The sequence below is a fragment of the Micromonospora sp. SH-82 genome (assembly GCF_051132485.1).
Lineage (GTDB): Bacteria > Actinomycetota > Actinomycetes > Mycobacteriales > Micromonosporaceae > Micromonospora.
Genome location: NZ_CP148049.1, coordinates 741,683 through 797,500, shown reverse-complemented (window position 1 = coordinate 797,500; position 55,818 = coordinate 741,683). Strand labels below are relative to the sequence as shown.

Below are 55,818 nucleotides of genomic sequence, written 5' to 3'. Positions count from 1 at the left end.
TGGGTCCTGAAGGAACAACCATCGTGTTGTTGTTTCAGAGACTGTGGTGGGCTGCGGTGACGTGGTCTGTCAGGTCGCCAGGCATGGCCTGGTCTCGCATACCGCCGGCCCGTGGGGGTTGGGTTTGGTGTGGGGCTGTGGGTTGTGGGTTGGTCGTTTGTTGAGAATTGCACAGTGGACGCGAGCATCTTTGTGGTCAAGTTGTCAAGGGCGAACGGTGGATGCCTTGGCACCAGGAGCCGATGAAGGACGTGGGAGGCCGCGATAGGCCTGGGGGAGCTGTCAACCGAGCTGTGATCCCAGGGTGTCCGAATGGGGAAACCTGGCATCAGTCATGTGATGTCACCCGCATCTGAATACATAGGGTGTGTGGGGGGAACGCGGGGAAGTGAAACATCTCAGTACCCGTAGGAAGAGAAAACAACATGTGATTCCGTGAGTAGTGGCGAGCGAAAGCGGATGAGGCTAAACCGGTTGCGTGTGATACCTGTCAGGGGTTGCGTGGTCGGGGTTGTGGGACCCTGCTCAACAGGCTGACGACTGTTGGAGGAGTGAGAAAGCCAGTTGCTAGCTGAACAGTCTGGGAAGGCTGACCGTAGACGGTGAGAGTCCGGTAGGTGAAAGTGGCTGGTCTCCTGTGGGTGTTCCCGAGTAGCGGCGGACCCCTGAAATCTGCCGTGAATCTGCCAGGACCACCTGGTAAGCCTAAATACTTCCTGGTGACCGATAGCGGACGAGTACCGTGAGGGAATGGTGAAAAGTACCCCGGGAGGGGAGTGAAATAGTACCTGAAACCGTTCGCCTACAATCCGTCGGAGCCTTGCGGGGTGACGGCGTGCCTTTTGAAGAATGAGCCTGCGAGTTAGTGGCATGTGGCGAGGTTAACCCGTGTGGGGGAGCCGTAGCGAAAGCGAGTCTGAATAGGGCGTTTGAGTCGCGTGTCCTAGACCCGAAGCGGAGTGATCTAGCCATGGGCAGGCTGAAGCGTGGGTAAGACTACGTGGAGGGCCGAACCCACCAACGTTGAAAAGTTGGGGGATGACCTGTGGTTAGGGGTGAAAGGCCAATCAAACTCCGTGATAGCTGGTTCTCCCCGAAATGCATTTAGGTGCAGCGTCGCGTGTTTCTTGCCGGAGGTAGAGCACTGGATGGTCTAGGGGGCCCACAAGCTTACCGAAATCAGCCAAACTCCGAATGCCGGTAAGTGAGAGCGCGGCAGTGAGACTGCGGGGGATAAGCTTCGTAGTCGAGAGGGAAACAGCCCAGATCACCAGCTAAGGCCCCTAAGCGTGTGCTAAGTGGAAAAGGATGTGGGGTCGCATAGACAACCAGGAGGTTGGCTTAGAAGCAGCCACCCTTTAAAGAGTGCGTAATAGCTCACTGGTCAAGTGGTTCCGCGCCGACAATGTAGCGGGGCTCAAGTACACCGCCGAAGCTGTGGCATTCACATTTTTACTTCGCGGGGATCCTTGTGGTTCTTGTGCAGGTGTGTGGATGGGTAGGGGAGCGTCGTGCCGGGGGTGAAGCAGCCGAGTGATCGAGTTGTGGACGCGGCACGAGTGAGAATGCAGGCATGAGTAGCGAAAGAAGGGTGAGAAACCCTTCCGCCGGATGACCAAGGGTTCCAGGGCCAGGTTAATCCGCCCTGGGTGAGTCGGGACCTAAGGCGAGGCCGAGAGGCGTAGTCGATGGACAACGGGTTGATATTCCCGTACCCGCGAAGGAGCGCCCGTGATGAACCTCGTTGTGCTAACCACCCGAGCTGCCGGATGCCTTCGGGTTGATGGTGGGGAGCGTGGGAACCTGGCGGGTAGTAGTCAAGCGATGGGGTGACGCAGGAAGGTAGCTGAGCCCGGCCGGTGGTTGTGCCGGGGTAAGCGTGTAGGCCGTGTCGTAGGTAAATCCGCGGCGCATGTGGCTGAGACGTGATGCCGAGCCGATTCAGGTGAAGTCAGTGATCCTATGCTGCCGAGAAAAGCCTCTAGCGAGTTCCGAGCGGCCCGTACCCCAAACCGACACAGGTGGTCAGGTAGAGAATACCAAGGCGATCGGGTGAACTGTGGTTAAGGAACTCGGCAAATTGCCCCCGTAACTTAGGGAGAAGGGGGGCCGGAGACGTGAAGCCCCGTGCGGGTGGAGCGTTGTATGGCCGCAGAGAGCAGGGGGAAGCGACTGTTTACTAAAAACACAGGTCCATGCGAAGAAGTAATTCGATGTATATGGACTGACGCCTGCCCGGTGCTGGAACGTTAAGGGGACCTGTTAGCTCTTCGGGGCGAAGCGGAGAACTTAAGCGCCAGTAAACGGCGGTGGTAACTATAACCATCCTAAGGTAGCGAAATTCCTTGTCGGGTAAGTTCCGACCTGCACGAATGGCGTAACGACTTCCCCACTGTCTCAACCACAGGCCCGGCGAAATTGCATTACGAGTAAAGATGCTCGTTACGCGCGGCAGGACGGAAAGACCCCGGGACCTTTACTATAGCTTGACATTGGTATTTGAGTTAGCTTGTGTAGGATAGGTGGGAGCCGGTGAAGTCCATACGCCAGTATGGGTGGAGGCAATCTTGAAATACCACTCTGGTTGATTCGGATATCTAACTTCGGGCCGTGATCCGGTTCAGGGACAGTGTCTGGTGGGTAGTTTAACTGGGGCGGTTGCCTCCTAAAAGGTAACGGAGGCGCCCAAAGGTTCCCTCAGCCTGGTTGGCAATCAGGTGTTGAGTGTAAGTGCACAAGGGAGCTTGACTGTGAGACTGACAGGTCGAGCAGGGACGAAAGTCGGGACTAGTGATCCGGCACTTGCGTGTGGAAGCGGTGTCGCTCAACGGATAAAAGGTACCCCGGGGATAACAGGCTGATCTTCCCCAAGAGTCCATATCGACGGGATGGTTTGGCACCTCGATGTCGGCTCGTCGCATCCTGGGGCTGTAGCAGGTCCCAAGGGTTGGGCTGTTCGCCCATTAAAGCGGTACGCGAGCTGGGTTTAGAACGTCGTGAGACAGTTCGGTCCCTATCCGCCGTGCGCGTAGGATACTTGAGAAGGGCTGTCCCTAGTACGAGAGGACCGGGACGGACGAACCTCTGGTGTGCCAGTTGTCCCGCCAGGGGCACGGCTGGTTGGCTACGTTCGGAAGGGATAACCGCTGAAAGCATCTAAGCGGGAAGCTCGCTTCAAGATGAGGTATCCCGCCACATCTTTGGTGTGGGTAAGGCCCCCAGTTAGACGACTGGGTTGATAGGCCGGAGATGTAAGCTCGGTAACGGGTTGAGTTGACCGGTACTAATAGGCCGAGGACTTGACTACGAAGCTGCTACGCGTCCACTGTGCAACTCTTGACAAACGAACAGCAGACCACGTGTGTGTGGTGTTGTTTGATATGTCGATAGGGTTACGGCGGTCATGGCGGAAGGGAAACGCCCGGTTACATTCCGAACCCGGAAGCTAAGCCTTCCAGCGCCGATGGTACTGCACTCGGGAGGGTGTGGGAGAGTAGGACACCGCCGGACATCTTTCACGTGTAGGGCCACCCCGAAGGGTGGCCCTACACGTGTTTCCTGCTGTATCCGACCTGGGCATTCCTCTGCCCTCTGCCCGCTATGCGCTGTCCGCCCTCGCGGTCCCCTGCCAGCGGCCGGGCGTCCCCGATCGTTCCGTGATCAAGGGATTTGCGTCTGGATGATCTCCAATCGTGACGCAAACCCCTTGATCAACACGGCAGACCGGGGGTCTGTGGGCGGGGCGGAGGGGGAAGGGTGGGATGGCTTGGAGGTAGGTGGGTGTCGACCGGGGGTTGTGGGGTAGACAGGGCCGGTCCGTGGGCCGGGGAGAACCTTCTGGGCGTGCTCTACGCCTCGTCGGTGATCGACCTTGCCGGTACGGGGTAACTGCTCAGGGACGGACCGAGCAGACCCGCCGGGAGCGGCGGAGCTAGGAGAAGCCATGAGGATCGGAATCATCGGGTCGGGGCACATCGGTGGCACGCTCACCCGACGGCTACGGACGCTCGGGCACGAGGTGACTGTGGCGAACTCACGTGGTCCCGAGACCCTCACGTCGCTCACCGAGGAGACCGGAGCCACCGCCGGCACAGTGGAGCAGGCCGTCGACGGTGCCGACCTGGTCGTGGTGGCGATTCCCCTGCTGGCCGTTCCCTCCCTGCCCAGTCCGATCTTCGAGGGCAAGGTGGTCGTCGACGCCAACAACTACTACCCGCAACGCGACGGAGACGTCGCCGAGCTGCTGGATCGTAGCCTCAGCTCCAGCCGGTGGACCGCCGACCACCTCAAGGGCGCCCGGGTGGTGAAGACGTTCAACAACATCCAGGCCCAGCACCTCCTGGAGCAGGGGCGTCCCGCCGGGGACGCCGACCGGATCGGCCTTCCCGTCGCCGGAGACGACGCCGAGGCGAAGCAGATGGTGATGGAGTTGGTGGACGCCCTCGGGTTCGACCCGGTGGATGCGGGCACCCTCGACGGAAGCTGGCGGCAGCAGCCCGACACGCCCGTGTACGGGACGGACCGCAACGCCGAGGGGGTCCGCAAGGGGCTCGCCGAAGCTCGCCCCTGAGCCGACCACAGCGGCCCGACCCCGGGCGACAACATCCGGCCCCGGGCCTCGGGTCGGCCCCGGGCCTCGGGTCGGCCCCGGGCCTCGGGTCGGCCCCGGGCCGACCCGTGCGGTCGGCCATGGGCCGACCGCACGGGCCATGGACGCCCGACCTCGGCCGCCCCGCACCCGGTCCGGCATTACAGCCCGGACCGGGTGCGGGGCGGGTTGTCACCCAGCCCCGGTCCGTGGCTCCAGTCCCTGGGTCCCCGGGTGGCCCCGCAAGGGCCACGGCCGTCCAGCCCGGGGGCACTCGGAGGGCCGAGGTCCAGACGGGTGAGGCCCCGTCGGCACAGGTTGCCGGCGGGGCCTCGGGACTGCAGGGGCTGCGGGGTGGTGCAGTCGTGGTGCGGGGATTACGGGGTGGTGCAGTCGTGGTGCGGGGGTCAGGAGGTGGGGTTCCGGCCGCAGATGAAGCGCGGTTCGGCGTCGTACCGCCAGCTGAACTTCTCCCGCTTGACGACCTTGCCGTCCTTCTTGATGACCCGGAAGGCGTCCTGGGCGAAGCCGTCGATGCCGTTGGCGGGGATGCAGGAGGGGCCGGGCTCGAGGTAGACCGTCTTCGGCTTGGTGATGTCCCGCCGGGGGCCGTACTCGGTCTTCACACTGTCGTAGATCTTGGTGCTCCAGATCGAGACGGTGATCGAGTTCCCGGTGTACGAGGTGTCGATGAGAACCCCGTACTTGGTGTTGTTGCGGAACTTGAAGTCGAGGTGTGGCCAGAAGATGGTCGACTCGATGACCGCCGGGTACCGGCTGAACCAGTACGAGTGCGGTTTGTGCTCGACGTCCTCCAGCCCGGCGTAGTAGGTGGCGTTGAACAGGGTGGTGGTGAACTGGGAGGTGCCGCCACCGACGCCGGGAACGAGCTTGCCGTCCATGATGACGGGGGCGTCGTGGTAGCCCTGGGCGTAGCTGCGTTCGCCGGTGTGCCCGTTGAGGGAGAACGTCTCACCGGGCAGCACCACCGTCCCGTCGACGTCCTTGGCGATCTGCACGATGTTCTTGCTGCGCGGGGAGCCCAGGCCGCCGGTGAAGTTGGTGGTGAAGGTGGAGACCTTCTCCTTGATGCCCAGCTCGGCGATCTTCTCGGCGGTCACCTCCGGCTGCACCGGCTTCAGGTCGACCGAGACGGTACGCCCGTCCGCCTTCGGCAGGACAGCGAGTAGGTCCTTGCCGAGGGTGCCGGTGTCGAGCTGTTGACCGGGACGGCCCCGGTCGACCACCTTCGGCTTGTTCGCGGTGACCGCCATCCGCGCGTTGCGGGGGCTCACCTCGACCGAGGCGAGTTTGCCGCCCATGGCGTTGCGCAGCCGCTTCACGTCGACCTTCGCGGTCAGCTTGCCGGCCTTGTCGCTGGTGAACCGCAGGCTCTTGGCGATCGCTGCGGGCGGGATACGTACCGAGCCCTCGTCGGTGCGGAGGGTCACCGGTTTGGCGACCGCAGGCCGGGCCAGTTGGTCGACCATCTGGTCGACCTCCTCGGCCGTGGTCGCCGGGTGCTTCTCGACGAGCGGGACGGTCACGGGTTGCCCGGCCAGCCACCCGGCGCGGACGGCCTCGACGGAACGCTGCTTGTCCAGGGTGAGGCTGGGCTCGGGGTGCCGGGGCCGGGGCGTGGTGCCCTTCCAGCTGATCGCCGGCATCGTCATCTTCCGGCCCTGCTTGCCGAGCACCTTCTTCAGGGCGGCGTCGAGCCGGTCCGGGTCCACCGTCACCACCGGTTCGACCGAGCGGGAGCCGACGAGGCGACTGACAGCGGGCGCGTCGGCGTCTGCGGCGGCGGCGACAGTGGCGTTGACGTCGACCGTCAGCCCGACGTCGGCCGGGTCGATCTCGGCGGTGTTCTCGCCGACCACCACTTTCAGTGGGGAGTTGAGGGTGCCGGATCGGCGGTCCAGCTCGGCCCGGAGTTCACCGGCCGCCTCCGTCTTGCTCCGCCCGCCGACCTCCGTACCGAGGACCGTGGTGCCCCGGGGGACGTCTCCGCGGTACGCGTAGACCCCGGTGCCGACGGCGGCGGCGAGGACGGCGGTGGTGACCCCGCCGACGACCAGGAGGCGTCGACGTCGTGCGGAGGACGTACCGCCGCCGGGTCCACCGGCGGGTGGCTTCGGCGGCCCGGCCGGCCCGTCGCCGACCGGCCAGTTGACCGCGGTGACCTGCACGGTTGGCCGGTCGTCGGCGGCAGGCGAGGGCGGTTCACCGTACAGAGTCAAGGTCACCTCGATCGGGACGTGCCGCATGGGCGGAGCGTTCCCCCATGAAGACAACTACGGTAACGAACCGTCGGCCGTCGCGGCAGCCGCCGTCCCGCTCCGGTGCCCATGATGGGGGTATCCGGGCTGTTTTGGTGTGGGGGACGGCTCGCCTCCGCGCTGTCGGCGTGACGGTGAGTCAGAGCCGGTCGAGCGCCCGACGCAGCGGGTCGAGCCCGAGCGGTCCCAGGTCCAGCGCCTCCTGGTGGAAGCGCTTGAGGTCGAAGTCGGGACCCTTGCGTACCTTGGCGTCCTCGCGGGCCTGGAGCCAGATCCGCTCACCCACCTTGTACGCCGGAGCCTGCCCCGGCCAGCCCAGGTAGCGGTTGAGCTCGAACCGGAGGTTCTCCTCCGGCACCCGGCAGTGCGCCCGCATGAACTCCCAGCCCAGCTCCGGCGTCCACCGCTCGCCGGGGTGGAAGTCGAAGGGGTTGTCCTTCGGGATGGTCAGCTCTAGGTGCATGCCGATGTCGACGATCACCCGGGCGGCACGGAGGGCCTGGCCGTCGAGCATGCCGAGCTTCTCGCCCGGCTCCTCCAGGTAGCCCAACTCCTCCATCAGCCGCTCCGCGTAGAGCGCCCACCCCTCGGCGTGCCCGGAGGAGAAGCAGAGCAGCCGCTGCCACCGGTTGAGCAGGTCGGCGCGGACCGCCGTCTGCCCGATCTGGAGGTGGTGGCCCGGGACGCCCTCGTGGAAGACGGTGGTCACCTCCCGCCAGGTGGAGAAGCTGGTGATCCCGGCCGGGACCGCCCACCACATCCGGCCGGGGCGGGAGAAGTCCTCGCTGGGGCCGGTGTAGTAGATCGCCCCGTCGCTGGTCGGGGCGAGGTGGCACTCGATCCGGTGGATCTGCTCGGGGATGTCGAAGTGGCTTCCGTTCAGGTCGGTGACCGTCCGGTCGGCAAGCTCCTGCATCCAGTCCCGGAACGCCTCCTTGCCGTGCACCGTCCGGGCCGGGTCGGCGTCGAGCACGGCGACGGCCTCGTCGGTGGTGGCGCCCGGCCCCGCGATGCGGCTGGAGACGACCCGCATGTCGGCCTCCAGGCGGGCCAGTTCGTCGAACCCCCAGGCGTACGTCTCGTCGAGGTCCACCCGGGCGCCGAGGAAGTACTGCGAGGCCAGTTCGTACCGGTCCCGCCCGGCGGCCTGCTTGTCCCGGCCCCGTGGTGCCAACTCGGTACGCAGGAACCGGCTGAACTCGGCGGTGGCCGCTGTCGCCGCTGCTGCTCCCCGGCGGAGTTCCGCGCCGATGGTCCCCTCGGCGGCGAGCCGCTCGACCAGTCCGTGGAAGAAATCGTCGCCGGCCGGGTCGGTCCAGGCGTCGCACTGCTTGGCGACCTCGGTGATCTGCACCTGGGAGCTGACCTGTCCGGCGGCTGCCGCCTCGCGCAGCGTGGTCTTGTAGCCCTCGATGGCCCCGGCGAACCGGTTGAGCCGGGCGGCTATGTTGGCCTGCGCCTCGACCCCCTCCGTCGGCATCAGGTCGAAGACCATCCGCATCTCGTGGAGCGGGCTGGTGATCACGTTGATCTCGCTGGACGCCTCGCCGGTGTCGAACCGGGCCAGTTGCAGACCCAGTCGTTCCTGCATGGCCTCCTTGGCGGTCCGTTCCCGCTCCGTCTCCGGTTCGGTGGCGTCGAGGTCGGCGAGGGTACGCCGGGTCAGGTCGGCCTGGGCCGCGAAACCGGCCGGGGTCAGGTCGTCGAGCCGGTCGTCGTAGCCGGCGACACCGACGTACGTGGCGCCGACGGGGTTGACTGCGGCCCAGTCGTCCACGTACCGGTTGGCGAGGTCATCGATTCGTCCCACCAGGCGACCCTACGTGACCGGCCGGCCAGGTTGTCGACCCTGTTCGGCGGGTTCCGGACAGCTGCTCGGCCAGACTTGCGGGCAGTCGGACAGGGGGCCGGGCGGGTCGGGGGGAGCCCGCCCGACTCCTACCTTCCGTAGTCGGTGTGCAACGGGCCACTGTGCCCGTCGGACCGGCGACAACCGCCCGGTGCGGGGCGCACAGTGTCCACTGTGATGTCATCGATCGCTGCCGGTGGAACCAGCCGGCGGGCCTGGCTTCCAGGTTTCGTCGCCCTCGCCGCCATCTGGGGCTCGGGCTACCTCTTCATCAAGATCGGCGTCGGGGAGCTGCACCCGGTTCACCTGTCCGCCTACCGGCTCGTCACCGCCGCCGTGGCGATGCTGGTCCTGTTGGCCGTACTCCGGGACCGGCTGCCCACCGACCTTCGCACCTGGCTGCACCTCACCGTCGTCGGGATGTTCCAGCTGGTGCTGCCCCTACCGTTGCTCGCCTACAGCGAGCAGCGGATCGATTCGCTGCTCGCGGCGATCTGGAACGCCACCACCCCACTCGTGGTGCTGCCGATGGCGGTGCTGCTGTTCCGCACGGAACGGCTGGACCCCCGGCGGGCGGTCGGGCTGGGGGTGGGCTTCGCCGGGGTGCTGGTGGTGCTCGGGGTGTGGCAGGGCGTCGGGGGGGCGCACCTGACCGGTCAACTGCTCGCCTTCGCGGCGGCGGCCTGCTTCGGTTTCGCGATCCCCTACCAGCGGCGTTTCCTGGCCGACGGTACGCACAGCGAGCTGTCCCTGACGGCGGGCCAGCTGCTGGTCGCAGCGGTGGTGATGGTCCTGCTGGTGCCGACGGGGGGTACGCCACCGGCGCCGACCCGGCTGTCGGTGGAGGTGCTGGCCAGCGTGCTGGTGCTGGGCGTGTTCGCCACCGGTCTGGCCTTCGTGCTGAACATGCGTCTGATCCGGCAGGTCGGGGCCAGTCTCGCCGCGTCGGTGATGTACGTGATCCCGATCTTCGCCGTCGTGGCCGGTGTCCTGTTCCTCGACGAGAGCCTGACCTGGTACCAGCCGGTCGGCGCCGTAGTCGTCCTGATCGGGGTGATGATCATCCAGGGTGGGGTCGTCCGGTGGCGACGGGTCCGGTCGAGTCTGCCGAGCGCGGGCGACGTGGTCAGTGTCGCAGTGCCCACTCCGTCAGTCGGTCCGCCGGCCACGAGTTGACCACCCGCTCGGCGGGTACTCCGCAACGGGCCGCCCGCTCGCAGCCGTACCGTTGCCAGTCGAGCTGACCGGGGGCGTGCGCGTCGGTGTCGATAGCGAACCGGCAGCCCGCCTCCAGGGCCCGACGGATCAACCGTTTCGGGGGGTCCTGCCGCTCCGGGCGTGAGTTGATCTCGACGGCCTTGTCGTGTTCGGCGCACGCGGCGAAGACCGCGTCCGCGTCGAAGTCGCTCTCCTTCCGCGTACGGCCCCGGTGACCTCGGTCGCCGGGGCCGACAACCCCGGCCGGTCGGGACGACACCATCCGTCCGGTGCAGTGACCGAGGATGTCCAGGTGCGGGTTGGCGATCGCGGTCACCATCCGCCGGGTCATCTTCGACCGTTCGTCGTTCAGGCCGCTGTGCACCGACCCGACCACCACGTCGAGGCGGGCCAGCAGCTCCTCGTCCTGGTCGAGGGAGCCGTCGGCGAGGATGTCCACCTCGATGCCGGTGAGGATCCGGAACCCCTGCGGCAGTTCGGCGTTGAGCCGCGCCACGTGGTCGAGTTGGCGGCGGAGCCGGTCCGCGGTCAACCCCCGGGCCACCTTCAGCCGGGGCGAATGGTCGGTGAGCACCAGGTACTCGTGGCCCAGCTCCACGGCGGCGAGTGCCATCTCCTCGATCGGGGAACCCCCGTCGGACCAGTCCGAATGGGTGTGGCAGTCGCCGCGCAGCGCCGCCCGTAGCGCTGTCGCCTCGGCGTCCAGGTCGAGCCCCTCGGTGGCCAGGAGGCGACGCAGGTAGACCGGCTCCGTACCTTCGAGGGACTCCGTCACGCACCGGGCCGTCACGTCGCCGACCCCCGGCAGTTCGGTCAACCGGCCGTCCCGGGCCCGCTCGGCGACGTCGGCGGCGGAGAGGGCGGAGAGCGCGGCGGCGGCGGACCGGAACGCGCGTACCCGGTAGGTCGCCTCGTTGGCCCGTTCCAGCAGGAAGGCGATTCGGCGCAGGTCGGCGATGGGATCCCGGTCGCTCACGGATCCGAATCTACGCCGGGTCACGGCTCGCGGGGGCAACCGTGCTCACGCTGCCACCGGTTCACCTCGGCGGCCGGTGCCCGGTTGCCGCCCCGACGCCACGAGTCGAGGTACTTCGCCGGCCACACCACACCCCGCCGGATCCACCAGTCGTCCTTGCCGGTGCACGGCGGGGAGATGCCGAAGTGCACGTGGCACACGTTGTTGGCGTTGCCGGTCCGACCGACCCGGCCGAGCTGCTGACCGGCGCGGACCCGGGTGCCCTCGTCGACGCCGGTGGCGATCACGCTCAGGTGGGAGCCGTAGTAGCGGACGCCGTCGTCGCCGCGCAGCGACACCGACAGGCCACCGTTGTGCGGCCCCTGCGGCCCCCGCTTCTCGTAGCGGTCCACCCGGCTGACCTCCAGGACCACCCCGTCGGTGACGGCGACGAAGGGCTCCCCGCAGTCGGCGAAGAGGTCGGTTCCCGGGTACGCCGAATGGGTCGGGTGGTAGTCGACGTCGTCCGCGCGTACCGGGAAGACATGCCGCAGGTCCGACCTCGTGGCCGAGGGGGACGGGGTGCCGGACGGACCGGTCGGGGCGGCCTCCGTCGGACGCCCGGGGGCGGGCTGGTCGGCGGTGAGTGGTGCCGAGGGGGTGCCAGGCTGTGACTGCGGGACCTCCCGGCTGGTCGCGCAGCCGGCGGCCACCGTCACCACGGCGAGGAGCAACACCGGGTACACCGACCGGGTACGGCGGCGGACGACGGAAGACGGGCGCATCCGGTCATCCTGGCAGACCGCTACCGTGGACCGGGGTCTCGTGGACGTCGAATCGTTCGCGTGTCCCGGTGACCAGGGCGGCGACGGCACGAGGAGCGACCGCGATGACCCACCCGGCTTTCCGCCCCGATCCGACGGCCGGCGGTGTACGCCCCGGACCGCGTACCCCGTCGGGGTTGTTCCCGTCGGCACCACCGTCGCGCCCGAGTTACCGCGAACCGCACCAGGTCACCGGCAGCGGGGTCGCCGCCGGGGGTGCCATGGCCGCCGCCTGGCTGGTGTTGTTCGGCCTGCTCGGTTCGGACCTGGCCGGCTATGCCCGGTGGACGTCGCTCGCCTGCGTCCTGGCCTGGCTGGCCGCACTCCTGCTGGTCAGGTTCGGTGACCGGGGCGTGGCCACCGGAATAGCGATAGTCACCTCCGGCGGATGGAGCATCGCCGGTGCGGTGGTGGCGCTGCGCTGGTCGGGTACCGGAGACTGGCCGTTGTGGTGAGTCGGGCTCGCTCAGAGTGGTTCTCCGGTGGCCCTCGGCGGCGTCTGGAACATCGTCTTGACGTACCGCCAGGACTGGGCGACCCTCGGGATTATGGCCTGGACCACTCCGCGGCTCGACCCCGACGACCGTAGCCGCCGCCGCCTCCAACTCCTCGCCGAGTTGGCCGGGGCCAGAGCGGCCCGCCAGCGGGAGAAGCCCCAGCGGAGCCGCTCGGCACAGCTCCGACAGCTGATCGCCATCCGGCGTCGGGTCGTCGGCTGATCCGTCCCCGACCATCCGTTTCCGCAGCTTTACCCACGCTATCGGGGAGTTGACGAGCCGCCCGCCGACCTGACCGGTTACCGTGCACGCGTACGAGTCGGCGTGGGGAAATCTTGGGGGGACCGTGTCGTACTTCGCTGCGGCAGTGGTACGTGACGACAGCGGCTGGACCGCTGCCGAGGTCAGCCTGCGTGGCGCCACCGACGTCGACGAGGTGGCCGAACGCCTCCGGGACGTCGACCCGGACGCCGACCTGTCCCTGCTCTTCGTCGAGGCCGACGACGCCTACCTGGTGGTCCTGCGCCTGGACCAGGGCGAGGACCTGCGGATCTTCGGCTCCGACTCGGCGTTCGCCGAGGAGTCCCGGCTGGGCGCGATGCTCGTCGGTGACCTGAAGACCTCCGTCACCGGACTCGAGGACGTCGACGAGCCCCGACCGACGTCCCACGGGGACGACGACAACGAGCAGCCCGCCGTCGACCCGGAGGCCGACCCGGTGGGCGAGGCGGACCTCCTCGCCGACCTGGGTGTCTCCGCGCAGCGGCTGCTGGCCCTCTGCGCCCACGAGGGGATGCTGCCGGCCGACGTCACGGTCGAGGTGTGCCAGGTGCTGGGCTGCGCCGACGAGGTCGAGGACCTGCGTGAGGTCTGACCCCGGTCGGGGTGGGCCGGGTGCCCGCGAGGGTCTCGCCGGGCCACCCGAGGTGGGCCGTCGGCAGCGGCACGAACGCTGGATGCGACGGGCCCTGGAGGTCGCCGTCACCGGCCCCGACGTGGGCGCGGACGAACCCCGGGTCGCCGTCGCGGGCGAGGACGTGCCGGTCGGGGCGGTGGTCTACGGCCCCGACGGCACCGAGGTGGCAGTCGGACGCAACGAGCGGGAGACGACAGGCGACCCCACCGCCCACGCCGAGGTCCTGGCGCTGCGCCGGGCGGCGGCCCGGTTCGGCCGGTGGCGACTGGACGACTGCACCCTCGTGGTGACCCTGGAACCCTGCACCATGTGCGCGGGGGCGCTGGTGCTGGCCCGGATCTCGACTGTCGTCTTCGGGGCCTGGGAACCGAAGACGGGGGCCGTCGGCTCCCTCTGGGACGTGGTGCGGGACCGCCGGCTCAATCACCGCCCCGAGGTCTACGGCGGGGTCCTGGAGACCGAGAACGCAGCGGTCCTGCGCGCCTTCTTCCGCTGACGGGTCAGGCGACGATGGTGTCGAGGGCGATCTCCACCATCTGGCCGAATCCCTGCTCCCGCTCCTGGGCGGTGGACTTCTCACCGGTCTTGATCTGGTCGCTGACGGTCAGCACCGTCAACGCCCGCGCCTTGTACCGGGCGGCGATGGTGTAGAGGGCCGCCGACTCCATCTCCACCGCCAGGACCCCGTAGTCGGCGAGCGTGTCGTACAGGTCGGGGCGGTCGGTGTAGAAGGCGTCCGCCGCCAGGACCGGTCCGACCCGCATGGCGACGCCGCGCCGCTCCGCCACCTCGACCGAGGTACGCAGCAACCCGAAGTCGGCGACCGGGGCGTAGTCGATCAGCCCGTCGAAGCGCATCCGGTTCATGTTCGAGTCGGTCGACGACCCGCTCGCGGCCAACACGTCCCGCAGGTGGAGATCCTCGGTCAGCGCCCCGCAGGAGCCGACCCGGATCAGGCTCTTCACGCCGTACTCGTTGATCAGTTCGTGGGCGTAGATGCTCGCCGACGGCATCCCCATCCCGGAACCCTGGACGGAGACGTCCACCCCGTTCCAGCGACCGGTGAACCCGAGCATCCCCCGGACGGTCGAGTAGCAGGTCGCGTCCTCCAGGTAGGTTTCCGCGATCCACTTGGCCCGCAGGGGGTCACCCGGCATCAGGACCCGCTCGGCGATCTCTCCCGGCTTCGCGCCGATGTGCGTACTCATGGCGACGATCCTGCCAGGCCGTGGGTGGGGATACCGGTTCGGCGTCCGTACGGGTCCTGCTGTAGCCTTCTCGGCGGTGGTGTGTCCGAGTGGCCTAAGGAGCACGCCTCGAAAGCGTGTGAGGGTTTACGCCCTCCGCGGGTTCAAATCCCGCCACCACCGCTCGTGAGATGCGAGAACGCCCGGTCGGGTCCGACAGGACCCACCGGGCGTTCCGCGTTCGGCCTCGGTTTCGGCCTCGCCCGTCGGCGGGGGCGGGTCACTCCTCGCGTTTGACCTCGGCGGGCTGGTCGAGCTGCTGTTGGCGCTTGTTCTGCTCGTCGCGCAGTCGTTCGACGCTGTCCGCGAAGAGGGTGTACGCCCTCGACTCGTCCATGTTGGCGTACTTGCCGACGCGGAGTTCGACGGCCTCGTACTCCCGCTCGATCGCGTCGGCCGTGTGCTGGGAGTTGAAGGCCCGCTCGTGGTATTTGAAGTATCCGGTGAATCCGGCGGACAGCCCCACTGCGGCACTGGCGGCGACGGTCAACCACCGGGCCTGACTGAAGGCCACCGAGGCGGTGGCGATCGCCGAGGTGGCGACCGAGCCGATGATGATGACGCTCTGGAAACGGTTGTGGATCCGGCGGGTCCTGCCGGCGTCCTCGCGGAACTGCGAGATCAGGTCGGGGACGTCGTCGCGGTAGCGCTTCTGCGCTCGCAGCGCCAGTTCGTCGTCGTTGCCGGTGGCCGTGGCGGTGTCCACTCCGGCCTGGACGCGCCGCCGGACGACGTGCAGTTTCTTGATCGCTATCCGGGTCCGTCGCATCCGCTTGTACTGCCAGTACAGCAGGGCCGGTGAGGCGATCAGCGACACGGCGAGGCCGACGCACAGGTGGGTGGCGAAACGGGACAGTCCGTCGACCACGGGCAGGAGCGCGGCGGTGGCCGCCGCCAGGAGGACGAGGTTCCCGCCGAAGACCCAGGCCACGCCGACCCGGCGCCACAATTGCTGGAGGTGCAGTTTCTCCTCGGCGTCGAGAATGAGGCTGCGGATGTAATCGGGATGCCAGTTCTGACTGTTGTCGTCGACGACCTGACTCCACCTGTCGTCGATGGAATTTCCAGTTACCCAGCCCCATAGGCGAATCACCCTCGAACGCATGGCGTCACGCTAGGGTTGCCGAAGGTGTCGGGCAACCTCCGGTCGAGTCCGCTAATCGACACTTGCCTTTCGTGCCGTGCCGTGTCGTGGTCCTGGGCGATCGTTCGGGCGGTTCTGGCCGTACGGCCATATGATCTTCGATCTTCTGCTTCTACGCTGTCGTCCGCACAAGGCGAGCGGAGGTTGTGTTGCGCAGAATTGCCGGGGTGTCGGTGCTGGCGGTGTTGGCCGGGCTGGCGGTGAGTGCTCCCGTCCAGGCGGCGAGCGAGTTCCGGACCATCACCAGGGAGGGCGTCGTCCTCCAGTTCCAGCGGGTGGCCAAGGCGACCACCCCGGTGAAGGGGACGGGTGCGACCCGCTCCGACTTCGACGGCGACGGGGTCGACGACATCGCCGTCTCCAGCAGGACACACACCTTCACGGGTCCCCGATACGCCTCCGGGGTGGTGGTCGTGCGGTACTCGTCGGCCCCACAGGTCGACTACTTCATCGGCGCCCTGGTGGCGACACCCGAGGTCAGCGGCGGATCCCTGGGTGACGCCCTGGTCGCCGGGGACTTCAATGCAGACGGGTACGACGACCTGGCCATCGGCGACTCCGACGAGGTCGACCCGGGCAACAGGACCCGCGCCGGCGGGGTCTGGGTCGTGCCGGGCAGCCGCAACGGGCTGGTCCTCGACGCGGCGAAGCACTTCAACCAGAGCTCCCCCGGGGTGCCCGGGGCGGCGGAGAACTACGACTGGTTCGGGAACGCCCTGGCCGCCGGGGACATCAACGGCGACGGCCGGGACGACCTCGCGATCGGGGCCGCCGGCGAGGCGATCGGGACGAAGGACCGGGCCGGGGCGGTCACCGTCCTCTACGGCGGTACGACGGGTCTCACCGCCACCGGAGCCCAGCAGTTCCACCAGGACCAGGCCGCCGTCCCCGGCTCGGCGGAACGCAACGACCAGTTCGGTCGTACCCTCGCGATCGGGAAGTTCAACAAGGACCGGTACGCGGACCTGGTCATCGGCGCGCCCTGGGAGAACGACGGCGACGTGCCCACCCCGGGCAGCGGGATGGTCACCCTGATGTGGGGAGCCGCCTCCGGTGTACGCACCACCGGCGCCACCTCCGTCACCGGTGGGGCGTTGCAGAAGGCCACCGGACGCCAGGACAACTACGTCTGGTACCTGGGGGAGAGCCTCGCCGCCGGTGACGTCGACGGTGACGGCCTCGCCGAGGTGATCGCCGGTGCCCCGCGTTCCCAGACGCCGCACCTCTACGGCGGTCTCGTCGTGGCCTTCACCGGCCGGTCCGGCGGCCTGTCGAACAAGGCGGTCCGGATCATCGGACAGCGGACCGCCGGGGTGCCGGGCGACCCGGAGTACAACGACCAGTTCGGCGGCACGCTCGCGGTCGGGGACGTGACCGGCGACGGCCGGGCCGACGTCCTGGTCGGATCGCCGGGCGAGGCGATCGGCAAGACCACCGAGGCGGGAATGGTCACCCTCCTCAAGGGCTCGGCCTCCGGGCTCACCGGCAGCGGCGCCCAGGGCTTCGACCAGGGACACTCGGTGGTCCCGGGGACACCGGAGAAGGACGACAGGTTCGGTTCCGCGGTGGCCCTGCTGAACCTCGACGGCACCGGCGGACTGGACGCGATCGTGACGGCGAACAACGAGGAGGTCGCCGGGGACACCAAGGGGTACGGCTCCGGGATGGTGGCCGTCTTCCACGGCGCGAAGACGGGGTTGGTGCCGAAGACCACCTCGTGGAGCGGCCGGTCCCTGAACACCGACCGGATGGTCCTCCAGACCTACGGCTCCCGGGTCGTCGCCCCGAACAGCGGCGGCCTCTGGTACTGACGACGCAGGCGCACGGCAACGCCCGGCCGGTCCACGGACCGACCGGGCGTTCCCCGTTCACGCCTGCCGCCTCGACGGGGGCACGCTCGTCGGCCGCCCTCGGCAGGGGCGCTCGTCGGCCGGGTTCAGCCGATGGCCCTCCGCAGGGGTTCAGCAGGGGCCGTGGCCCTCGTCGAAGAGGCGGCGGGCCCAGTGGGCGTACCCGGCGATCACCTTTCGGACCTGTCGGCCGTCGTGGAGGAAGAGGTACGCGCGGTCACCCCGTCGGGCGAGCAGCCCGTCGAACCGGTACGTCCCCTGTGGAGCATCGAGGCGTTTCGCCTTCGGGTAGCGGGCGCGCGCCTCGGGCAGGGGGGTGCCGATGGTGACCCCCTCCGGGGTGGCCATCGGTTCACCCGCCCAGATCAGGACGAGGCGGTCGTCGATGAAGATCGGGCTGGCCCGTTCGTGTCCGGTGAGCAGCGGGCCGCAGGCGTCCACCTCGGGCCGGAGTACGCCCCGACGGGCCAGCTCCTCCTCGGTGTCGCCGAAGGCCACGTCCGGCAGGCCGTTGAGGTCGACGACCTCGATGGTGCCGACCGGTTCCGCGTTCGTCGGCTCGGTCTCGGCCGGGGCCGGACCTATCGGCCTGGGACCACTGCCGGCGATCCAGGCAGCCGCGAGCAGCGTAGTGATGAAGACGAATTGTCGCAATTTCATGGAATCCCCCAGTCCCCAACGTGACGAGGGCGTTCAGGTTGCTGGTCGGGGGCGAGATTCCTCCTCTTCCCACCGTTCGGCCAGGTCGTCCCAGTAGTCGGCGCTCAGTCCACGCCGTCCGTGCGCCAGCCACCCGGCGGTGTTCCGCTCCAGGTGCAGCCCCACCTCGGCGAAGGGGTCGATCCACCGGCCCGGCTCCACCCCGAGCCGGTGCAGGGCCGCGTTGATCGGCCAGTCCACCCGAGGGCCGTCCAGGACGTCGTCGAAGACCGGGCCGAACCCGACCTCCCCGCCGAGCCACACCACCGCCGCCTGACGACCCGCACCCCCACGGAACTCCGCCTCCAGGTACGCCACCGGACCCAACCCGGACCAGCCCCGCAGCAACTCGGTGAAGGAGGGCGGGAACAGGAGGTGGAACGGGTGCTCGGCGGTCGGGTCGACGGTGGCGAAGTCCGGCGGCGTACCGGTGATCTCCTCGACCAGCTGCGGTGTCACAGGCAGCAGCGCGAAGTCCTGGCGAAGGGCGGCGAGGACCGCGTGGTCCAGGTCGGCGGTCTGCTCCCGCAGCAGGTCGGCGTCGGCGACCACCGCGCTGAGCTGGTAACTCATCCCACTCCCTCGCCATCCACAGGCTGTGGATGGAACATGTGTACGACGGTGGTGGGTCCGTCCCGGCGATCCCTCGGTGGTCGAGTTCGGCGGTGACCCACGCCCGGGACCGTACCGAACGCACACACGGCTGTCGGCCGGTCCGGGGACCGGCCGACAGCCGCGAGCGGGGCTACCTCCTAGCGGGTCACCCGGTAGGTGGCGTCCAGTGCGTCGGCCTGGAGCAGCACCGTCAGCAGCCCGGTCGGCAGGGTGCAGTTGATCGTCCGGGTGACGGCGTAGAGCCCGGAGGAACACACCTGGACCCCGTCACCGTCGTAGACCCGCAGCCGGGCCCGACCGGTGCCCGACGTCCGGGTCCAGGTCAGGCTCTCCTGTGCGGCGTGGTCCCCGGCGGGGATCGAGAAGCAGGCCACGAACCGGTCCGGGCCGGTGGTGACGGTGCTGCCCGTCGAACCGGCGGCGAGGGTCGGGCAGGTCGGGGGTCCGGTCACCCGGGCGAAGCTCAGCCGGTACGGAGCGGCGACGGTGCCGTTCGCCGGTGCCAGGACCACCGAGTACGGCGCGGACCCCGTCAGGACACAGCCCGGCTCCCGCAGCTCCCACCCGTCACAGAGGGTGCTTCCCGTCGAGTCGACCACCGTCATCTGGGGTGAGGACGCGGTGGTGGCGTTCCCCGGCAGCATGGCCACCACCCGGCTGTCGACGGGGCTGCTCAACTGCAGGCAGTCGTGCTGCCCGATGCCCTGGAAGGTGCCCACCTCCGGGTCGTCCTGCCACCCCGTGACGGACGCCTGCGGACAGGAGGCCGGCGTCCAGGGGAGCAGGGTGGCCGCGTACAGGAAGTCGTTGTCGACCACCCGGGTCGTCGTGTTCCCGTCCAGGACCAGGGTGTACGTCCCGGCGGCGGGGAACTCGCACCTGGCCTCGGAGCAGACCCGCAGCCCGTCGGCGTCGTACACGATCGGGTAGAGCCTGTCGTTCGCCGTGTTCGACGCCGTCACCCGGTACAGCCCGGCGGCCGGGACCTCCAGGGAGCGGCACCGGACACCGGCCGGGGATCCGGTCGGTACGGCGTTGTACGCGCCGAGCGCGACGGTCGGGCAGCCGACCGCCTCGGAGAGACGGCGGATCTGCATCAGGTACATCAGGTCGGTGCTGCCCGTGGTCCACTGGGTCAAATGCGAGATCACCCGGTAGGTGCCGGTGGCGGGCAGGACACAACCGGTCTCGTCGCCGGTGTACTCGGTGCAGACGGGCGTTCCGGTCGAGTCGAGCACCCAGGAACGGATGTAGTTGTACGACTCCGGTGCCAGGTAGGTGACCACCCGGTCCCCGGCGTCTCCCTGGAACTGCTGGCAGTTGGTCTGCACCGGTGAGGTCTGGTGGACCTGGAGGGCGTCCGGCGTCCAGGAGGTGTCGGCAGGCGGGGCGCATCCGGTGGTGCCGCCGAGGTTCGTCACAGCGACCTGATAGGTGCTCGGGTCGATGAAGGAGTGCGGGTTCTCCACCACCAGCGTGTACGCGCCGGTCGACGGGATCGGACAGTGCCGGGCGTTGGTGTAGGGCTCACACACCTCGTCACCGGCCGAGTCGTACAGACTCCAGCGGAGGAACTGCGCGTTGTGCGGGTCGAGGCGGACCACCACCGGGTCCGTGCTGCTCGCCTCCACCGCGTGACAGGCCATTTCCCCCGGCCGGTGGACCGTGGCACCGCCGACAGAGGTGCCGGGGTCACCGAAGGACGCCGACGGCAGCGCCGGACACCCGGTCGCCTGGGACAGCCGGGGCATCCGCAGGGTGTAGGCGGCTTCGGCCCCGTAGTACTCCCCGAGGAGGAGGCGGTACGGCCCCGGCCCGGTGAGTTCGCACCGGTTGGAGTACTGGACGTGGCAGAGCTTCTCGTGCCCGGCGTCGAGGATCTGCCCCTGGAGGAAGCCCGGGCTGTCCAGGTCCCGCAGGTAGAGCACCGAGTCGGTCGGCTGGTCGAACCGGTAGCAGTGCGCGGCCGCCCCCGTCGGCAACGTCGCACCGACCCCCGGCGAGGCGAACGAGAAGAACGCCGCCGGCAGGTCCTGACACCCGCCCGGAGTCCGCGTCGACTGCACGGAGAGCGTGTAGTTCCCGCTACCCGTGGGGTGCGGCAGCCGCACCGTCACCGTGTACGTGCCGGCCGGACCGAGCTGACACTCACCGGAGTCGACGGAGAAGAAACAGACCGACTCGTCGGCGCTGTCGGTGACGAACCCCTGCGCCGAGGTGCCGTCGCCTCGGGTCAGCTTCGTGACCAGCGTGTCCTGGTCGACGGTGGTGGTGACGGTGAAGACGTGGTCCTGCCCGCCGACGATGGCCGGGCACTCCTCGACCGCACCGAAGGTCAGCGGCCCCCCACAGGACACCGCCGCCGCAGCCGCCGGTTCCGGCGCTGCCGGCTGTGGCGCTGCCGTCGCCGGTGTCGGCGAGACCAGCAGCGGTACGGCGGTCGCGACTGCCACCCCGAGGGCCAGCAGCCACCTGCGGCCCCCGGCTCGTCGACGTGGTGTCGGTGCAGGACGTGGTGTGAGTGCAGACGGCAAGACGCCCACCTGGATCCCCGTTTCTCCCGAGCGGCAACGCTCTGCGCGAGCGACAAGATACTTCCACGGGCGTCGATCATTAGCAATGGGCTTACTTGCAGTCACTTTCAGTGTTCGTCAGGGGTGTGGTCGAGGGGTGATGCGGATCAGGGTGCTTGATCGTTGGGTGCTGAGCCGCAGGTGTCGCGGCGTGTCGAGCTGCTCAGCTCCCAACGATCATGACTCGGCCTGTGAGCAAGCCGAAGTGCAGCTGGGGGGTGCCGGGGGCATGACGAAGGGCCGGCCCCTGTCGGGTACCGGCCCTCGCGTACGTGCTGCTCAAGAGAGCGGAGGATACGAGATTCGAACTCGTGAGGGTGTAAACCCAACACGCTTTCCAAGCGTGCGCCCTAGGCCTCTAGGCGAATCCTCCGCGAGCCAGGATACAGGTACCCGCCGAGTGGGCCAGCCCACCACCCCCTGATGATCCACGGGGCGTCGGGTAGGGTGGGTGTCACCTCCCGTGCGGCGGTACCTCGTGAACCTCCCCAGGGCCGGAAGGCAGCAAGGATAAGCGAGCTCTGCCGGGTGCACGGGAGGCCTTTCTGTCTCCGGGTCGGTCTGCGCACCCGCCCGCCTCCCGGCCTGCCGGTGTGAGAAGGGGATCCTTCTCTACCGTAGGCGTTAACAGGGGGCCCTTCCTTCGAGGAGGGCGGCGGGGTGGGTGGTCACCCGGGGCGGACCGGCGCAGAATGGCTCGGTCGAGAGGAGGCGTACGGGTGACACTGGCGCTCTACCGCAAGTACCGGCCGCGTACCTTCGCCGAGGTCATCGGCCAGGAACACGTCACCGAGCCGCTGTCGCAGGCGTTGCGCAGCGGGCGGCTCAACCACGCGTACCTCTTCTCGGGGCCCCGGGGGTGCGGGAAGACCTCCAGCGCCCGGATCCTCGCCCGGTCGCTCAACTGCGAGCAGGGGCCGACCCCGGAGCCGTGCGGGCAGTGCGAGTCCTGCCGGGCGTTGGGCAGCGACGGCGGCGGGTCGATCGACGTCATCGAGATCGACGCGGCCAGCCACGGTGGCGTCGACGACGCCCGGGAGCTGCGGGAGAAGGCGTTCTTCGCCCCCGCCAGCAGCCGATTCAAGATCTACGTCATCGACGAGGCGCACATGGTCTCGTCGGCCGGGTTCAACGCGCTGCTCAAGCTGGTCGAGGAGCCCCCGGAGTACGTCAAGTTCATCTTCGCCACCACCGAACCGGAGAAGGTCCTTGGCACGATCAAGAGCCGGACCCACCACTACCCGTTCCGGCTGATCCCGCCGAAGGTGCTCCGGCCGTACCTGGAGCAGCTCACCCAGGCCGAGGGGGTCGCCGTCGAACCGGCGGTCTTCCCGCTGGTGGTCCGGGCCGGTGGTGGCAGCGCCCGGGACAGCCTCTCCGTCCTCGACCAGCTCATCGCCGGGGCCGGGCCGGAGGGGGTCAGCTACGCCCGTGCCGCCGCCCTGCTCGGGGTGACCGACTCGGCGCTGATCGACGAGATGTGCGACGCCCTGGCCGCCGGGGACGGTGCCGCCGCGTACGCCACAGTCGACAGGGTGGCCGAGGCCGGGCACGACCCCCGCCGGTTCGCCTCCGACCTGCTGGAACGGCTCCGGGACCTGATCGTCCTCCAGCAGGTTCCGGACGCCGCCGACAAGGGGTTGATCGACGGCCCGGCCGACCAGATCGAGCGGATGACCGCCCAGGCCCAGCGCCTCGGGCCGGGCACCCTGTCCCGCTGCGCCGACATCGTGCACAACGGCCTCGTCGAGATGCGCGGCGCGACCGCCCCCCGACTGCTGTTGGAGCTGATCTGCGCCCGGATGCTCCTGCCCGGGGCGGACGACTCCACCGGCGGCCTGCTCCAGCGCCTGGAACGGATGGAACGCCGGATCACCCTGGGCGGCACCGACCTGTCGTCGGCCGCCACCGGGTCCGCGCCGGTCACTCCACCCCCTGCGGTACGCCCCGAGCCCGCCCCCGCCTCCGTCGCCACCCCGGCTGCCGTGCCTGCTCCGGGGGGCACCCCGTCCGTCCCGGGTACCGCCCCGACGACGTCGCCCGGTGGCTCATCGCCCGGTGGTGGGTCGGTTGGTGGTGTTCTGCCTGGTGGTTCGTCGGCTGGTGGGCCGGCGTCGGCCGGGGAACCCCGACGGGTGCCACCGGAGTCGGTGATGCCGGATCCGGCCACCCCTGAGCCGTCCCGCCCCGGCACCCAGCCCCCGGGAGCCCTCGACGCCGTCGCCGTACGCCGGGTGTGGCCCGACGTCGTCGGCAAGGTCAACCGAACCCACAAGAAGATCGCGGCGCTGATGCGCGACGCTGTCGTACGCGACCTCGACGGCGACACGCTGGTGCTGACGGTCAAGTCGGCGGTCCTGGCCAAGATGCTCTCCGACCACGGGCAGGTGCTCACCGACGCCCTCTACGAGGAGTTGGGTGGGCGCTGGCAGATCCGGTGCGAGGTGGCGGGCGAACGTGGTGGCGTACGCGCCACCAACGCCCCCGCTCGTCCGGCACCGCCATCAGCACCAGCATCTGCACCGCCATCAGCATCTGCGCCGGCGTCGGCACCGGCGTCGCCGGATGCTTCGGTGTCGTCTCGGCCGGTTTCCCCGGCTGGTCCGGCCCCGGCGGGAACTCCGGGCACGGCTGCCGGTGCCCGTACCGGTGCCGGGGTGAACGGTGGTGGCCCGGCTCAGAGCGGCAGTGGTCACGGCGGTGCATCCGCCGGTGTGTCCGGTGGCGGTGCGGCTGGCGGTGGTGTGTCCGGCGGTGGTGCGGCTGGCGGTGGTGCGGCTGGCGGTGGTGCGTTCGGTGGCGGTGCGTCGTCTGGGGACGGTGAGGACTGGCCGGAGGCGGCTCGTCCCGGCGGTGCTGTCTCGGTGGACACCGATGGGGGGTCGGCTCAGTCGGAGGGCGCCTGGCCGGAGGCGGCCCGACCCGGTGGGGCGTCAGGTCCGGCGGGTCCGCCGACCGGCCAGCCTGGTCGAGGCGGCCAGTCCGGTCGAGGGGGTTCGTCCGGTTCCGATCCCGGTTCGGGAGTGAGTAGCTCCGTGCCGGGCGGCACCCCCCGACAGAACGGCGGTCAGGGGCAGAACCGTGGTCAGGGGCGGAACGGAGCCCCCGCCAGCAGTGCCATCGCGGCGGCCCGGGCAGCTGCTGCGGCGGCTGGGACGAGGGGGCACTCGGCGACCGGTGTGGACCGGGGACAGTCGGCCCGGGGGAAGACCGCCGACCCGGACTGGGCCGGCGAGCCGCCGTACGATCCTGACTTCGACGGGCCGGTCCGTGGTGGGGACGGGCCTCGGGGCAGGGGTGCCCAGGGCAATGGTCAGCCTGCGGCGACTGGGGCCTTCGAGGGATTCGATCCGGGGGACGAGCCCCTGGACGAGGTGATCGACGAGCGGGCCGCCCGGCAGAGCAGCGAAGAGCAGGCGGTGCAGCTGCTCCGTGAGGCCTTCGGCGCCGAGAAGATCGGCGAGGTCGAAGCCCGCTGACCCCCGTCCCCGCTGATCCTCGTCTTCGCCGACTCCTCGTCTTCGCCGACTCCTCGTTCCGCTGACCCTCCTCTTGGCTGACCCCCGTCCCGCCGACTCCTCGTCCCCGGTGACACCCCGACGATGATCGTTGGTGGTCTACCGACCCGACACGCCGGTGATTGAGTCGCTTAACTGCAAACGATCATGGAGTAGCTCGGGGCATGGAGTAGCTCGGGACATGGAGCAGCTTGGGGCTGGGTCAGTTCGGGGTGGGTCAGACAGGTCGGGGTGGGGGGTCGGGTCGGGTGCGGGTTCGGTGGGGGTGGTGCGTGGCTCGGGGGGTCGGGTTGGGTGCGGGTGGGGCGGTCGGGAGCGGATAGGCTGGGCGGCGGCCGAGCAGACGAGTGCGAGAAGGAGCCCATCCGTGCGCCCAGGTGGACAGCCGAACATGCAGCAGATGCTCAAGCAGGCGCAGAAGATGCAGCAGCAGATCGCCCAGGCTCAGGCCGAGTTGGCCGAGGCCGAGTTGACCGGTACTGCCGGCGGCGGTCTGGTCACGGCCACGGTCTCCGGCAGCGGTGAGCTGAAGGGCATCAAGATCGACGCGAAGGCGGTCGACCCGGAGGACGTCGAGACGTTGGAGGACCTGGTCATGGCGGCCATCCACAACGCCAACGAGGCGGCCCGGGAGTTGACCGAGCAGAAGATGGGGCCGGTCGCCGGTGGCATGGGCGGCCTCGGCCTGCCCGGGTTCTGAGTCGCCAGATGTACGAAGGTGCCATCCAGGACCTGATCGACGAGCTGGGTCGGCTGCCGGGCGTGGGCCCGAAGAGCGCCCAGCGGATCGCCTTTCACGTCCTGTCGGCGGATCCGGCCGACGTCAACCGGCTGGCCGGTGCGCTGCGCAAGGTCAAGGACCTGGTGCGGTTCTGCACCACCTGCTTCAACGTGGCCGAGTCGGAGCAGTGTCGGATCTGTCGTGACCCGCGTCGTACCGATGAGGTGCTCTGCGTGGTCGAGGAGCCCAAGGACGTGGTGGCGATCGAGCGGACCGGTGAGTTCCGCGGTCGCTACCACGTGCTGGGCGGCGCGATCAATCCGTTGGAGGGGATCGGGCCGGACAACCTGCGGGTCCGGGAGTTGATGCTCCGGCTCGGGCAGGGCGGGGTACGGGAGTTGATCCTGGCCACCGACCCGAACACCGAGGGTGAGGCGACCGCGACGTACCTTGCCCTGATGGTGAAGCCGATGGGGATCTCGGTGACCCGGCTCGCCAGTGGCCTGCCGGTCGGCGGTGACCTGGAGTACGCCGACGAGATCACCCTGGGGCGGGCGTTCGAGGGGCGCCGCAGCGTCTGAGGACGCCGGGGACGGCGGTCCCTTTCGGAGCCGACGCCGAAGTCTGACAGTGCTCGGCGTCATCGTTCGATTGACGTAACAATCTCGTATCGCGACCGTCGATTCTTCGGTGGATCGCCGCTCAAGCCTGCGAATCTTCAGATCTATCGATAGAAAGACACGATCCGATACCAACCCGTCCATCGATGGTTTCCCGCGGGTCCAAACGAGGGCTAAGGTTCCGGCCATCGGTGACCACCGTTGTCACCGCGTTGTCCCGTACCCCTGAGGACGAGGTGAAGCACCCATGCGTGCACCCAGGCCGAAGGCCGCCATCGCGGCCGTAGCGGTCGCGGCCCTCGCGGTGGCAGGTTGCGCCGAGAGTGACCGTGAAGAAGGCTCCAGCGGGAGCAAGAAGGACACCCTGGTCTTCGGCGTCGCCGGTGACCCGAAGGTGCTCGACCCCAGCCTGGCCAGCGACGGTGAGTCGTTCCGGGTGGCACGTCAGGTGTTCGAGACCCTGATCCGCGCGGAGGACGGCGGGACCAAGCCGAGCCCCGGTCTGGCCGAGACGTGGACGCCGGACGCCACCGGTACGGTGTGGACCTTCAAGCTCCGCTCCGGCGTCAAGTTCCACGACGGGACCGACTTCGACGCCGAGGCCGTCTGTGTCAACTTCAACCGTTGGTACAACGCCAAGGGTCTGATGCAGAGCCCCGACGTGACCGCCTACTGGCAGGACATCATGGGCGGGTACGCGCAGAACGAGAGCGAGGACCTCGGCGAGAGCCTCTTCAAGTCCTGCACCGTCAAGGACCCGACCACCGTCGACCTGGCCTTCACCCGGGTCTCCAGCAAGATCCCGGCCGCGCTGATGCTCCCGGCGTTCTCCATGCACAGCCCCAAGGCGTTGCAGGAGCACCAGGCCAGCGACGTGACCGGCACCGCCGAGGACATCAAGTACCCGACCTACGCCCTGGAGCACCCGACCGGCACCGGCCCGTTCAAGTTCAAGGGCTGGGACATCGCCAACAAGACGCTCACCATCGAGCGCAACGAGGAGTACTGGGGCGACAAGGCCAAGCTGAAGACCCTCATCTTCAAGACCATCTCGGACGAGAACGCCCGCAAGCAGGCGCTGCGCTCCGGTGACATCCAGGGGTACGACCTGGTCGGCCCGGCCGACGTCGAGCCGCTGCGCGGCGAGGGCTTCAACATGCTCACCCGGCCCGCCTTCAACATCCTCTACCTGGCCATCAACCAGGAGGGGAACCCGAAGCTGGCCGACCTGAAGGTCCGGCAGGCGATCGCCCACGCCCTGAACCGGCAGGCCCTCGTCGACTCGAAGCTCCCGCCGGGTGCGCAGGTCGCCGTCAACTTCTTCCCCGACACCGTCGAGGGGTGGAACGGCGAGGTCACCCGGTACGACTACAACCCGGACAGGGCCAAGCAGCTGCTGGCCGAGGCCGGGGCGACGAACCTGAGCCTGAAGTTCCACTACCCGACCGAGGTCACCCGGCCGTACATGCCGAACCCGAAGGACCTGTTCGAGCTGCTCTCGGCGGACCTGCAGGCGGTGGGCATCAAGGTCGAGCCGATCCCGCTCAAGTGGAGCCCGGACTACCTCAACGCCACCACCTCCGGTAGCAACCACGACCTGCACTTCCTGGGCTGGACCGGGGACTACGGCGACGCGTACAACTTCATCGGCACCTTCTTCGACCGGAAGAAGGACGAGTGGGGCTTCAGCAACCCGGCCCTGTTCGCCCAGTTCAAGGACGCCGACTCGACCGCCGACCCGGCGGCCCGGGTGGAGAAGTACAAGGCGATCAACAAGTCCGTCATGGACTTCCTGCCGGGTGTGCCGATCTCGCACTCGCCCCCGGCGATCGTCCTCGGCAAGGACGTGACCGGGGTGACGGCGAGCCCGCTGACCGACGAGCGGTTCGCCACCGCAGAGTTCAAGTCCTGACCGTATGACACGGACGCGGGCGGGTGTCGTTCCTGACGGCACCCGCCCGCGCCCCTCCGTACTCTTCCGAGGCCGCCCGTGTTCCGGTTCATCGTCCGTCGCCTGTTGCAGCTGGTACCCACGCTGTTCGGGCTCTCCATCCTGCTGTTCATCTGGCTACGTCGACTTCCCGGCGGCCCCGAGACCGCGATCCTCGGCGAGCGGGGTACCCCGCAGATGCGCGCCGAGATCCGCCGGAACCTGGGCTTGGACGAGCCGCTGCTGGTGCAGTACGGCCGGTTCGTCCGCCGGATGCTCCAACTGGATCTCGGTACCTCGACCTCCACCAAGCGGGCGGTGACCACCGAGTTCCTGGAACGGTTCCCGGGCACCGTCGAGCTGACCGTGACCGCGATGATCATCGCGATCGGGGTGGGCATCCCCCTCGGCTACCTGGCCGCCCGTCGGCGGGGGCAGCTGCTCGACCATCTCTCGGTGGGTGGCTCGCTGATCGGGATCTGCATCCCGGTGTTCTTCCTGGCGTACGTCCTCAAGGCGATCTTCGCGGAGAACCTGAACTGGTTCCCGGCCAGCGGACGGCAGGATCCGACGATCGGGGCGACCCGGGTCACCAACTTCTTCGTCCTCGACGGGCTGATGACCCGCGAGTGGGACGCCGCCGCCGACGCCCTCTGGCATCTGGTCCTGCCGGGGATCGCGTTGGCCAGCATCCCCCTGGCGATCATCGTCCGGATCACCAGGGCCAGCGTGCTGGAGGTGCTCAACGAGGACTTCGTCCGTACCGCCGAGGCCAAGGGCCTGACCGAGAGCACCGTCCGCCGTCGGCACGTGCTGCGCAACGCCATGCTGCCGGTGGTCACCTCGATCGGGCTGCTGACCGGTGGCCTGCTCTCCGGGGCGGTGCTCACCGAGACGGTCTTCGCCTTCAGCGGGATCGGGGCGTTCGTCGCCGACGCGATCAGTCAGCGCGACTACCCCGTCCTGATGGGCTTCATCATGATCATCGCGGTGGTGTACGTGCTGGTGAACCTGATCGTCGACCTCTCCTACAGTCTGATCGACCCGAGGGTGAGGGTGCGATGACCGTCAACCTGGGCCGCAAGGGCGAGAAGATCGACCGGCTCGCCGAACTGGCCGCCCGCGACGACGAGCGGGGCGTCTCCCTCTGGCAGGAGGCGTTCCGGCGGCTGCGTACCAACCCGGCGGCGATCGTCGGCGCGGTCATCCTGACGATCTTCGTCCTGGTGGCGCTGGTCGGGCCGCTGTTCGTGCCGTACGGGCCGACCGACTCGATCGGGATCCGGGAGGGACTGGTCCGGTCGGGGCAGGGGATCATCCCCGGTGCGTCCGGGGACCACTGGCTCGGCTTCGACCACCAGGGCCGGGACGTGTTCAGCCGGATGGTCGTCGGCGCCCGACAGACGCTGCTGGTCGGCGTGGTGTCGACGTTGATCGGGCTGGCCGTCGGCGCGTTGATCGGCGGGATCGCCGGTGCGGCGGCCGGGCTCGGCGGCCGGTGGGGACGCTGGGTGGACAGTACCCTGATGCGCTTCATCGACATGCTCCTGGCGCTGCCCAGCCTGCTTCTCGCGGTGAGCATCGCGGCCCTGCTGGGGGCGAGCCTGACCACCGTGATGATCGCGGTCGGGGTGGTGTCGGTGCCGGTCTTCGCCCGGCTCCTGCGCGGGTCGATGATCGCCCAGGCGAACAGCGACTACGTCCTGGCGGCCACCTCCCTGGGGGTGCCCAAGGCGAAGATCGCCCTGACCCACGTGGTGCCCAACTCGCTGGCCCCGGTGATCGTGCAGGCCACGTTGACGCTGGCCACCGCGATCATCGAGGCTGCCGCGCTGTCCTTCCTCGGACTGGGCAACCCCGACTCGGCCGTACCGGAGTGGGGGGTGATGCTCGCCGACGCGCAACCGTACCTGGGGATCCGACCCGGGCTGGCGATCTACCCGGCGGTGGCCATCATCATCACCGCCCTCGGGTTCACCCTCCTCGGTGAGGCCATGCGCGAGGCGCTCGACCCCAAGCTGCGGAAGTAGGTCGATCATGGCACTGCTCGATGTGGACGACCTCTCCGTCACCTTCGCCCGACGCGGCCGACGACCGGTACGCGCCGTCGACGGGGTCTCCTTCTCGGTCGACTCCGGTGAGGTCGTCGGCCTGGTCGGCGAGTCCGGCTGCGGCAAGAGCGTGACCTCCCTGGCCGTGATGGGTCTGCTGCCCCGGCAGCCCGGGTTGACCGTCGGCGGTCGGGCGGTCTTCGACGGCACCGACCTGCTCACCCTGGACGACCGGTCCCGGCGGGACATCCGGGGCCGGGACGTGGCGATGGTCTTCCAGGACCCGCTCTCCTCACTGAACCCGGTCGTCCCCATCGGGTTGCAGGTGACCGAGGTGCTGAGTCGACACCGGGGCCTCAAGGGCGAGGTGGCGGCGAAGGAGGCCGCCGCCCTCCTCGACCGGGTCGGCATCCCCGACCCGCGCCGCCGGTTGAAGGAGTACCCGCACCAGCTCTCCGGGGGGATGCGCCAGCGCGCCCTGATCGCCATGGCGGTGGCCTGCCGGCCCCGGCTGCTGATCGCCGACGAGCCCACCACCGCCCTCGACGTGACGATCCAGGCGCAGATCCTGGAACTGCTCAAGGACCTGGTCCGTGACTCGGGGACCGCACTGGTGATGATCACCCACGATCTGGGGGTGGTCGCCGGGATGTGCGACACCATCAACGTGCTCTACGCCGGGCGGGTGGTGGAGACGGCCCGCCGTCGGCCCCTGTTCCGGGAGCCCCGACACCCGTACACCGTGGGTCTGCTCGGGTCGGTGCCGCGTCTGGACGCCGGGCACAGGGAACGGCTCAACCCGATCCCCGGTTCGGTCCGGGACCTGTTGCCCTGGTCGGACGGGTGTGCGTTCGCACCCCGCTGCGTCAACCGGGTCGACGACTGCGTGGGCGAGCCGCCGGGGATGGTGCACGTCCACGGTGGTCGCGGCTACCGCTGCGTCAACCCGGCCCCCGCCCCCGGGCCGGTGGCCGCCCCGCGCGAGGAGGAGCAGTGACCGCCGACGACGTCCTCGTCGAGGTACGCGACCTGAAGGTGCACTTCCCGATCAGGAAGGGGGTGCTCTTCGACCGGACCGTCGGACACGTCAAAGCCGTCGACGGGGTCGACCTGAGCATCCCCAAGGGCCGTACCTACGGCCTGGTCGGCGAGTCCGGCTGCGGGAAGTCCACCCTCGGACGGGCGCTGCTCCAGCTCACCCCGTCCACCGGCGGTGAGGTGATCTTCGACGGGACGGACCTGGCCGGCCTGTCGGGTCGCCGGCTGCGCACCATGCGACGCCGGATGCAGATGATCTTCCAGGATCCGATGTCGAGCCTCGACCCCCGGCAGAACGTCGAGTCGATCCTCACCGAGGGGCTGCACACCCACGGCATCGGCGGAAACCGGGACGAGCGCCGACGGATCATCGGCGAGACCCTCGACAAGGTGGGGTTGCCCCGGTGGTCGCTGTCGCGCTATCCGCACGAGTTCTCCGGGGGGCAGCGGCAGCGCATCGGGATCGCCCGGGCCCTGGTGCTCGGGCCGGACCTGATCGTGGCCGACGAGCCGGTCTCCGCCCTCGACGTGTCGATCCAGGCCCAGGTGGTCAACCTGCTCGACGAGTTGCAGGACGGGCTCGGCCTGACCTACCTGGTGATCGCCCACGACCTGGCGGTGGTCCGACACATTTCCGACGTCGTCGGGGTGATGTACCTGGGTGCCCTGGTCGAGGAGGCCCCGGCCGACCGGCTCTACACCGAGCCGCTGCACCCGTACACCCGGGCGCTGATGTCGGCGGTGCCGGTCCCCGACCCGGACGTGGAGGACCGCCGCGAGCGGATCCTGCTCTCCGGCGACCTGCCCTCCCCGGCGGACCCGCCGTCCGGGTGCCGGTTCCACACCCGGTGTCCGTGGGCGCAACCCACCCGGTGCGCCGACGAGCGGCCCACCCTCCGGGAGATCGGCGGCAGCCGGGTGGCCTGCCACTGGGCGGAGAGGATCGCCGCCGGTGAACTGCGCGCCCACGCGGTACGCCCACAGATCGTCCGCCCCGAGAGTGACGGGGAGGAACCCGAGGTCGTCTCCGCCCCCGACGAACCCGGCTCGTACGTGTGACCCGAGGCGCGGTGACCGACGGGCGGGGCCGGGTCACCGGCCTCCGACGCGCGGGCAGCCGCCCCGACGGCTCAGCCCTCGGGGCGGTCCAGTAGGCCGACGGCGATCGTGTGCACCGTGTCGACGGCCGCCGGATCGGCCAGCGGAGCGCTTCCGCCGGTCACCGCGTACCACTCGTCGGCGTCCTTGTACTGCACCAGGACGGTGACCCGGCCGTCGGCGTACTCGGTGCGCAGCGTCAGCTCACCCGTCACCACCCCGACCTCGTCGGTCATCACCCCACCCGGGCCGGGCACGATGTCGGTGCTCCGGCTCGGGTCGACGGCGACCGGCTGTTCTTCCCCCATCAGCAGCCCTTCAACATGTCGGTCAACGCCTCCTTCTCGGCGCTGGTCACCGACAGCTCCCAGTGGTGCTTGACCTCGATCCAGTCTTCGGCGTACGTGCACCAGTATGACTGGTTTGGCGGCTTCCACTGGGACGGATCCTGGTCACCCTTCGACCGGTTCGAGCCGGCCGAGACCGCGAAGAGCTGCGGCCGGTCCAGGTCGTTGGCGAAGTCGCCGCGCTTCGAGTCGTCCCACTCGTTCGCACCCGACCGCCACGCGTTCGCCAACGGCACCATGTGGTCGATGTCCACCTGGGAGGGGTCGGTGAAGGTACGGCCGTCGTACACGCTCTCCCAGTCGCCGCCGACGACGTTGCACTCGGAACGCTCGATCTTGTCGCCGTCGCGCTCCAGGACGGTGTCCCGGACGTCGCAGTTGCGACCCGTCTTACGCCAGTGCGGGAACCGGCTACGGCTGTAACCCTTCATCGACCCGGCAGTGGCGACTGTCAACTCGCTCAACATGGAGGCGGCGTTGCCGTCGGCACCCGGTGCGGACGAAGGTTCCGGTGTCACCTCCTCGACCGCGACGCAACCTGCGCCGGTCAGGGCGAGCGCCACCCCCAACGCGACGGCCACCACACGGGACCCTGATCTGGTACGCACAGACGACACCTCTTCAGCTTGCCGGGCTCCTGGCGATCCCGCACAGTACCGGAGCCGGTTTTGCCGATTCGTGGCCTCTCTCGGGCACCGCACGGGGATATTGGAGCCCATGAGTCGATCCGCGGAACCGCTCCGCCTGAGCAGCCACGCCGGTCGGGGCACGCTGCTCGCGGCGGTCCTCGCCTCCGGCATGGTCTTCCTGGACAGCACCGTGGTCAACGTGGCACTGCCCCGACTCGGTGCGGACCTCGACGCGACCGTCGCCGATCTGCAATGGACGCTCAACGGCTACCTGCTGGTGCTCGCCGCCTTCGTCCTGTTGGGTGGGGCGCTGGGTGACCGGTTCGGACGGCGGCGGATCTTCCTGATCGGCGTGCTCGCGTTCAGCGCCGCCTCCGTCGCGTGCGGCCTCGCCCAGGACACCGGCGCGCTGATCGTCGCCCGGTTCCTCCAGGGAGCCGGCGGGGCGCTGCTGACCCCGGGTTCCCTCGCCGTGATCCAGGCCGGTTTCCACCCCGACGACCGGGGCAAAGCGATCGGGGCGTGGTCCGGGCTGGCCGGGGTGTCGACGGCCCTGGGGCCGCTGATCGGCGGGTGGCTGATCGACTCCCTCTCCTGGCGGTGGATCTTCTTCCTCAACATCCCGCTGGCGGTGGTGGTGGTCCTGGCCGCCCTGCGGTGGGTCCCGGAGAGCCGGGACGACACCGCCTCCCGGGCCGGTGGTGGGGAGTCCGGGCGGCACCGGTTCGACGTCGGCGGGGCGGTCCTCGGCGCGGTCGCCCTGGCCGGGGTGACGTACGCGCTCATCGACGCCCCGGTACGCGGCTTCACGTCCCTGCCGATCCTGGGAGCGGCGCTGGTCGGCGTACTCGCCGCAGTGCTCTTCGTCCTGCTGGAACGGCGCCGGGGCGACGCGGCGATGCTCCCCACCGGACTCTTCCGCAGTCGGCTCTTCTCGGCCCTGAACATCTTCACGGTGGTGGTGTACGCCGCCCTCGGCGGGTTCACCTTCTTCCTCGCCGTCTACCTCCAGAACGTGGTGGGCTGGTCGGCGCTGCTGGCCGGTCTGTCCACCCTGCCGCTGACGGTCCTGCTGCTGGTCGGATCGCCGAAGGCCGGGGCGCTGTCCCAACGCATCGGCCCCCGGCTGCCGCTGACGGTCGGCCCGGTGATCGCCGCCGTCGGGCTGCTCCTGCTGCGCCCGGTCGCCCCCGGGGCGTCGTACTGGACCGACGTGCTGCCCGGGGTGACCCTCTTCGGAGCCGGTCTCACCCTGGTCGTGGCCCCACTGACCGCCTCGGTGCTGGCCGCCGTCGCCGACCGGTACGCCGGGGTGGCCAGTGGATTCAACAACGCGGCGTCCCGGGCGGGAAGCCTGCTCGCGGTGGCCGCCCTGCCGTTGCTCGTCGGTCTCGGGGGCACCGGGTACGAGCAGAGCGCCGAACTGACCTCCGCCTACCGGGGGGCGCTCCTGTGGTGTGCCGGCCTGCTCCTGGCCGGGGCGGCCCTGGCCGCCCTCCTCGTCCACCGCCCGCCCCGGGGCAGGGAAGGGGCCCCAGCCGACACCCGCAGGTGAACGGGGAACCCCTTCCCTCCCTCGGAAGGTCAGGGGCGGGCGCGGTTGACGGCGCTGGTGACCGCCTTGATCGAGGCGGTGACGATGTTGGCGTCGGTGCCGACACCCCAGATCTGTCGACCGTCGACCTCGCACTCCACGTACGCGGCGGCCTGGGCGTCGCCGCCGGAGGAGAGGGCGTGCTCGTGGTAGTCGAGCACCCGTACGGTCACGCCGACCGCCTCCAGGGCGTTGACGTACGCGTCGATCGGGCCGTTGCCGACGGCGTTGAGGGTGTGCTGTCCGCCGCCCGTCTCCACCTCGGCGGTGATCTCCACCTTGTCATCGGCGGTGCCGATGGTGTAGCCGGTCAGGGCGACGGTGGGGTCCACCTGGTGGTCGACCAGGTAGTTGCGGGCGAAGATGTCCCACATCGTCGCCGGGCCGACCTCGCCACCGTCGTCGTCGGTGACCTTCTGGACCACCCCGGAGAACTCGATCTGGAGCCGACGCGGCAGGTCCAGCTGGTGTTCGGTCTTCATGACGTACGCGACGCCGCCCTTGCCGGACTGCGAGTTGACCCGGATCACCGCCTCGTAGCTGCGGCCCAGGTCCTTCGGGTCGATCGGCAGGTACGGCACCGCCCAGGTGTGGTCGTCCACCGGGGTCCCGGCCGCCGCCGCGTCGGCGTTCAGGGCGGCGAAGCCCTTGTTGATGGCGTCCTGGTGGGAGCCGGAGAAGGCGGTGTAGACCAGGTCACCGGCGTACGGGTGGCGCTCGTGGACGGGGAGCTGGTTGCAGTACTCGACGGCCCGCTTGATCTCGTCGATGTCGGAGAAGTCGATCTGCGGGTCGATGCCCTGGGAGAACAGGTTCAGCCCGAGGGTGACCAGGTCGACGTTGCCGGTCCGCTCACCGTTGCCGAACAGGCATCCCTCGATCCGGTCCGCCCCGGCCAGGAGACCCAGCTCGGCGGCGGCCACCCCGGTTCCCCGGTCGTTGTGCGGGTGCAGGCTCAGCACCAGGCTGTCGCGGCGGGGCAGGTTCCGGTGCATCCACTCGATCGAGTCGGCGTACACGTTGGGGGTGGCCATCTCGACGGTGGCCGGCAGGTTGACGATCAGCTTGCGGTCCGGGGTGGGGTCGACCACCTCGATGACCTTCGCGCAGACCTCCAGCGCGTACTCCAGTTCGGTGCCGGTGTACGACTCGGGGGAGTACTCGTAGTGGATCTCGGTGTCCGGGGTGTGGATCTCGGCGTACTTCTGGCACAGCCGGGCACCGGTGGTGGCGATGTCTGTGACACCGTCGCGGTCGAGGCCGAAGACGACCCGCCGCTGGAGGGTGGAGGTGGAGTTGTAGAAGTGCACGATGGCCCGCCGTGCCCCGCGCAGCGCCTCGAAGGTCCGCTCGATCAGGTGTTCCCGGCACTGGGTCAGCACCTGGATGGTGACGTCTTCGGGGATCAGGTCCTGCTCGATGAGCTGCCTGACGAACTCGTAGTCGGTCTGGCTGGCCGAGGGGAACCCGACCTCGATCTCCTTGTATCCCATCTGCACCAGCAGGTGGAACATCCGACGCTTGCGCTCCGGGGACATCGGGTCGATCAGGGCCTGGTTGCCGTCGCGCAGGTCCACGGCGCACCAGCGCGGGGCGACCTCGGTGCGCCGGGTGGGCCAGCGCCGGTCCGGCAGGTCGATCCGGAACTGCTGGTGGTACGGCTGGTAGCGGGTGTGCGGCATCCGGCTGGGACGCTGCCGGGCGATGGAGTCGGAGTCGGCGGACTGAGCCATGGTGGTGCTCCCAGGAAGATTCATGTGACGTCAGCGAGCTGCGGTGATCGGCCGGTGGCCGGGCGGAGCCCGGGGACCGACGACGGGGACGCGGAACTGCTGGACGGCGCGGTGGGACTCCGCGACGAGGTGCCGGCCGGTCAGGCCCCGTCGCGGCGACCAAGAAGAAGGAACGCCTGCCACATGACAGCGCCAGACTACGTCGTGGGACGGGGGCTGGGAAGGTAGGTCCGGACAATGGGATCGGAGTCACCGGGAGTCGTCAGGTCCAGTGGATCGGCGTCGATCACCGGCCCGGAGAGCTGCACGGTGTCCGGGGCGGGACCGGGTGGTTCCACCAAAGTCAGGGTTCCGGTGACGGTCCGTACCGCGGTGATCGTGGCGTCCCGGTCGTAGCAGTAGATGCCCACGTCGAGTGGTGGGGGCAGGGCGGCGTTGGTGGACTCGACGGAGTAGCACGATCCGGCCGCCCCGGGCAGCTGCCGGGCGGCGGAGACCGCCAGTGGGGCCCGCCGGTCGGTGAGCACCGGCAGCCAGTCCGTGAACGGGTGCTGCACCCGGGGGTCGTACGGGTACGGCACCGGGGCGTCGGGGTCACCGAGGCGTACGCAGCCCGGCGGGCGGTCCGTCGCGGTCATGACGCACTGGTGGAGCCCGGCACCGGTGGCGGCGAGCGAGATCGCCCCGCGGCCCGGGGTCGTCTCCGACACGTCGACCCGCCAGGTGCCGTCAGCGGCCCGGGTGACCAGCACCGACCGGTCCGACCGGCCGGGGGTGGTCAGCGCGTACCGGGCGGTGAGGTGTCGGTCCTGGGCCGCCGCCGCCAGGGCGGCGAGTTCGTCGTGGGGGCCGCCGAGCCCGTCGGTGTTCACCCCGGCGACGGGTGGTTGCGCCGAGGGCCGGTCGGTGGGCCGTTGATCGGCGCAGGCGGTGAAACAGACCGGCAGGACCATGACCAACAGACCGGTCATCCGGCGCACCGGGGGCAGACGGGTGAACACCACCACATTGTCTCCGGTCGTTGCGGCGGTCAGCCGGACGTACCCGGCGTTTCGCCGGTCGACGGGCTGGTCACGTACCACGGAGGTCGGGCCGGATGGTGGGATCACCTGACCCGGCGGCCGTCGACGCCCGATACCCTGAGGGCGTCCGACCCGCGCCGCCGGCCACCCCGGCGGCGTCGGCACGCTCAGGGACCTGGGGAGGGAGTGCACCGTCGTGGCACTCGTGGTGCAGAAGTACGGCGGGTCCTCCGTCGCCAACGCCGAGCGGATCAAGCGGGTCGCGGAGCGGATCGTCGCCGCCCGCAAGGCCGGGGACGACGTCGTGGTGGTGGTCTCCGCCATGGGGGACACCACCGACGAACTGCTCGACCTGGCCAACCAGGTCAGCCCGTTGCCGCCCGGCCGGGAGCTGGACATGCTCCTCACCGCCGGGGAGCGGATCTCCATGGCGCTGCTGGCCATGGCCATCCACAACCTGGGGTACGAAGCCCGTTCGTTCACCGGGTCGCAGGCAGGTGTGATCACCACCTCGGTGCACGGCCGGGCCCGGATCATCGACGTCACCCCGGGGCGGCTCAAGGGCGCGCTGGACGAGGGGGCCGTGGTCATCGTCGCCGGGTTCCAGGGGGTGTCCCAGGACACCAAGGACATCACCACCCTGGGTCGGGGCGGCTCGGACACCACTGCCGTGGCGCTCGCCGCCGCCCTGCACGCCGACGTCTGCGAGATCTACACCGACGTGGACGGCGTCTTCACCGCCGACCCGCGGATCGTGCCGAACGCGCGGCACATCAGGGACATCACCTACGAGGAGATGCTGGAGTTGGCCGCCTGCGGCGCGAAGGTGCTGCACCTGCGCAGCGTCGAGTACGCCCGTCGCGCGGGGCTGCCGATCCACGTCCGTTCGTCATACTCGACAAACACCGGCACGATGGTCATCGGATCGATGGAGGACCTTCCTGTGGAGCAAGCACTGATCACCGGGGTCGCCCACGACCGGAGCGAGGCGAAGATCACGATCGTCGGGGTGCCGGACGAGCCGGGGGCCGCTGCGGCGATCTTCGACACCGTCGCCGGTGCCGAGATCAACATCGACATGATCGTGCAGAACGTCTCGACCGAGGGCACCGGGCGCACCGACATCTCGTTCACCCTGCCCAAGGCGGACGGGCCGACCGCGATGGCCGCGCTCAGCAAGATCCAGGAGCCGGTCAAGTTCAAGGGTCTGCTCTACGACGACCACGTCGGCAAGGTGTCCCTGATCGGGGCCGGGATGCGCTCGCACCCGGGCGTCGCCGCCGGTTTCTTCGCCGCTCTCGGCACCGCCGGGGTGAACATCGAGATGATCTCCACCTCGGAGATCCGGGTCTCGGTGGTCTGCCGGGACACCGACCTGGACAAGGCCGTCCGTGCCATCCACGACGCCTTCGACCTGGGCGGCGAGACCGAAGCGGTGGTGTACGCGGGCACCGGCCGGTAACCCGACAGTGGGGGCGCTGCCCACCCTGGCCGTGGTCGGGGCGACAGGTGCCGTCGGCACCGTGATGTGCCAACTGCTCTCCGCCCGCCGCAACATGTGGGGCGAGATCCGGCTGTTCGCCTCGGCCCGCTCGGTGGGTCGGCGGGTGTGGTGCCGGGGCGAGGAGCTGACAGTCGAGGCCCTCACCCCGGAGGCGTTCGACGGGGTCGACGTCGCAGTGTTCAACGTGCCGGCCGAGGTCTGCGCGCAGTGGGCCCCGGTGGCTGTCGCCCGGGGCGCGGTCGTGGTGGACAACTCCGGCGCCTTCCGGATGGAGCGGGACGTCCCGCTGGTGGTGCCCGAGATCAACCCCCAGCAGATGAGCCACCGGCCCCGGGGGATCGTGGCCAACGGCAACTGCACCACCCTCGCCATGATCGTGGCGGTGGCACCGCTGCACCGCGAGTACCACCTCCGTGAGCTGGTCGTCGCCTCGTACCAGGCCGCATCGGGGGCCGGGCGGGCCGGGACGGAGACCCTGTACGCCCAGCTCGGCAAGGTCGCCGGGGATCGTGCGCTCGGCTCCCGCCCCGGCGACGTACGGCAGGCCGTCGGCGACGAACTGGGACCGTTCCCCGCCCCGCTGGCGCTCAACGTGGTCCCCTGGGCCGGCCTCCTGGTCGACGACGGGTGGTCGACCGAGGAGATGGAACTCCGCGACGAGTCCCGCAAGATCCTCGGCCTGCCCGACCTGAAGGTCTCCGCCACCTGCGTCCGGGTGCCGGTGGTCTCCGGACACTCGGTGGCGGTGCACGCGGTCTTCGCCGCCGAGGTCGACACCGAGGGGGCCCGTCAGGTCCTCCGGAACGCCCCCGGGGTGATCATGGTCGACGACCCGGAGACCGGCGAGTTCCCGATGCCCATCGACGCGGTCGGGACCGACCCCTCCTGGGTCGGGCGGCTCCGCCGTTCCCTCGACGACCCGCGGGCCCTCGACTTCTTCGTCACCGGCGACAACCTCCGCAAGGGCGCCGCCCTGAACACCGCCCAGATAGCCGAGCTGATCGCCAAGGAGCTGACCACCCGCTGACCCGGGAGCGTCAGGGGGTGGGGGAGAGGCGGACGGCGTTGCGACCGTTGCGTTTGACCGCGTAGAGGGCCTGGTCGGCGCGGCGGAGGGTGGCCTCCGGGGTCTCCCGGGGTTCGGCCAGGGCGACCCCGACGCTGATGGTCTGGCCGGTACGGCGAGCCGCCTCGGCCAACCGTTCACCGATCCGGACCGCCTCGGCGGGACGGTTCACCTCGATCACCGCCACGAACTCGTCCCCACCCACCCGGAACAGTTCGTCGCCCTGACGCAGTGCCCCCTGCAACGCCCGGGCCAGCCCGACCAGCAGCCGGTCTCCGGCCTGGTGGCCGTACGTGTCGTTGACGCTCTTGAACCCGTCGACGTCGATGGCGAGCAGGGCGGTACGCCCCGGGGTGGCGGCGGCGATCCGCTGCCCGAAGGGGCCGGTGTGCCGCAACCCGGTCAGTGGGTCGGAGCTGGCCTGCTCGCTGAGCTGGGCCAGCGTACGCAGCCGGTCCAGGCAGGTCCACGCCTGACCGGCGAGCAACTCCATCAGGTTGACGGTGGTCGGGTCGGGGCTGAGCAGCCGTTCGTCGGCGACCAGGAGGACACCACCCCCGTCGGGGGGTCCGACCGGCACCACGATCAGGGTCCGGACCCCGGCGCGGGCCAGCGGTGCGTAGTCGACTGTCGGCGGGTGGCCCGCCTCACCCAACGTGTACGCCGACCCGTGCCTGTGAGCCCGGGCAACCATCCGGCCGAGGGTGCCGCCGGTGGCCTCGGTCAGCTCCGCCCGGACCCGACGTTCCAGGTCACCGGGGGTGCCGGTGGGTGAGCCGAGCCGAGGCCCACCCCGTTCGTCGTCGAGGACCAGCACCGCCGCGCAGAGGGTGGAGACGTCCCGGGCGGCCCCGATCGCGATGGTCAACAGCTCCCGCTCGGTGGCGGCGGTGGTCATCGCGGCGGCGTGCCGGAGCAGTTTCTCGCTGCGGCTCTCGGCCGGGGGGCCGCCCAGCGCCACGATCCGGGCCCCGAGACGGTTCGCCACCCGTTCGGCGGTCTCCCGCCACTGGTCCAGCTCCACCGGGTCCGACCACTGGAGGTCGAGTACGCCGATCGGCCGCCCCGCCGGGTCGAGCACCGGTACGCACACCTGGGCCGTCACGTCGGGGCGTACCGGCAGGTAGTCGGGGTCGTCGGTGACGTGCGGGACCGTCGACCCGACGCCTGTGGCGTACACCCGGCCGACGATCCCCGCCTTCGGGGCGACTGTCGAGAAGACCTGCCAGGAGCCGGTGGCGGCGATGCACCGGAGCCGGTCGTGCACCTGGAGCAGGACGCAGATGGTGGCCGGTGCGTAGCGGGCCAGCGCGGCGACGGTCCACTGGCACGCCTCGACTGCGGTCGACGCCATCGGCAGGCGGACCGTGACGTCACGAATGACCCGGTGATGATCCACGTATACGTCGTTCCAGGTGAGGGGGGATGCTTGACTCGTCAAGGGTACTCACCGGCGGGCGGGTCCCCGCCTTCGTACACATGTTCCATCCACAGGCTGTGGACAGCCGTCCCACCTGCTGATGATCGACCGTCAGTGGTCGAGGTGGCCGGGTGGCCGGTGCGCGGTCGGCGCGTACCTGGCCGAACGGATCACGGTGATCAGCCGGTGGCCGCCGACGGCCTGACCGGGCCGGTGGCCGGGGCGCCCGGGACGGCCTGTCGCCCCGGGTCCCGGCGGCGGTCGCGCCGACCTTCGGCGGGCCCCGGATGGACGTTCGGTGATCATGCGGTCAGCCCCGCAGGTCCACTTGCCGACCGGTGCCCGTCGACGGTCCACAAGCGAGTCGCGCGTCGGTAACCTCAGGCTCCACGTCGGGGGCGTGGATTCCACACCGGCAGCGCAGCGGCCGGTCGTCACCATTTCTGTGGGGGAAACGAGTGAGGAAGTTGCTGGGCGTCACCATGGCCGTCGCTGTCGGATTCGGGGCGGCGATCACCGTCGCCGGTCCGGCGCAGGCCGCCCCGGCCGTCGAGATCACCAGGGTCTACGTCAACTCGCCGGGCACCGACACGTCGTCGAACAAGAGCGTCAACGGCGAGTACGTCAAGCTGACCAACCGGCGCTCCACCACCGTCAGCCTGAAGAACTGGACGGTCCGGGACAAGGCCCGGCACGTCTACACGTTCGGCGACGTGAAGCTGAAGCCCAAGGCCAGCATCGTCCTGCACACCGGCAAGGGGACCAACAGCGCCACCAAGCGGTACTGGGGTCGCGGTTGGCACGTCTGGAACAACACCGGGGACACCGCGTACCTGCGCAACTCCACCGGCAAGCAGATCGACTCCTGCTCCTGGAAGAAGGTCGACAGCTACAAGAACTGCTGACTCCCACCCGGCCCTTCGGCGTCGACCCCGGTCCCGGGGGTCGGCGCCGAAGGCGCGTTCCGGGTCGTCCGGCCGCGGTCCCCTCCTGCGGCTGTCGGCTGCGGCTGCCGGCTGCGGTGCGGTCGGCGGTCGGCGGTCGGCTCAGCGGCGGGTGAAGGCGCGTACCAGGTTCACCACGACGATCAGGACACCCGCGCCGGCCCAGAGGTAGAGGAACGAGCTGCCGTCGCCCTCGGAACCGGGGAAGCCCATCCGGGGGAAGAAGTTGAGGACGACGGCGATCACCACGAGCCAGACGACCGAGCTGAACACCGCACTGACGATCGCACCGGTACGGCCCGGAGTGCGCCGGGCGGGGCGCTGATCGTACGCGGGTTCGGGGCGTTCTCGTGGCGACGCGGGCTGCCGTTGCGGGCGGGAGAGGGCGTTCTCGCCGGACTGCCGCAGCCGCCGCAGCCGGGCGCCCCACCCGACCTCCTCGATCGGGCTGGTGATCCGGGCTCCGCCGACCTCCTCGATCGGGCTGTGACGTGGCCGGTCCGTCGACTCGGCGTCTCGCCACCGGGCCTGGTCCGCCGCCTGGGCCGCATCCCACCGGGCCTGGTCGGCCGCTTCGGCCTCCCGCCACCGGACCTGATCCGCCGACTCGGTGTCGCCCCACCCGGGCCGGTCCGGCGACGGGGTGTCGCCCCACCGGGTCTGGTTGGTCGACGTGTCGCCCCACCGGCTCTGGTCCGTCGCCGGGGTGTCGCCCCACCGGGTCTGGTCGGTCGACCGCAGGTGGGGCGAGGGTGCCCGGTCGGGACCGGACCACCCCGGCTCACCGGAGCGGGACCCGTCCAGTCCCCCGGGACCCGGGCGACCCTCGACAGTGGCCTCGTCGATCACGCGCTTCTTGAGGTTCTTGGCGGCCTGCACGCCGATGTAACCGGCCATGCCGACCCAGATCAGGCCGAAGGTCGAGAATCCGTTGCCGAACATGTACGAGACCGCGACCAGGGTGACCACACCGGTGACCACCGTGGTGACCAACAACTGAATCTTGGAGGGCGGGTAACGACTACGCATGGGCCGACGGTACCTGGGCCTGTCTCGTATCGCCCCTGGTCAACCTGGCGGAGAGGGCTCAGCCGACCCCGTCGACCGGGTCGGTGGGCTCGAAGGTGGCGGCCAGGTGGAACCGGTCCACGCCGACCTGACGTACGCCGGGAAAGGCCCGGACCCGGTCCCAGAGCGGCCCTCGCGAGACGCTGCCGCCGTTCGCGGCCAGGGCGGCGGCGTGCGCCTGGACCGACGACCACTCGGCGAGGTTCAGCACCCGGGTGCCGTCCTCGCTGATGTGGAAGAACCCGCCGATCCCGCCCTCGGGTGGGCCGTCCGCCGAGGTCCGGTCGGCGTCGAGGGCGTCGAGGACGGCGTCCACCCAGGACCTGGCGGTCGCCTCGTCCGGCGTCTGGACCTGCACCGCCACCAGGGCGCCGGGGCGGGGCGCGGGGTCGACCCGCTGTCCCCGGTAGAGCCGGTACCGGGTCAGGTCCAGCCGCTCGATCCCGGGCACCGCCGTGTCGATCCGGTCCACCCGCGGCTGCCGCCCACCGGCGAAGAACGCCCGGTACGCGGTCTCGTCCCGCCACAGGGTGTAGTGCCGGAGGGTGTCGCCGTCGGCGCCCACGAAGACGCTGTACGACAGCAGCCCGTCCACCCTCGGACGGTCCGCGTACGCCTCGACTATCGCCGCCACCACCGCCTGTTGCCGTTCGGTGGTCCCCACCCGCCAGATGCTGCTCAGGATGAGGCCGGAATCCGTTCGGGTGGGATCCGGCCAGGTGTCGGTTCGGGTCATCGTCGTCATGGGATCGACGCTAGGAACTGCACCGTGGTTGAGGTCAACCCCGATCGGGGAACCCGCCCGACCCCCCGCTGGGAACGCCCCCGATCCGACGTCCACCGTTCCCGCAGGGGGCGGGGCGGACGCTCAGCCGGCGGCGTACGGCCGCAGCGCGCGGGCCTCCCGGAGCGCCTGCGCCCACCAGGCGAGCTGGTCGAACTGGCGACGGGCGGCGGCGTCGGTGCCCGCCCGGTCGTGGGGCCGGCCGTCCTCGGCGAACCGCTCCGCCGCGCCGTGGAAGCTGACCGTCTCCCGGATGGTGACGGCGTGCAGTTCGGCGAAGACGGGCCGCAGGTGCTCGACGGCGCGCAGCCCGCCGGAGAGCCCGCCGTACGACACGAAGGCGACCGGCTTGGCCCGCCACTCCAGGTAGTGCGCGTCGATCACGTCCTTCAGCGCACCCGGGTAGCTGTGGTTGTACTCCGGAGTCACCACCACGAACGCGTCGGCGGCGGCGAGCCGCTCGGTGATGCGCTCCGGGTCGACGAGGTCCACCAGGTCGACTGTGAGGTCCTTGCGATCGCTGGCCTGACCGACCACCCAGTTGGCGACGACGGGACCGAACCGCCCCGGTCGGACACTCCCCATGATCACGGCGACCTGCAACGTCGGACTACTCATCTCTCGTTTCCTTCCTCGGAACTCGGTACGACCAGCCCGACGGTAGGTACTCAACCTCACTTGAGGTCAACCGCGACCGGTCACCGGTCGGGGCTGTCCGCCGGTGCCATCACACGCAGGGCGTTGGCGTCCAGGCCGATCCGGATCGGGGTCTGACCGCACAACTCGCCGTCCACCTCGACCCGGGCCGGTCGGTCGGTCTCCACCACCAACTCGCTGACGGCCAGGAACGGGTCGTCGCCGAGGGTGCGTCGGTGGCCGGTCACCGCGTTGCGCACCGCGTCCCAGAGCAGGCCCGGAACGGCCGGACCCCCCACCGGGTACGCCACCAGCAGCCGGTCGTCGGCGTCGGCGTCGGCGGTGATCGGCCGCCCGGCCTGGAAACCGCCGTTGGCGACGAACATCTGGTGGGTGACGAACTCGTGCTCCCGCCCGGCGGCCCGCACCGTGGCCCGCATCGGCCGGTGCCGGGTGAGCAGGGCCAGGGCGGTCGTCGGGTACGCCAACCGGCCGGTGAACCGCTTCAACCGGTGCGGGGTGTGCCGCATGATGTCGGCGGAGAGCCCGATCCCGACGTGGTTGGCGAAGCGCATCTCCCCGGCGAGCCCCAGGTCGACGTCGATGACCTTGCCGTCGGTGAGTACGCCGATCGCCCCGTCCAGGTCGATCGGGACGCCGACCGTCCGGGCGAAGTTGTTGCTGGTGCCCAGCGGCAGCAGACCGAGGGCCATGTCGGCGTGGGCGAGCAGCCGGGCGGCGGCGCTGAGCGTACCGTCGCCACCCCCGGTGACCAGGAGATCCGGCCCCCGCCCGACCGCCTCGTGGAGGCTGCGTTCCAACTCGCCCGGCCGCTCCACCGGGTACGTGCCGATCAGGTCGAAACCGGCCGCCAGCAGCCGCGACCGGGCCTGCTCGTAGAGCCGACGGCCGCGACGGGAGTGGGCGTTGATGACCAGCGCCGCCCGTCGGTCCCGGCGGATGGTCGTGCTCAGCTCCTGCTTGGTTCGCATGGCCTCCGAGACTAGCGGCGTGAGCTGAGAACCAGTCGATGTGCCGGGCGGTCTCAGCCCCGGTCGGCCTTCCCGGACCCGCCCCGGGGACGGGCTCGCAGGTGTGCGCGTTCACCCTGCCGACCGAAGAGACTCAGAAACTCGACAGGCTCGTCACCGGCAGGGCCGAACCAGTGCGGCACCCTGGTGTCGAACTCGGCGGCCTCACCGGGGGCGAGCACCAGGTCGTGCTCGCCGAGGACGACCCGCAGCCGCCCGTCGAGGACGTACAGCCACTCGTAGCCCTCGTGGGTCTGCGGCTCGGGCTCCGCCCTCCGCGAGGTCAGAATAATCTTGTACGCCTGGATCCCGCCCGCCCGTCGGGTCAACGGCAGCATCGTCATCCCGTGCCGGGTGACAGGACGCAGGTGGATGCGCGGATCCCCGGTCGGCGGTGCGCCGACGAGCTCGTCGAGCGTGACCCCGTGCACCCGGGCCAGCGGCAGCAGCAACTCCAGGGTCGGTCGACGGGTGCCGGACTCCAGCCGGGACAGGGTGCTGACCGAGATGCCGGTCTCGGCGGAGAGCTCGGCGAGGGTGGCCTCCCGCTGCCGCCGCAGCGCCCGCAGTCGAGGCCCGACCGCGTCGAGTGACTGGTCGAGGTCGTCTTCCATGCCGACAAGCTTGCCACTACGGCAATCCGCCTTGCCAGTCCTTGTCGGTGGCCCGGTGGTCACGCCCTGTCGGAACCCGGTGGTCAGTGCGTGCCGCCCAGGTTGAGGATCACCACCCCGGCGATGATCAGGCCGACCCCGACGACCTTCGTGACGGAGAGCGGCTCACCGAGGAAGGCCGCCCCGATCGCCACGATCGCCGCCGTACCCAGGCCGGACCACATCGCGTACGCCACCCCGACCGGCACCGTCTTGACCGCCTGCGACAGCAGCCCGAAGGCCGTGACGTACGCGACCACCAGCCCGACGGTCGGCCACAACCGGGTGAACCCGTTCGTCGACTTGAGCAGGCTGGTCCCGACCACCTCGCTGGCGATCGCCCCGAGCAGGAACAGGTACGCCACGTGCCGTCTCCCATGCATTCCGCAACGACAGGCACCACCGTAGGGGGTCACCCCGCCGGTGGTCACACCCGTCGACCGGTGCCCGAGAGATCTTGGATGGTGGTGGCCCCTCCAGGGGCCGGCAGACTCCAAGGTCTGATCGTGCCGACCGTCGCCGGTGCCCGCCCGTCGAAACGGGTCACGCTCGGGGTCGACCTCAGTCGTTCGGAGAGGCCCGATGTCCCAGGCGCGGTGCCCGTACCACCGGGGTGCCGGCCGCCCCCGGGCGGAAGTCCCGGGCCGCACCCGCGACCATCTCGTCGGGGTCGCCGACCAGCGCCTCGCGGATGTGCGGCGGAACCAGCTCCGAGGTCGCCACCGCCGTCCGAACCTGCACCGAACGGTCGTCGACCAGCCCTCGCAGGTCCGCCTCGCTCAGCTCGACAGCGAGCACCAGCGCGACGCGGACGTCCACCACGGGGTCCTGGGCGAGCGCGCTCCGCTGGGCGGGGGTGGTCCGCGGATTGCGGGCGAGCCCCTTGCGTACCCGCGCGGTGCGGTCGGCCATCAGGGCGGTGATCACATCGGGGTCGTGGGTGTGGGTGGCGAGCCGCTCCCGTACCTCGGGTGAGACATCGCCGACCAGTCCCGCCGCCAGCTCCGGCTCCAGCTCGCGGGACTCCGCGAGGAGACCGCGAAGCTCCTTGTCCCGGGCCTCGGCCATCACCCTGCGAATCGACTCGTCGCAGGACGGGTTCCCGGCGACCGCCCACCGGACCCACCGGTCAGCGTCCTTGACCAGCCGCAGGAGATTGCCGACCGACGTCGAGGGGTTCCTCGCCACGGCCTCCCGCACGTCACGATCGAAATCGCGGGTCAACGTCCGCAGTGCCTGCGCGGGGGCGTCCGGGCGGCCCGCGACCGTCCTGCGGACCGCAGCCGACGGGTCGGAGGCCAGTTCGATGAGGTCCATCTGCGACGTCGTGGGGTCCTGCGCGACGGCGAGCTGCGGGTCTGTGCCGTCACCCGCCGCGACGGCCCCCGGCCCACCGTGACGACCCGACCCACCGACGCCCTGCTGCTTGCCCATGGCCGCCATCATGTCACGGGCCGGTGGGGGACCCGCGAGGCGTGACACGGGCTCCGATAGTCACGCAGTCGGTCACCCAGGAAGCACGAGAGGGCACATCAGTGAATCGATGTGCCCTCTGACCTCTGTCGGGGTGGCCGGATTCGAACCGACGACCTCTTCGTCCCGAACGAAGCGCGCTACCAAGCTGCGCCACACCCCGAGGCGTGCCGACAAATAGTAGCCCACCCTGATCCGGGGACAAACTCAGTACCCCCTCCCCGGGCGGCCGGGGAGGGGGTACCGCCCTGAGCTGCCCCGGTCCCATGAACGGGGCAGCTCCACAGCCTCACCGAGACCTGTCCCCAGCGCAGCGCATCCCGAGGGCAACCTCGCCGCAGCGGGACACCGAGGGCACCGCCGCCGGATCCCGAGGCGGCTCCGGCAGCGGCGTCGGCGGTCAGCGGGGGATGAGGGTGAGGATGCTCGCCTCGGGCGGACAGGCGAACCGGACCGGGGCGGTCGGGTGGGTGCCCAGCCCGGCCGTGACGTGCAGCCAGGCGTCCGAGTCCGGCCACCGGTGCAGGCCCTTGGCCATCGACCGGGGCAGACCGCAGTTGGTGATCAACGCCCCGACGCCCGGCACGCAGACCTGTCCGCCGTGGGTGTGCCCGGCCAGGAGCAACCCGAAGCCGTCGGCGGCCATCTGGTCGAGCACCACCGGCTCGGGGGAGTGGGTGAGGGCGATGGAGAGGTCGGCGGTGGTCGAGACCGGCCCGGCGACGTCTTCGTAGGAGTCCCGGCCGATGTGCGGGTCGTCCACCCCGACCATGTCGATCAGGCGGCCGCCGGCCTTCAGGGAGGTACGGGCGTTGTTCAGGTCCGCCCACCCGGCCCCGACCAGGACGTCCCGCAGTTCCTCGTACGGCAGCTCGGCGCCCTCGGTGTACTCCCGGTCGGGCAGGAAGTAGGAGAACGGGTTCTTCAACACCGGGCCGGTGTAGTCGTTGGAGCCGAACACGAAGGCACCGGGGAAGTCGAGCAGGGGTTGCAGGGCCCGCAGCACCCCCGGCACCGAGGCCGGGTCGGCCATGTTGTCCCCGGTGACCACGACCAGATCGGGGTCGAGGGCGGCCAGTGAGGCGACCCAGTTCTGTTTGCGGGCCTGGTTCGGCATCATGTGCATGTCCGACAGGTGCAGGATGCGTAGCGGTTCCGCGTCTGCCGGAAGCATCGGTACGTCGTACCGGCGCAGGGTGAACATGTTGCGCTCGATGAGCGAGGCGTAGGCGAGGGTGGCGGCACCGGCCACGACGGTCCCGGCCGCGAGCCGGCGGAATAGTGTGCGCTTTCGCATGCGGATGAGGGTAGTTTGACCCTCCATGAGCACGCTGAAGGACCGACTCACCGCCGACATGCGAACCGCGCTCAAGGCGCGCGACGAACTGACCACCTCGACCCTGCGGATGGCGTTGGCCGCCGTGGGCACCGCCGAGGTGGCCGGCAAGGCCAAGCGCGAGCTCACCGACGACGAGGTGCTCGCGGTGCTGACCAAGGAGGCGAAGAAGCGGCGGGAGGCCTCGACCGCCTTCGCCGACGCCGGGCGCACCGACCAGGCCGCCAAGGAGAACGCCGAGGGGGAGGTCCTGGAGCGTTACCTTCCGAAGCAGCTCCCCGACGGGGAACTGGCCGACCTGGTCGCGGGGGCGCTCGCCGAGGGCGGCTTCACCGGCAAGGCCCAGATGGGCCCGGCGATGAAGGCGGCCCAGGCCGCGGTGGCCGGTCGGGCCGAGGGGGGTCGGGTGGCCGCCGAGGTACGTCGCCAGCTCGGCCTCTGACGCGACAGCCACGGTACGACGAAGCGGGCGACACCTTCCGGTGTCGCCCGCTTCACTGTGCCTGGACCTCAGGTGGTGCTCTCAGCCGCCTGCATCGACCTGTCGAAGGTCAGCCGCCGACGGTCAACCGCCGGGGGTCGCGTCCCCGCTGGGGGCACCGCCCCCGGAGCTGACCTGGATGGTGACGACCCCACCCTTGGTGGTCCGGCCACTCGGGCTGGTTCCGGCGGCGGTCCCGGCCGGGCAGCTGGACTGGATCTGGCTGCTCGACACGACCGCCTGGAAGCCCGCGCCCTGGAGCCGGTTCTTGGCGCTGTCCACCGACTGGCAGGCGACCACCGGGATGCTGCGCATCTCACCCTGGGCGGCCTTCTGCCCCGGCGGGGTGAAGTTGATCCGCTCCTTGCCCTTCATCGCGGCGGCCAGCGCCTCGGCGACCGGCGGGTTGATGCCGTCGGGCCGGTTGTGCTTCATCTGCTGGTTGGTCTGCGGCCAGTCCGGGTCGGCCATGATGCCGGCGACCGCGTACTGCTTGGTCATCGCCACCAGGGAGGCCGTCTTCTCCGAGTCGGTGGTGCCGGACTTGCCGGCCACCGGGGCGTTCACGTTGTACTTGACGTGGGCGGCGGTCCGGCTGCCGCCGCACTGGCTGGTCCGGGAGTTGTCCCCGACCGGGCAGCGGGCCGCGTCGACAGCCGCGCGGGCGACCTCGACGCTCACCGCCTTCTTGCACCGGGGGTTGGCGATGTCCAGCTTCTTGCCGTCGGCGTCCTTGATCTCCTGGACCGGGATCGGCTCGCAGTACTTGCCGTCGGCGGCCAGGGTCGCGTACGAGTTGGCCAGGTCGAGCGGGGTCACCGAGGAGACACCCAGGGTGAAGGCACCCCAGTCCTTCGCGGCGGCCTTGTTGTTGGCCCAGTCCGCCTCGCTCGGGACCCGGAACTCGATGCCGAGCCGCTTGGCGGCGTCGATCACGTTGTCCGCGCCGACCTGCTGCTGGAGCGGGACGAAGTAGGTGTTCGTCGACCGGGCGAAGGCGCTCCACATGTTGAGCACGCCGCCGGCCTTCTTGTCGGAGTTGGTCGGGCAGTACTTGTTGGTCCCCGGGCACGCGGCCGGGCTGCCCTGCTCGACGATGTAGTCCGACTTGAACTGCTGCGGCGCGTCGATGGTGTGGCCGAGCGGTATGCCCTTCTCCAGGGCCGCCACGATCGTGTAGATCTTGAAGACCGACCCGGCCTGGTAGCCGGCGAGGCCGTCGCCACCGGAGATCAGCGGGTTCACCGTGTTCGGGTAGCTGCCCCGGATCTTCTTGGCGGCCTTCCTCGGGTCGCTGGAGATCTTGTTCTGCGGCTTGTCCGGGTCGTCGAGCTTGAAGTTCCGGTTGACCGCCAGGGCGCGGACCCGGCCGGTGCCCGGCTCGATGTTGGCCACCATCCGGGCCGCCTTGCTGTTCACCCCGAGACCCTTGCGGACCGCCTTGTCGGCGCCGTCCTGGGCCTGCACGTCGAGGGTGGTGGTGACGGTGTAGCCGCCGGCCTTGAGCCGCCGCTCCCGGTCGTAGGTGGTCGAGCCGAACTCCTCCTGCTGCATCCACCACCGGTAGAAGTAGTCGCAGAAGAAGCCCCAGCCCCGCTTGTTGGTCTGGACGCAGCCGTTCGGGGCCCGCTTGCCCTTCACCACGAGCTTGGTGGCCTTGGCCTCGTCCGCCTCCGCCTGGGTGATCGCCCCGGTGGTGACCATGTTCTGGATCACGTAGTTGCGGCGGTCCAGGGCCTGCGGGTGACCGCTCTTGGTGGTCGGGTTGAACGAGGTGGGGGCCTTCACCATGCCGGCGAGCATGGCCGCTTCCTCGATCTTCAGGTTCTTCGGCGGCTTGCCGAAGTAGACCTGGCTGGCGGCGAAGATGCCGTACGCGCCGTTGCCGAAGGCGGCGATGTTGAGGTAGCGCTCCAGGATCTCGTCCTTGCTGAGTTCCTTCTCGATCTGGAGGGCGAAGTTCATCTCGCGGATCTTGCGGGCGCTGGTGTCCTCGGTGGCCGCGACGACGTCCTGCGGGTGGGTCGCCGAGTAGGCGATGTTCTGCCGGACGTACTGCATGGTCAGAGTGGACGCGCCCTGCCGCGAGTTGGCGGCGGACTGGTTGTTCACGAAGGCGCGGACGACGCCGTTGAGGTCGACGCCGTTGTGGTTGTAGAAGTCGTGGTCCTCGGCGGCGATGATCGCCTTCTGCATGTTCGGGGCGATGTCCGCGAGCTTGACGTCCTTGCGGTTCTCGTCGTACATCGTGGCCAGCGGGGTCTTGCCGTCGCTGGCGAGCAGGTAGCTGATCTGCGGAGCCCGAGCCATCTCGAACTCCTTGGGCAGCTCGCCGAAGGTGTCGGCGCCCGCCTTGGCGGCAAGTCCGGACATCGCCACCGCGGGGAAGGCCGCCGCAGCGACCACCACCCCGGCCAACAGGCCACATATGAGTAGCGATGCGGTGTTGGTCAGGACGTTGTGGTCACGTTTCCGCATCCAGGTCACCTCGACAGGGTACGCGAGTAGGAACGAGGGGCGCTGGGGTGCACTTTCCCCATTTCCGGTAAACGCCGGCCTCGTTGTGCTAAACGCACGAACCCCGGTGGGAGGTTGCGTGGACCGGGTCGAGTCTCCTGGGTGAGAAGGCGATCGCGCAGCGTTTTCACGGACTCCGGCGGGGTAAGCGGGCGGCGAAAGCCCGGTAAGCCGGGAGTGTCCGTAATGATGGATTTGGCCGACAACGTTGCGTAATCAGGTGACTACAGAGCATGATGGTAGCGACGGTCCAGCCGTGGTCGTCCGTGCCGCCTTGGGGGAGGCCGGGCGGGACGACCCCTGCGAGACGGCTGGTCGCGACGACGTCGGTAGAACTCCGAGGGGGGACGTGTACAGATGGGCATGATCACTGACTGGCCGTCACTGGCGGCGTGTCAGAACGGGGACCCGGACGCGTTGTTCGTACAGGGCGCTGAACAGAACGTCGCCAAACGGATCTGCCGCAGTTGCCCAGTCAGGTACGAGTGCCTGGCCGACGCGCTCGACAACCGGATCGAGTTCGGAGTGTGGGGTGGGATGACCGAACGTGAACGCCGGGCGCTGCTGCGCCGGCACCCGCAGGTGGCGAGCTGGCGCAAGATGTTCGAGGCGGCGATGAAGAAGAACGCCAACGACAAGACCGGTAAGGGCAAGGAACTGGTCAACGCCCTCGGCTGAACCACCCGGTCACTGTCGGCTGATCGCCGAACCGATCGCCCGCAGCCCGTCGACGTCGTGCACGTCGACGGGCTGCGCCGTGACAGACACCGTCGGCACCTCCGGGAACGTGTCGGTGAAGCGCGCCGCCACCTGCTGTTCGCGTACCGACTGCTGGGCCAGGGTGGCGTGGGCCCGCAGCACCTCGACGGTGCCCTCGTGCCCCCCGAGGTCGGCCAGCCGCTGCGCGGCGGCCAGGCTCTCCGCCGCGTCCGGCGTCGTCACCGTCGGCCGGTGCACCCGGTTGAGGACCAGACCGGCCAGCGGCATCCGCTCCTCACGCAACCGGCCCGCGAAGTAGGCGGCCTCCCGGACCGCGTCCGGCTCCGGGGCCGCGACCAGCAGGAACGCCGTCTCCTGGGCTTGCAGGATCCGGTACGTCTGCTCGGCCCGCTGCCGGAAACCACCGAACATCGAGTCCAGCGCGGCCACGAACCCGGACAGGTCGGTGAGCAGCTGGGCGCCGAGCACCTTCTGCACCACCTTCGAGAACATCCCGAAGCCTGCCGTGACGAAGCTGAACATGCTCCGCCCGCCGGTCCGCGCCGGGGCCAACAGCAGCCGCAGCATGCGCCCGTCGAGGAACCGGGAGAGCCGGGCCGGTGCGTCCAGGAAGTCCAGCGCGGAGCGGGACGGCGGGGTGTCCACCACGATCAGGTCCCACTCGCCCCGGGCGTGCAACTGGCCCAGCTTCTCCATCGCCATGTACTCCTGGGTGCCGGCGAAGGTGGAGCTCATGGCCTGGTAGAACGGGTTGGCGAAGATCTCGGCGGCCTTCGCCGGGTCGGTGTGCTGCCCGACCACGTCGTCGAAGGTCCGCTTCATGTCCAGCATCATGGCGTGCAGTTCGCCGCCGCCGGCCTCCACGTCGATCCCCTTGACCTGCCGGGGGGTGTTGTCCAGCTCGGTCAGGCCCAGCGACTGGGCCAGCCGACGGGCCGGGTCGATGGTGAGCACCACCGTACGCCGACCGTGGTGTTCGGCCGCACGCAGCGCGAGCGCGGCGGCGGTGGTCGTCTTGCCGACCCCGCCTGCACCGCAGCAGACCACGATCCGCACGCCGGGGTCGGCGAGGATCCGGTCGACGTCCAGCCGCGGCGCCGCGTCTTCGGAAGGCACCAATCGAGCGTATCGGGCCACGGGGCTGCTCCGCCCGGTGCCGGGGCAGGTGTGAGTCAATCGGCGGCGAGCAGCGCCGCCGCCAGGGTGTCCAGCCCGGCCCTGTCGACCCCGTCCGGGAGCAGGGGCAACTCGGTGATCGGCAGTCCCAACTCCACCAGGTCGGCGCGGAGGGAGTCCTCCAGCTCCCGGCGGGCCGCCTGGTCGCGCGCCTCGTCGTGCAGCCCGGCGACTGTCGCCTGGTCGGCCGGGAGACCGGCGGCGAGCAGCCCCCGGCGCAGCTCCTCCGGGCCGACCGGTGCCCCGGTGGGCAGCGGGGCCCGCGCCGCGTTGACGATCACCCGTCCGGTCGGGAAGCCGAGCTGGGCCAGATCGGCGACGGCGTCGACGGTCTCCTGGACCGGCATCTCCTCCAGCAGGGTCACCACGTGCACGGCGGTCATCGGGGAGCGCAGCAGGGCGGCGACCCCCTCGCTCTGGGTCTTGATCGGGCCGACCTTGGCCAGCCGGGCGGTCTCGGCGGTGACGTTGAGGAACCGTCCGATCCGTCCGGTCGGCGGTGCGTCCAGGACCACCGCGTCGTACGCCCGTCGTTGCCCCTCGGTCCGGGTGGTGGCCTCCTTCACCTTCCCGGTGAGCAGGACGTCCCGCAGTCCGGGGGCGATGGTGGTGGCGAAGTCGATCGCGCCGAGCTTGCGCAGCGCCCGCCCGGCCGCACCGAGCTTGTAGAACATGTCCAGGTATTCGAGGAGGGCCTCCTCGGCGTCGACGGCGAGGGCGCGTACCTCCCCGCCGTCGGCGGCGTCGGTCAGGTGGCGCTCGGCGTACGGCAGGGGGTCGGTGCCGAAGAGCTGGGCGATGCCCTGGCGTCCCTCCACCTCCACCAGCAGGGTGCGGTGACCACCGGCGGCCAGCCCGAGGGCCAGGGCCGCCGCCACGCTGGTCTTGCCGGTGCCGCCCTTTCCGGTCACCACGTGCAGGCGGGCGGGCCAGCCGGGGCGGGCCGGATCGGCCGGCTGCTGCGAGAGTCCCACGCCGTCGAGCCTAACCAGTCCTCCCGGGCGCGGCCGGCTGCCCGCCCGGGCCGTCGACCGACAGGGGGGACCGGTTCAGTTGACGTCGCAGACCCACCAGCCGCGTTTGCGTACCACGGTGAACCGCAGGTCCTGGTCGGCGACCTTCTCGTCGGAGGTGGTCATGGTGACCGTGGTGGAGACGGTGGCCCGGTCCCCGTTCTGGTTGTCGACGCTGGGAGAGCTCCACCGGAACCGGGGCCCGGCGTAGGCGGCCGAGTAGCGCTCCACCTCGGCGACCTTCGCGGCGATCTTCTTCTCGTCCCGGGCGGCGCTGCAGACCAGCCGGGTCGCCCGGGACGGGTCGTGGTCCCGGTAGACGGCGGTCATGAAGTTCTCCACGGCGATGGTCGGCTCGGTGGCCCCCTCGCCGTTCTCGGCGTTGCGCAGGGCGACGAAGGCGGTGACCCCGCCACCGCCGCAGAGCAGGACCGTCGCGGC

Annotated in this window: 46 protein-coding genes, 3 tRNA genes, 2 rRNA genes, 1 other RNA gene and 1 pseudogene (1 of these 53 running past the window's edge); 25 read left to right on the top strand and 28 right to left on the bottom strand. The window is 69.9% G+C overall.

What is annotated here, in order from left to right:
* Positions 1–194: 194 nt before the first annotated feature.
* From WHN02_RS03670 to WHN02_RS03660, 3 genes are all read left to right on the top strand, one after another.
* Positions 195–3,307, top strand: a 23S ribosomal RNA gene (locus WHN02_RS03670).
* Positions 3,308–3,393: 86 nt separating this feature from the next.
* Positions 3,394–3,510: ribosomal RNA gene (gene rrf / locus WHN02_RS03665) — 5S ribosomal RNA — on the top strand.
* A gap of 433 nt (positions 3,511–3,943) precedes the next feature.
* Complete coding sequence (locus WHN02_RS03660; protein WP_434742048.1) at positions 3,944–4,570, top strand: NADPH-dependent F420 reductase; 627 nt, start codon at positions 3,944–3,946, stop codon at positions 4,568–4,570.
* Positions 4,571–4,995: 425 nt separating this feature from the next.
* On the opposite strand, the gene WHN02_RS03655 is transcribed toward WHN02_RS03660, so the two are convergent.
* Positions 4,996–6,834 carry a VanW family protein gene (locus WHN02_RS03655; RefSeq protein WP_434743806.1) on the bottom strand — a complete coding sequence of 613 codons (1,839 nt, stop codon included), beginning with the start codon at positions 6,832–6,834 and terminating at the stop codon, positions 4,996–4,998.
* Positions 6,835–7,006: 172 nt separating this feature from the next.
* On the bottom strand, positions 7,007–8,677 hold the full coding sequence (locus WHN02_RS03650) for a DUF885 domain-containing protein (RefSeq protein WP_434742047.1): 1,671 nt from the start codon (positions 8,675–8,677) through the stop codon (positions 7,007–7,009).
* Between the two features lie 216 nt (positions 8,678–8,893).
* Between WHN02_RS03650 and WHN02_RS03645 the strand changes: the two genes are divergently transcribed.
* Positions 8,894–9,892 carry a DMT family transporter gene (locus tag WHN02_RS03645; RefSeq protein WP_434742046.1) on the top strand — a complete coding sequence of 333 codons (999 nt, stop codon included), beginning with the start codon at positions 8,894–8,896 and terminating at the stop codon, positions 9,890–9,892.
* Here WHN02_RS03645 and WHN02_RS03640 read toward each other — a convergent pair.
* Complete coding sequence (locus WHN02_RS03640; RefSeq protein ID WP_434742045.1) at positions 9,843–10,910, bottom strand: PHP domain-containing protein; 1,068 nt, start codon at positions 10,908–10,910, stop codon at positions 9,843–9,845. The two genes, WHN02_RS03645 and WHN02_RS03640, sit on opposite strands and share 50 nt — an antisense overlap.
* A 20-nt stretch (positions 10,911–10,930) precedes the next feature.
* Complete coding sequence (locus WHN02_RS03635; protein WP_434742044.1) at positions 10,931–11,674, bottom strand: M23 family metallopeptidase; 744 nt, start codon at positions 11,672–11,674, stop codon at positions 10,931–10,933.
* 104 nt (positions 11,675–11,778) lie between these two features.
* Between WHN02_RS03635 and WHN02_RS03630 the strand changes: the two genes are divergently transcribed.
* From WHN02_RS03630 to WHN02_RS03615, 4 genes are all read left to right on the top strand, one after another.
* Entirely contained in the window at positions 11,779–12,168 is a 390-nt protein-coding gene (locus tag WHN02_RS03630; protein ID WP_350896154.1) for a hypothetical protein, read from the top strand.
* 27 nt (positions 12,169–12,195) lie between these two features.
* On the top strand, positions 12,196–12,432 hold the full coding sequence (locus WHN02_RS03625) for a hypothetical protein (protein WP_434742043.1): 237 nt from the start codon (positions 12,196–12,198) through the stop codon (positions 12,430–12,432).
* Positions 12,433–12,556: 124 nt separating this feature from the next.
* Positions 12,557–13,084 carry a tRNA adenosine deaminase-associated protein gene (locus WHN02_RS03620; protein ID WP_350896152.1) on the top strand — a complete coding sequence of 176 codons (528 nt, stop codon included), beginning with the start codon at positions 12,557–12,559 and terminating at the stop codon, positions 13,082–13,084.
* A gap of 82 nt (positions 13,085–13,166) precedes the next feature.
* Complete coding sequence (locus WHN02_RS03615; protein WP_434743805.1) at positions 13,167–13,622, top strand: nucleoside deaminase; 456 nt, start codon at positions 13,167–13,169, stop codon at positions 13,620–13,622.
* Positions 13,623–13,626: 4 nt separating this feature from the next.
* Here WHN02_RS03615 and deoD read toward each other — a convergent pair whose 3' ends face one another.
* Entirely contained in the window at positions 13,627–14,334 is a 708-nt protein-coding gene (gene deoD / locus WHN02_RS03610; protein ID WP_434742042.1) for a purine-nucleoside phosphorylase, read from the bottom strand.
* Between the two features lie 75 nt (positions 14,335–14,409).
* On the opposite strand from deoD, the gene WHN02_RS03605 reads away from it, so the two are divergent.
* Positions 14,410–14,496 (top strand) — tRNA-Ser (locus tag WHN02_RS03605).
* A gap of 97 nt (positions 14,497–14,593) precedes the next feature.
* Here WHN02_RS03605 and WHN02_RS03600 read toward each other — a convergent pair.
* Positions 14,594–15,478, bottom strand: a complete 885-nt coding sequence (locus WHN02_RS03600; RefSeq protein WP_434742041.1) for a DUF4231 domain-containing protein — start codon at positions 15,476–15,478, stop codon at positions 14,594–14,596.
* A gap of 188 nt (positions 15,479–15,666) precedes the next feature.
* On the opposite strand from WHN02_RS03600, the gene WHN02_RS03595 reads away from it, so the two are divergent.
* The gene (locus tag WHN02_RS03595; RefSeq protein ID WP_434742040.1) at positions 15,667–17,328 is read left to right on the top strand and encodes a hypothetical protein; all 1,662 of its coding nucleotides are present in this window, start codon (positions 15,667–15,669) and stop codon (positions 17,326–17,328) included.
* 150 nt (positions 17,329–17,478) lie between these two features.
* Here WHN02_RS03595 and WHN02_RS03590 read toward each other — a convergent pair whose 3' ends face one another.
* The 4 genes from WHN02_RS03590 to WHN02_RS03575 form a co-directional block, all read right to left on the bottom strand.
* Positions 17,479–18,027, bottom strand: coding sequence for a hypothetical protein (locus WHN02_RS03590; RefSeq protein ID WP_434742039.1), 549 nt, complete (start codon positions 18,025–18,027; stop codon positions 17,479–17,481).
* A gap of 33 nt (positions 18,028–18,060) precedes the next feature.
* Positions 18,061–18,639 carry a hypothetical protein gene (locus tag WHN02_RS03585; RefSeq protein ID WP_434742038.1) on the bottom strand — a complete coding sequence of 193 codons (579 nt, stop codon included), beginning with the start codon at positions 18,637–18,639 and terminating at the stop codon, positions 18,061–18,063.
* A gap of 179 nt (positions 18,640–18,818) precedes the next feature.
* Positions 18,819–21,134 carry a hypothetical protein gene (locus WHN02_RS03580; RefSeq protein WP_434742037.1) on the bottom strand — a complete coding sequence of 772 codons (2,316 nt, stop codon included), beginning with the start codon at positions 21,132–21,134 and terminating at the stop codon, positions 18,819–18,821.
* A 408-nt stretch (positions 21,135–21,542) separates the two neighbouring features.
* A tRNA-Ser gene (locus WHN02_RS03575) sits at positions 21,543–21,627 on the bottom strand.
* A gap of 82 nt (positions 21,628–21,709) precedes the next feature.
* Here WHN02_RS03575 and ffs point away from each other — a divergent pair.
* The 9 genes from ffs (at position 21,710) to WHN02_RS03530 (ending at position 32,191) form a co-directional block, all read left to right on the top strand.
* Positions 21,710–21,799, top strand: an RNA gene (gene ffs, locus WHN02_RS03570) — signal recognition particle sRNA small type.
* Between the two features lie 174 nt (positions 21,800–21,973).
* Positions 21,974–24,733 (top strand): DNA polymerase III subunit gamma and tau, encoded by a 2,760-nt coding sequence (locus WHN02_RS03565; protein ID WP_434742036.1) that lies wholly within the window; start codon positions 21,974–21,976, stop codon positions 24,731–24,733.
* 430 nt (positions 24,734–25,163) lie between these two features.
* Entirely contained in the window at positions 25,164–25,472 is a 309-nt protein-coding gene (locus WHN02_RS03560) for a YbaB/EbfC family nucleoid-associated protein (RefSeq protein WP_434743804.1), read from the top strand.
* Between the two features lie 8 nt (positions 25,473–25,480).
* Entirely contained in the window at positions 25,481–26,074 is a 594-nt protein-coding gene (gene recR, locus WHN02_RS03555; protein ID WP_434742035.1) for a recombination mediator RecR, read from the top strand.
* A gap of 286 nt (positions 26,075–26,360) precedes the next feature.
* Entirely contained in the window at positions 26,361–28,025 is a 1,665-nt protein-coding gene (locus WHN02_RS03550) for an ABC transporter substrate-binding protein (protein ID WP_434742034.1), read from the top strand.
* A gap of 78 nt (positions 28,026–28,103) precedes the next feature.
* Positions 28,104–29,108 carry an ABC transporter permease gene (locus tag WHN02_RS03545; RefSeq protein WP_350896140.1) on the top strand — a complete coding sequence of 335 codons (1,005 nt, stop codon included), beginning with the start codon at positions 28,104–28,106 and terminating at the stop codon, positions 29,106–29,108.
* A complete protein-coding gene (locus WHN02_RS03540; protein WP_434742033.1) occupies positions 29,105–30,073 on the top strand; it encodes an ABC transporter permease in 969 nt (322 codons plus the stop codon). The genes WHN02_RS03545 and WHN02_RS03540 overlap by 4 nt, the downstream gene beginning before the upstream one ends.
* 7 nt (positions 30,074–30,080) lie before the next feature.
* Positions 30,081–31,091 carry an ABC transporter ATP-binding protein gene (locus tag WHN02_RS03535; RefSeq protein WP_434742032.1) on the top strand — a complete coding sequence of 337 codons (1,011 nt, stop codon included), beginning with the start codon at positions 30,081–30,083 and terminating at the stop codon, positions 31,089–31,091.
* Positions 31,088–32,191 carry an ABC transporter ATP-binding protein gene (locus tag WHN02_RS03530; RefSeq protein ID WP_434742031.1) on the top strand — a complete coding sequence of 368 codons (1,104 nt, stop codon included), beginning with the start codon at positions 31,088–31,090 and terminating at the stop codon, positions 32,189–32,191. The genes WHN02_RS03535 and WHN02_RS03530 overlap by 4 nt, the downstream gene beginning before the upstream one ends.
* Positions 32,192–32,262: 71 nt before the next feature.
* On the opposite strand, the pseudogene WHN02_RS03525 reads toward WHN02_RS03530, so the two are convergent.
* Positions 32,263–32,505 (bottom strand): annotated as a pseudogene (locus WHN02_RS03525) (hypothetical protein); the annotation flags it as partial.
* A 32-nt stretch (positions 32,506–32,537) separates the two neighbouring features.
* Entirely contained in the window at positions 32,538–33,185 is a 648-nt protein-coding gene (locus WHN02_RS03520; RefSeq protein ID WP_434742030.1) for an HNH endonuclease family protein, read from the bottom strand.
* Positions 33,186–33,294: 109 nt separating this feature from the next.
* Here WHN02_RS03520 and WHN02_RS03515 point away from each other — a divergent pair, with 109 nt between their 5' ends.
* A complete protein-coding gene (locus WHN02_RS03515) occupies positions 33,295–34,761 on the top strand; it encodes an MFS transporter (RefSeq protein ID WP_434742029.1) in 1,467 nt (488 codons plus the stop codon).
* 29 nt (positions 34,762–34,790) lie between these two features.
* On the opposite strand, the gene leuA is transcribed toward WHN02_RS03515, so the two are convergent.
* Positions 34,791–36,533, bottom strand: a complete 1,743-nt coding sequence (gene leuA, locus WHN02_RS03510; RefSeq protein WP_434742028.1) for a 2-isopropylmalate synthase — start codon at positions 36,531–36,533, stop codon at positions 34,791–34,793.
* A gap of 197 nt (positions 36,534–36,730) precedes the next feature.
* On the bottom strand, positions 36,731–37,534 hold the full coding sequence (locus WHN02_RS03505; protein ID WP_434742027.1) for a hypothetical protein: 804 nt from the start codon (positions 37,532–37,534) through the stop codon (positions 36,731–36,733).
* Positions 37,535–37,751: 217 nt separating this feature from the next.
* On the opposite strand from WHN02_RS03505, the gene WHN02_RS03500 reads away from it, so the two are divergent.
* Positions 37,752–39,017: an aspartate kinase gene (locus WHN02_RS03500; protein WP_350896132.1), complete on the top strand. Its 1,266-nt coding sequence runs from the start codon at positions 37,752–37,754 to the stop codon at positions 39,015–39,017.
* A 7-nt stretch (positions 39,018–39,024) separates the two neighbouring features.
* Positions 39,025–40,086 carry an aspartate-semialdehyde dehydrogenase gene (locus WHN02_RS03495; protein WP_434742026.1) on the top strand — a complete coding sequence of 354 codons (1,062 nt, stop codon included), beginning with the start codon at positions 39,025–39,027 and terminating at the stop codon, positions 40,084–40,086.
* Between the two features lie 10 nt (positions 40,087–40,096).
* Here WHN02_RS03495 and WHN02_RS03490 read toward each other — a convergent pair whose 3' ends face one another.
* A complete protein-coding gene (locus WHN02_RS03490) occupies positions 40,097–41,524 on the bottom strand; it encodes a diguanylate cyclase (protein WP_434742025.1) in 1,428 nt (475 codons plus the stop codon).
* A gap of 479 nt (positions 41,525–42,003) precedes the next feature.
* On the opposite strand from WHN02_RS03490, the gene WHN02_RS03485 reads away from it, so the two are divergent.
* Positions 42,004–42,450 carry a lamin tail domain-containing protein gene (locus WHN02_RS03485; protein WP_434742024.1) on the top strand — a complete coding sequence of 149 codons (447 nt, stop codon included), beginning with the start codon at positions 42,004–42,006 and terminating at the stop codon, positions 42,448–42,450.
* A gap of 141 nt (positions 42,451–42,591) precedes the next feature.
* Here WHN02_RS03485 and WHN02_RS03480 read toward each other — a convergent pair whose 3' ends face one another.
* The 9 genes from WHN02_RS03480 to WHN02_RS03440 form a co-directional block, all read right to left on the bottom strand.
* Entirely contained in the window at positions 42,592–43,518 is a 927-nt protein-coding gene (locus WHN02_RS03480) for a hypothetical protein (RefSeq protein WP_434742023.1), read from the bottom strand.
* A gap of 58 nt (positions 43,519–43,576) precedes the next feature.
* Complete coding sequence (locus WHN02_RS03475; RefSeq protein ID WP_434742022.1) at positions 43,577–44,293, bottom strand: hypothetical protein; 717 nt, start codon at positions 44,291–44,293, stop codon at positions 43,577–43,579.
* 132 nt (positions 44,294–44,425) lie between these two features.
* A complete protein-coding gene (locus tag WHN02_RS03470; protein ID WP_434742021.1) occupies positions 44,426–44,959 on the bottom strand; it encodes an NADPH-dependent FMN reductase in 534 nt (177 codons plus the stop codon).
* An 80-nt stretch (positions 44,960–45,039) separates the two neighbouring features.
* Positions 45,040–45,969: a diacylglycerol/lipid kinase family protein gene (locus WHN02_RS03465; protein ID WP_350896125.1), complete on the bottom strand. Its 930-nt coding sequence runs from the start codon at positions 45,967–45,969 to the stop codon at positions 45,040–45,042.
* 53 nt (positions 45,970–46,022) lie between these two features.
* Entirely contained in the window at positions 46,023–46,622 is a 600-nt protein-coding gene (locus WHN02_RS03460; RefSeq protein ID WP_434742020.1) for a helix-turn-helix domain-containing protein, read from the bottom strand.
* 83 nt (positions 46,623–46,705) lie between these two features.
* Positions 46,706–47,044 (bottom strand): DMT family transporter, encoded by a 339-nt coding sequence (locus tag WHN02_RS03455; RefSeq protein ID WP_434742019.1) that lies wholly within the window; start codon positions 47,042–47,044, stop codon positions 46,706–46,708.
* A gap of 178 nt (positions 47,045–47,222) precedes the next feature.
* On the bottom strand, positions 47,223–48,095 hold the full coding sequence (locus WHN02_RS03450) for a hypothetical protein (protein WP_434742018.1): 873 nt from the start codon (positions 48,093–48,095) through the stop codon (positions 47,223–47,225).
* 128 nt (positions 48,096–48,223) lie between these two features.
* Positions 48,224–48,297, bottom strand: a tRNA-Pro gene (locus WHN02_RS03445).
* Positions 48,298–48,534: 237 nt separating this feature from the next.
* Positions 48,535–49,431 carry a metallophosphoesterase gene (locus WHN02_RS03440; protein ID WP_350899910.1) on the bottom strand — a complete coding sequence of 299 codons (897 nt, stop codon included), beginning with the start codon at positions 49,429–49,431 and terminating at the stop codon, positions 48,535–48,537.
* A gap of 25 nt (positions 49,432–49,456) precedes the next feature.
* Between WHN02_RS03440 and WHN02_RS03435 the strand changes: the two genes are divergently transcribed.
* Complete coding sequence (locus tag WHN02_RS03435) at positions 49,457–49,912, top strand: GatB/YqeY domain-containing protein (protein WP_434742017.1); 456 nt, start codon at positions 49,457–49,459, stop codon at positions 49,910–49,912.
* 123 nt (positions 49,913–50,035) lie between these two features.
* Here WHN02_RS03435 and WHN02_RS03430 read toward each other — a convergent pair whose 3' ends face one another.
* Positions 50,036–52,429, bottom strand: a complete 2,394-nt coding sequence (locus WHN02_RS03430) for a penicillin-binding protein (RefSeq protein ID WP_434742016.1) — start codon at positions 52,427–52,429, stop codon at positions 50,036–50,038.
* A gap of 396 nt (positions 52,430–52,825) precedes the next feature.
* Here WHN02_RS03430 and WHN02_RS03425 point away from each other — a divergent pair, with 396 nt between their 5' ends.
* Positions 52,826–53,146, top strand: coding sequence for a WhiB family transcriptional regulator (locus WHN02_RS03425; RefSeq protein WP_434742015.1), 321 nt, complete (start codon positions 52,826–52,828; stop codon positions 53,144–53,146).
* Positions 53,147–53,155: 9 nt separating this feature from the next.
* Here WHN02_RS03425 and WHN02_RS03420 read toward each other — a convergent pair whose 3' ends face one another.
* From WHN02_RS03420 to WHN02_RS03410, 3 genes are all read right to left on the bottom strand, one after another.
* The gene (locus tag WHN02_RS03420; protein WP_434742014.1) at positions 53,156–54,307 is read right to left on the bottom strand and encodes an ArsA family ATPase; all 1,152 of its coding nucleotides are present in this window, start codon (positions 54,305–54,307) and stop codon (positions 53,156–53,158) included.
* 53 nt (positions 54,308–54,360) lie between these two features.
* On the bottom strand, positions 54,361–55,338 hold the full coding sequence (locus WHN02_RS03415; protein WP_434742013.1) for an ArsA-related P-loop ATPase: 978 nt from the start codon (positions 55,336–55,338) through the stop codon (positions 54,361–54,363).
* A gap of 75 nt (positions 55,339–55,413) precedes the next feature.
* Positions 55,414–55,818 carry the 3' portion of an Rv0361 family membrane protein gene (locus WHN02_RS03410; protein WP_434742012.1) on the bottom strand. 162 nt of this gene lie beyond the right edge of the window, so 405 of the gene's 567 nt are visible here — the last part of the coding sequence; its start codon lies beyond the right edge, outside the window; its stop codon occupies positions 55,414–55,416.

Excerpts from the sequence above, each read along its gene's own strand:
- WHN02_RS03430 (WP_434742016.1), bottom strand. The coding sequence starts at position 52,429 with ATGCGGAAACGTGACCACAACGTCCTGACCAACACCGCATCGCTACTC.
- WHN02_RS03475 (WP_434742022.1), bottom strand. The coding sequence starts at position 44,293 with ATGACCCGAACCGACACCTGGCCGGATCCCACCCGAACGGATTCCGGC.
- WHN02_RS03435 (WP_434742017.1), top strand. The coding sequence starts at position 49,457 with ATGAGCACGCTGAAGGACCGACTCACCGCCGACATGCGAACCGCGCTC.
- WHN02_RS03450 (WP_434742018.1), bottom strand. The coding sequence starts at position 48,095 with ATGGGCAAGCAGCAGGGCGTCGGTGGGTCGGGTCGTCACGGTGGGCCG.
- WHN02_RS03540 (WP_434742033.1), top strand. The coding sequence starts at position 29,105 with ATGACCGTCAACCTGGGCCGCAAGGGCGAGAAGATCGACCGGCTCGCC.
- WHN02_RS03550 (WP_434742034.1), top strand. The coding sequence starts at position 26,361 with ATGCGTGCACCCAGGCCGAAGGCCGCCATCGCGGCCGTAGCGGTCGCG.
- WHN02_RS03585 (WP_434742038.1), bottom strand. The coding sequence starts at position 18,639 with ATGAGTTACCAGCTCAGCGCGGTGGTCGCCGACGCCGACCTGCTGCGG.
- WHN02_RS03600 (WP_434742041.1), bottom strand. The coding sequence starts at position 15,478 with ATGCGTTCGAGGGTGATTCGCCTATGGGGCTGGGTAACTGGAAATTCC.
- WHN02_RS03615 (WP_434743805.1), top strand. The coding sequence starts at position 13,167 with ATGCGACGGGCCCTGGAGGTCGCCGTCACCGGCCCCGACGTGGGCGCG.
- recR (WP_434742035.1), top strand. The coding sequence starts at position 25,481 with ATGTACGAAGGTGCCATCCAGGACCTGATCGACGAGCTGGGTCGGCTG.
- WHN02_RS03425 (WP_434742015.1), top strand. The coding sequence starts at position 52,826 with ATGGGCATGATCACTGACTGGCCGTCACTGGCGGCGTGTCAGAACGGG.
- WHN02_RS03630 (WP_350896154.1), top strand. The coding sequence starts at position 11,779 with ATGACCCACCCGGCTTTCCGCCCCGATCCGACGGCCGGCGGTGTACGC.
- WHN02_RS03660 (WP_434742048.1), top strand. The coding sequence starts at position 3,944 with ATGAGGATCGGAATCATCGGGTCGGGGCACATCGGTGGCACGCTCACC.
- deoD (WP_434742042.1), bottom strand. The coding sequence starts at position 14,334 with ATGAGTACGCACATCGGCGCGAAGCCGGGAGAGATCGCCGAGCGGGTC.
- WHN02_RS03645 (WP_434742046.1), top strand. The coding sequence starts at position 8,894 with ATGTCATCGATCGCTGCCGGTGGAACCAGCCGGCGGGCCTGGCTTCCA.
- WHN02_RS03480 (WP_434742023.1), bottom strand. The coding sequence starts at position 43,518 with ATGCGTAGTCGTTACCCGCCCTCCAAGATTCAGTTGTTGGTCACCACG.
- WHN02_RS03440 (WP_350899910.1), bottom strand. The coding sequence starts at position 49,431 with ATGCGAAAGCGCACACTATTCCGCCGGCTCGCGGCCGGGACCGTCGTG.
- WHN02_RS03635 (WP_434742044.1), bottom strand. The coding sequence starts at position 11,674 with ATGCGCCCGTCTTCCGTCGTCCGCCGCCGTACCCGGTCGGTGTACCCG.
- WHN02_RS03535 (WP_434742032.1), top strand. The coding sequence starts at position 30,081 with ATGGCACTGCTCGATGTGGACGACCTCTCCGTCACCTTCGCCCGACGC.
- leuA (WP_434742028.1), bottom strand. The coding sequence starts at position 36,533 with ATGGCTCAGTCCGCCGACTCCGACTCCATCGCCCGGCAGCGTCCCAGC.
- WHN02_RS03515 (WP_434742029.1), top strand. The coding sequence starts at position 33,295 with ATGAGTCGATCCGCGGAACCGCTCCGCCTGAGCAGCCACGCCGGTCGG.
- WHN02_RS03455 (WP_434742019.1), bottom strand. The coding sequence starts at position 47,044 with ATGCATGGGAGACGGCACGTGGCGTACCTGTTCCTGCTCGGGGCGATC.
- WHN02_RS03560 (WP_434743804.1), top strand. The coding sequence starts at position 25,164 with ATGCAGCAGATGCTCAAGCAGGCGCAGAAGATGCAGCAGCAGATCGCC.
- WHN02_RS03470 (WP_434742021.1), bottom strand. The coding sequence starts at position 44,959 with ATGAGTAGTCCGACGTTGCAGGTCGCCGTGATCATGGGGAGTGTCCGA.
- WHN02_RS03460 (WP_434742020.1), bottom strand. The coding sequence starts at position 46,622 with ATGGAAGACGACCTCGACCAGTCACTCGACGCGGTCGGGCCTCGACTG.
- WHN02_RS03590 (WP_434742039.1), bottom strand. The coding sequence starts at position 18,027 with ATGAAATTGCGACAATTCGTCTTCATCACTACGCTGCTCGCGGCTGCC.
- WHN02_RS03465 (WP_350896125.1), bottom strand. The coding sequence starts at position 45,969 with ATGCGAACCAAGCAGGAGCTGAGCACGACCATCCGCCGGGACCGACGG.